This window comes from Enterobacter roggenkampii (assembly GCF_001729805.1).
Taxonomy (GTDB): domain Bacteria; phylum Pseudomonadota; class Gammaproteobacteria; order Enterobacterales; family Enterobacteriaceae; genus Enterobacter; species Enterobacter roggenkampii.
Genome location: NZ_CP017184.1, coordinates 3,897,229 through 3,954,899, shown reverse-complemented (window position 1 = coordinate 3,954,899; position 57,671 = coordinate 3,897,229). Strand labels below are relative to the sequence as shown.

Here is a 57,671-nt window from a genome sequence, read left to right as displayed (position 1 = left end):
CCGTACGATCCGGATCGGATGGCGCTCGGCGCACGCACGCTGCCGCCGGATGCCGCACACTGGTTCGGCACCGACGAGTACGGGCGCGACTACTTCACCCGCGCGCTGTATGGCGGCCAGATCTCCCTGATGGTCGGTTTTCTCGCCATGCTCTTTTCCACGCTTATCGGCACGGTGGTGGGAACGGTGAGCGGCTACTTTGGCGGCTGGCTGGACAACCTGATGATGCGCGCCGTGGATATCCTGATGGCCATCCCGGCCTTCTTCCTGCTGCTGGTGGTGAATGCGTACCTCAAGCCGGGCGTGGATAACATCATTCTGATCATCAGCCTGCTGACGTGGATGAACATGTCGCGGCTGGTGCGCGCAGAAACCCTGTCGGTGAAAGAGCGCGAGTATGTGCTTTATGCCCGCGCGTCGGGGGAGCACCCGCTGCGCATTATCGTTCGCCACATTATTCCCGGCGTGCTGCCGACCATTATCGTGGCCGCCACGCTCAATATCGCCTCGGCCATTCTGATGGAGTCGACGCTCAGCTTCTTAGGGCTGGGCGTGCAGGCACCGGCGGCGTCGTGGGGAAGCATGCTTAACAACGCCCAGTCGTATATTGGCGAAGCGTCGTGGCTGGCGATGTTCCCCGGCATTCTGATCCTGCTGACGGTGTTCAGCTTTAACGTGCTGGGCGATGTGTTCCGTACCGCCTTTGAGCCAGGAGCGAATCGCGATGAGTAACTTATTAGCGCTTGAGAACCTGCAAACCACCTTCCGCACCCGCGAGGGCGAGGTTCACGCGGTGCGCGGCGTGAGCTTTCAGGTGCAGCCGGGCGAACTCGTCGGCATCGTCGGCGAGTCGGGCTGCGGGAAAAGCGTCACCTGTAAGTCGATCATTCAGCTTCTGGGGAACAACGGACGGATAACCGGCGGCAGCATTCGTTTCCAGAATGACGATCTGGCGCAGAAAACCCCTGCGCAGATGCGCGCCATTCGCGGCAATGAGATCGCGATGATTTTCCAGGATCCGATGACCGCCCTGAACCCGGTGCTGACCATCGGCAAACAGATGACCGAGATCCTGATGCGCAATAAAGGGCTCACCAAAAGAACGGCCAAAGCGGCGGCGATCGCCATGCTGGAACAGGTGGGCATTGCCGAGGCGGAACGACGATACGACCAGTATCCCCACGAGTTCAGCGGCGGGATGCGCCAGCGGGTGATGATCGCCATTGCGCTCTCCTGCAACCCGAAGCTGCTTATTGCCGATGAGCCGACCACCGCGCTGGACGTCACCATTCAGGCGCAGATCCTGCGACTGCTGAAAAGCCTGCAACAGCAGACCCAAACCGCGATTCTGCTGATCACCCACGATCTCGGCGTGGTGGCGCAGGTCTGCAGCCGCGTGGTGGTGATGTACGGCGGGCTGGTGATGGAGGAGGGGAACGTGGAGGACATTTTTTATCGTCCTGCGCATCCTTATACCCAGGGGCTGCTGGCCTCGCTGCCGCGTCCGGATGAGGTCAACCAACGTTTATCGCCCATTGAAGGCGCGCCGCCTGGCCTGCTTAACCCGCCGCCGGGCTGTCCGTTCGCCGAACGCTGCCCGAAACGCATGCCCCAGTGTGAACGGCAGCCCGCTTTTTACGCCATGGGTGAAGGCCATCGCGCCGCCTGCTGGCTATGGGCCGATAAGGAGATTCAGGCATGAGTGAACAACAGGCCCCTTTAGTAAGCGTGCGCGATCTGCGCAAACACTATGCGCTTAACGGCGGTTTGCTGCGTAAAGGCGCGGCGGTGAAGGCGGTTGATGGCGTGAGCTTTGATATCCAGCCCGGCGAGACGTTTGGCCTGGTGGGCGAGTCCGGCTGCGGGAAATCCACCCTCGGTCGCGCCATCCTGCGCCTTTTCGATATCACCGCGGGTGAGATCCACTTTGCCGGACAGGCGATTGCCCATGCCCGCGAAAAAGAGCTCAAGCCGCTGCGTAAGCGGATGCAGGCGATTTTTCAGGATCCTTACTCCTCGCTCAACCCCGGCATGACGGTGCGGCAGCTGGTGGCCGAGCCGATGCAGATCCACGGCTACAGCCGTGAAGAACAGCGCGAACGAACGGAAACGCTGCTCTACAAAGTGGGGCTTAAGCAGGAACACCTTGAGCGGTTTCCGCATGAGTTCAGCGGCGGGCAGCGCCAGCGCATCAGTATTGCCCGCGCGTTGTCCGTGCGTCCCGAATTTGTGCTGTGCGATGAGCCGCTCTCGGCGCTGGACGTCTCGGTGCAGGCGCAGGTGGTGAATATTCTGCAGGATCTGCAGCAGGAGCTGGGGCTGACCTATCTGTTCATCGCCCACGATCTCTCGATGGTGCGCCATATCTCCAGCCGCATTGGGGTGATGTACCTCGGTAAGCTGGTGGAAGTGGCCCCGGCGAATGAGCTGTATCAGCGTCCGGCGCACCCTTATACCCGCGCGCTGCTGGCGGCGGTTCCCCAGCCCGACCCGCGGATTCGCAACCTCGAAGACGCAACCCTGCGCGGCGAAATGCCCGGCCCTACGTCCGCGCTGCCGGGCTGTAAGTTCTGCAGCCGCTGCCCGCACGCCGTGCCGGTTTGCCAGACGCAGGAGCCTGCCATGCAGGAGATCGCGCCAGGGCATTTCGCGGCGTGCTGGCTGTTTAAGATGTGAGCCTTAAACGTGTCGGGTGGCGCTTCGCTTACCCGACCTACAGGGTTTTGCGTTTTGTCGGCCGGGTAAGGCGAATTATTTACCACGCAGGTGTATGATAAACGCTCCTCTGTCAGGTTAATTACAACGTGCAGACGACGACAACCCATAAAAATTGCCGCCTGCCTGTTTTAGGTTGGATACATGCGTAAAGGAACGTTAAGCAGTGATGCGCCATTCGGGACATTGTTAGGCTATGCGCCCGGTGGCGTGGCGATTTACTCTTCAAATTACGGCAGTCTGGACCCGCGAAACTATCCGGAAGATGCGGATTTCCGCAGCTACATCGGCAACGAATACATGGGCCACAAGTGGCAGTGCGTTGAGTTTGCCCGCCGTTTCCTGTTCCTCAACTATGGCTTTGTGTTTACCGACGTCGGCATGGCGTGGGAGATCTTCTCCCTGCGCTTTTTGCGTCAGGTGGTGAACGATAACATTCTGCCCCTTCAGGCGTTTGCCAACGGCTCAAAACGCGCGCCGCGCGCCGGGGCGCTGCTGATCTGGCAAAAAGGCGGCGAGTTTCACGAGACCGGCCACGTGGCGGTGATCACCCAGCTTCTGGACGATAAGGTGCGTATCGCCGAGCAGAACGTGATTCACTCTCCGCTGCCGCTCGGGCAGCAGTGGACGCGCGAGCTGCGCCTGAGCGTGGAGAACGGGTGTTACACCCTCCACGACACCTTCAGCGACACGGAAATTCTCGGCTGGATGATCCAGACCGACGACACAGAACACAGCATTCCGCAGCCGGAAATCGACGGCGAACTGCTGAAAATCAGCGGCGCGCGGCTGAAAAACACACGTCAGTTCGACGGCAAGTGGCTCAACGAAAATGACGCGCTGCAGCAGGCGTATATTCGCGCCAACGGTCACGTGATCAACAAAGATCCCTGCCAGTACTTCACCATTACCGAAAGCGCCGAACAGGAGCTGATCAAAGCCACCAACGAGCTGCACCTGATGTACCTGCACGCCACGGATAAGGTGCTGAAAGACGACAGCCTGCTGGCGCTTTTCGACATCCCGAAAATCCTCTGGCCGCGCCTGCGCCTCTCCTGGCAGTGGCGTCGTCACCATATGATCACCGGTCGTATGGATTTCTGCATGGATGAGCGCGGCATCAAGGTCTACGAGTACAATGCCGACTCCGCCTCCTGCCATACCGAGGGCGGGCTGATCCTTGAGGAGTGGGTGAAAAACGGCTATCGCGGCAACGGGCATAACCCGGCAGAAGGCCTGCTGGAAGAGCTGACCGGCGCCTGGAAGCACAGCCACGCGCGGCCGTTCGTGCACATCATGCAGGACAACGATGTCGAAGAGGACTATCACGCGCTCTTTATCCAGCGTTCTCTGCTGCAGGCCGGGTTCGAGACCAAAATCCTCCACGGTCTGGGGGCGCTCAGCTGGGATGCCGCCGGACAGCTGATTGACGACGAGGGGCGCCACGTCAACTGCGTGTGGAAAACCTGGGCGTGGGAGACGGCGATTGAGCAGATCCGCGAGGTCAGCGAAACCGAATACGCGGCGGTGCCGATCCGCACCGGACATCCTGAAGGCGAAGTGCGCCTGATTGACGTCCTGCTGCGCCCGGAGGTGCTGGTCTTTGAACCGCTGTGGACCGTTATTCCCGGCAACAAGGCGATTCTCCCGGTGCTGTGGCAACTGTTCCCGAACCACCGCTACCTGCTCGACACCGATTTTGAGGTCAACGATCTGCTGAAGCAGACCGGATACGCCGTTAAGCCGATTGCCGGACGCTGCGGCAGTAATATCGATCTGATCAGCGCCCAGGACGAACTGCTGGATAAATCCAGCGGCAAGTTTGTTGACCGCAAAAACATCTACCAGCAGCTCTGGTGCCTGCCGAAGGTCGACGGCAAGTACATACAGGTCTGTACTTTTACCGTGGGCGGGAACTACGGTGGGACCTGCCTGCGCGGCGATGACTCGCTGGTGGTGAAGAAAGAGAGCGATATTGAGCCGCTGATCGTGGTTAAAGATAAGTAGCTCTTACCCGCAATAAAAAAGCCCCCGCACGGCATCCTGCGGGGGCTTTTTGTTACTGTTCTTCCTCTTCCTGCCCGTTGATCTTCAGATCGATGATGCGGCCAATCTGGTCATGATAGACCGTCAGCAGGTTGTACTGGCTCATCTCAGAGATGATCTGCGGTGAGACATTAAAGCTGCGGGCCAGCTCCTCCTGGTGAAAATAGCCCGGCTGACGCCGCCTCGCGTGGGCCCGACGGCGATTGTACTGATACCACAAAATCAGCAGCCAGCCGTTGAGCGCGGCGAACAGCAGGTAGAGCAACACCGTATTAAAGGACGCAATAATCACGCTCCAGCGGTGGTCGCTCTCCTCGGTGAGCTGCATCCAGAGCCGGGCATACAGGAAAAACAGAAAGCCTCCCCACGCCACCAGCGTTAACGCGGCATCGAAAAGACGTGGCAAGAGCCGATGTTCGGTCAGAATTAAGGTATTTTCGTTCATTGAAGGCTTCCTTTTCCCCGGTCCGGACTGATCCAGCGCGCGCGGGCGCGCTGGCGTTTAAGCATGACTTTTGGAAATGCGACGAGGGTGGTGAACAGGCCGATCATCCAGTACACCATCGGGAACCAGATCACCCAGAAAAGCGAGCTGGCCACCTTCCGTTCATAGCGACGCTCGATGAACAGGCTGACCAGGAACTGCAGCAGGCACATCACGCCCAGCAGCAGCCCGGTAAACTCCGGTGGAAAGAGGCTCTCCACGGTCAGCCTGGCGGGAATCGGCGTGATATGGCTGAGGATAAATAACAGCACCGTCATGGCGTAGGCGAAGGCCCACAGCGTTGACAGGGCATACTCAAGAAACAGGGGCCACATGCGGTGATGCTCCCAGCGCACAATCCTGCGAAGGTTGACCAGAAACACCTCCGCACCGCCCTGGGCCCAGCGCAGACGCTGTTTCCACAGGCCCTTCAGCGTCTCCGGCATCAGGATCCAGCACAGCGCCCGCGGCTCGAAAAAGATATCCCAGTGGCGCAGCTGCAGCTTCCAGCTGATGTCGATGTCTTCGGTGATCATGTCCGGGCTCCAGTACCCGACGTCCGCCAGCGCCTGTCGGCGAAAGGCGGCGATGACGCCCGAGACGGTAAAGACCCGGCCATAGATCCGCTGTGTCCGCTTGATGAGCCCAATAATGGATGAGAACTCGCCCACCTGAATGCGACCGATCAGCGTGGAGCGCGTGCGGATACGCGGATTCCCGGTGACCGCCCCGACGTGGGGATACTGAATCAGCGGGGCCACCAGATACGCTGCCGTATCGCGGTCGAGCAGGGCGTCGCCGTCAATGCAGACCAGCAGATCGCCCCGGGCCGCCGCTGCACCGGCTTTGAGCGCCAGCGCTTTCCCCTGGTTTTCCGCGAGATTAATTACCCGCAAGCGCGGATGTTCCTGCGCCAGCGCCTGCAGCACCTGCGCGGTGTTGTCAGACGAGCCGTCGTTGATGGCGATGACCTCGATATTTTCATACCGCTGATCCAGCGCGGCGCTGATGGTCTCCCGGGCATTTCGTCCCTCGTTGAAGCAGGGGATAAGAATGGAGATGAGCGGCTCACCGGCGAGCGTCGGGGCGGGCGTCTCTTTATCCCACGACCAGTGGCGTTCAAGCTGAAACCAGAAATAGAGCCCGCCGGTTATCCAGAGCACCGACATGAACAGCGGCCAGAAGAACACAAAATCCAGAATCAGCTCGCCGGTAAAGAGGGCGGCCACGCCTAACGGCAACCCGAATACCAGACATAAAATGGAAAAGGCGATAATGCGATCAGTCATTGTCAGGGTACCAGTACGAAGAAAATACAGGCCTGATGCGTGAGATATCAGGTTGGTTGTTGATGAAATCGTCGGGGTAGTAGCCGTAGTTTTTGACGCCGTTCAGCTGGAGCACGCGCATCCACTGTGCCAGCTGGCTGTCGGAAACGGCGCGCTGCGGTTTCCCATCCCAGTCCCTGGCCTGCAGCTCGAAAATGGTTTTATCGAGTGCGCCGGGACGCGCGGCGACCGCTTTCACCAGACGCGTCAGCCAGGCATCACTATCGTCTGCCGGGACGGACTCCATCAGCGGCATAGCCATCGGCACCGTCCAGTCATACTCCGCCAGAAAATCGTCAAGATTCTGGGCGAACCACGCTTCGCTTTCGGGCTGCAGTATGGGCAAGGCGAACATGTTGCGCGCGGTTTTTATCTGCGGGCCACGGATATGCTTCACCGCGAGGCTCAGGGCGTGGGTAAACCCGATAAGCGTCTGGCTTTTCTGACGTGTTGTGCTCTGAGGGCCATCGTCCACGTCGGTCAGCACCGCATCGTCATGGAACAAGATCCCGTTGAAGCTGGCATAGCGGGCCAGATCTTCATAGATGTCCGTCACCTGCTGGCGCACCTGCGGGTCCCACGGGGAGAGCCGGATATAGGGATCGGTGGCTTCGCGCCGCTGGCCTGACGAGCGGTCCCGACGCTGCACGCGCGGCAGGGCAGGATCGAGATCGAACGAGAGCACCGGCATCCACGCGAAGACTTTCACGCCCGCCCGGGTTTGCAGCTGCCAGGAGACAAAATTAAACAGGTCGGCCCGGACCGGCAGCTGGCGGTTGGGGAAATAGAGCGCCCTGATCCTGCCATCGCCCTGCGGGTCGGCAAATGCCTGCAGGAAAACATGGCTGATTTTCATGTCGTAGACCCGCTGGATCAGCCTGTTGATGTTTTGCGTCTGCTGGGCTGGATTGGGATCGTAAACGTAGTCGAGATCGACGTGCATGACGCGCACGGGCTCGCGCTCCTGAACCTGGCTGACCGTACTGGCAAACGCCTTGAGCGAGGGATTGCCGGCAATCAGCAGACGGGGGATGTTTCCCAGCTCCTGCACGTTCCCCAGCCCGTCCTCAAGGGTAAAGGCCAGCTGATAACCCTGCTGTCTGGCGATGGCGAGCGACGTGCCGTTGGCGGCGCCATAGGGCCAGACCCAGGCGCGCGGCGCCTTGCCCGTCACCTGCGTGATTTTTTCAGTCACTTTGTGAACGTCATCGCCGATCCGCTGGCTGAACTGCCGATCGGTTTCATAGCGGCCCGTCGCTTTATCGTAAAAGCGGTTGGCGATGGCCGGTTCGCGGCTGCCCTGCGGGTTGGCAACAATGCCGTAATGCGAGGCCCAGGTGTGCGAACCGATCTCAATCAGCGGAGACCGGCTGAGCTCGCGCACCATATCCCACGTCGCGAAACGATCGCGGGCCGTCATCAGACCGCCGAAGTTAACTTTTTGATTTTCCGGCGTATCCACCCAGCTGCCCACCGGCGCCCAGAGCGCAGAGACGTTCCACGCCTGAAGCAGTGGCCAGACGCGGGTGTAAAAGCTGCTGTAGCCGTCGTCAAAGCTGAGCAGAACGGCTTTAGGCGGCAGCGTTTTTTTTCCGTCATGGGCATCCAGAATGTCCTGCACGCTGATGACGTGATAACCGTTGTGCAGCAGCCAACCGATCTGCTCGTTTAGCGCGCTGGTGCGCACGGAGAGGTAGCGCTGATCGGCGGCATCGTCTTCGACGTCGTGGTAGGCCAGCACCAGAAACTGGTTCTTCGGCCAGGGTTTGCTCGCCTCCAGCTGCGGCCGATCTTTGGGCGCAATAAACGAAAATGCCTGCGCGCAGACATTTGCGCTGAGGCAGAGCCAGCCGATGAGTATCAGGCTCGCGGAAAAACGTGTGTTCATTATCATCATCCTTAAAATCGTAAAGTCGCATCAAACGTGACGGAGAGGTTGCTCTCGCGTTTGCCGTCGTAAGGACGCTTGTCCCAGTTCAGCATCACGCCGGTGTCCATGACGTTGTTCCACTGAACGCGTTGTCCGTAACCCAGCAGAGCGATGGCGCCAGCGGACTGATTTTTCTGCCAGTAGCGGCCGCCTCCCGCCGCGAACTGCTGGCTCCAGAGGGTGTCGTAATGGCGATACATCTCATGGTCGACGGCCAGGGCGGCCGTCACGGAGAGATCCCGCGCCGGGTTGTAATAGAGGGTGTCCCGCAGGCTGTTTTTGCTGGCGGCGATCCCCGGTTCGAGATCCAGCGTCAGGGACGGGGTCTGCCAGAGACGCTCCTTGCCCGTGAGGGTGTATTCCTGTCGGCGGTTATGATCCGAGAAGCGGCTGACGGCGGCGCTGAACTGGTACTCACGGCGCTCGTTTTGATACCAACGCACCCCGCCTTCCCCCCGGTTGGCGCTGATCCCGTTGCGTAACGCCCGCAGGGGCGTGTTGCGCGACAGGCGCTCAAGGCTGCCGCTGACCTGCCAGCTATCGGTGAGGCTGTACGTCGTTGAGAGGCGAGCCCCCGGTTTGTTTGCCCCGTGATAGCGGTTGCTTGAGAGCTCGGCTTCGAGCTGGAGATCGCGTGGCCGCCATTCGATGCCGCCCAACAGGTGACGGCTGGAGCCCTTGCCTTCATCAAAATTGCCCTCTGCATAGCGGGTGCCGGCAAACAGCCGCCAGTTATCCGCTATGGGCGGGCCATAGAGCGTGGCGTCCCAGTTGAGGTCGTGCGTCCCGCTGACGGGGTTATCGGAGTGCAAACCCTTGCTCGCGTTGAGGCGCAGCTCGGACATATGGTGGACGGTGCGGAGCCTGTCCAGACGCCTGGCGCTGCGATCGCGCGGCGCGCGGGCAACGACGTCGTCGGCCAGTAAATCCATCTGCCGCCACTCTTGCAGATCCATGGCGACGTAAGCCTGCTGCTGCTCAAGCTCCAGATTCGAGGGCTCCAGCGCCTCCGCCATTTTCAGCGTTTGCTCGGCCGCGCGCGGCAGGCCTCGCGCCTGCAGCAGGGTGGCGTAGTCAATCTGCAATCCCTGATTGCCCGGCGCGGTTGCTGCCAGACGTCGCGCCAGCTTTTCGGCTTCCGGCAGGGCATTCGTCGCCAGCAAATAGTTAAAACGGAGCGACTGACCGGTAAGCCACCGATCGTTCGGCTGAGGGGTAGGGGAACCGAAATCGTAACGGGTCCAGGGAACGTTGCGGGTGTGGCGCTCTGCATACCGGCGGGCGGACGGATACTCTCCCGTATCCAGCCAGGCGTAGAAAAGCGCGTGCTCTTCGTCCTGCGGATCGGATGCGTATTGCGGATAGCGTTGCAGAAGCGCGAAGGCGGCGGCAGCGTTTTTCTCCTGCAGATATGCGGAGATCACCCAGCCGATTGCCCAGCCCGGCACCGGATGCCGGGCTGCCGTCAGATCCTGATATTCGCTGATGACCCGCGGGTAATCGGCATGGGCATACAGCGCGCCGAGCCGGTCGATACGCGCAAGCACGACGTCTTCCGCGGCCTGCGGCTCGCTCTGCCAGCGAGACAGCAGCGCGTCGTAACGATTCAGCGCGGATTGCGCAAGCTGCAGGCGCTCCTTTTCTGTTCTGCCCGGCACGTCTGCAAGGCGAACGCTTTCGGCGGCGGCATTCAGCTCAAGACGACGACGCTCCGCGGGGGCTAGCGCCACCTTTTGTGAAAGCAGGAGCGCGGGGGTATTGACCCGGTTATCCGTTAGCGCGTCGACCCGCTCGCGGAGAAGCGCGTGATTTTCTGGCGCGACATACAGCGCGCGCGTGTCGGCTAAAAGCCGATCCCAGCTTTTTCCCTGGCGTAGCCAGACGTATGCCAGCGTCTGAAGATGCGCCTGCGAGGGGGCCTCCGCCACCAGCCGTCGGGCCTCCTGAAGGGCAAGCGTATCTTTACGGGCATCGGCCAGGGTTTTGATGTAGCCGATACGATAATCGTCGTTATCCGGCGCAAGGCTGCGCGCTTCTTTCCAGAGCGCCAGAGCGGGCTCCCACGCTTTCTGATTTCGTCTGGCCTGCGCGACAGCCGCAACGCCGCGGGCGGGCAGCGGCATATAAATGCTGTAGCGCTGCCAGACCTGAATAACCTCGTCATCATGGCCTGCCCAGGCCGCCACCTGTAACCAGTCCGCAACGTGCTCAGGCGTCAGGGCATGCTGCTGCTGATAGCGCTGAAGATAATCGAGAAACGACGTGTAATTACCGTTACGCGCCTGTTGAATCTGTTGCTCATAAACGGATTCCGTCGCCTGAACCAGAACAGGAAAGAGTAATAACAGAAACAATAATGTTGGGGTGCGATAAAAGAATAATGTACTGAAGCGAAGCGATCTTTCCATATCTATTTGCCATTTGTTTATCATGAATCCATTGCATAACACGGCTGCCTTTTAACTCTGCGTTAAAGGCCATAAATGAGAACATTAAATCTGAATGCAGTAACGTTAAGGGGTACTTACTTAAAGGTAATTATGGCGCCTCATCTTAGTGGACTGGATGGGAGGTAATGTACACCCGATATGTTGCCCGATAAATATGCTGAAAAGCGGCTGTGTCGTTTTGAGATAATTCTGTAATGAGCGGATTTTTGTGTTTATTTTGAATTGAGTGGTTAATTGTAATCCATTGAAATATAATGATTTTATTTTTATTGTGACAGTTTTGTATATATTTTTAATGACGCTTGCTAGCCTCAATTAAAGTACTTTCTGGTGCATGTTTGGGAAGTTTTATGACAAAAATTCTTAATGTTTAGAGAAGTGACTTTTCTGCGATTGTTTTTTATTTATAATTAAAGACAGACATTGAATGATAGTCTACAGGAAGTCTTACTCATCAATGTGTGTATTGAGGGATGTCTAAAGCCAGAATACATCTATCGTTAATATAACAGCGCTATAAAACGAAGGCGGTCTTCTTTTCGCAGGATCGTTCTTGCTTTAATCTAAAAGGGATGGTTAGTGGCAACTTCAATAGTGTTAGTGACTCAGGATCGCTACCTTGTCAGGGGGATGCGGATATTTTTTCCGGATATTATCCTGCTCGATTCGATTGACAGAAACATATTTGATAACGGTGCAGATGAATATTCTGTATTGATTGATAGTCGTGCGCCGCTCCGTTTATATGATTACCTGATACGCCATCCGGCCAGAACGAAAAAAACGATTTGCTGCGTTATGCTTGATATGCGCCATCGCGAGGAGAATCTGCTCAGTATGAAGCTGTTTATGAACACGTCGCTGACGGCGCCGGACATGGCCTCGCTGTTTAACCTGGTGCTCAATATGAAGGGCCGTCGCCTGACCACGAAGTGGCTGCTGAATTTACGGCTGAGCACGCATGAAACGATCATGTTGCGGTTGCTGAGAGCAGGGATGTCAATGGAGGAGATTGCAGGCGAGCTGAATACGTCGGTGAAAAGTCTCTATCGCAAACGAATGGCGCTCTCGGAACGACTGGGGGCGGAGAACTTCAACGAGGCGTGTTTGTTTATCTTCAAAAACAAACTGCTGGGCGCAGGTGGGAACGATCCCTAAAGTTGTCAGGAATTCAAAAGCAAAAACCCGCCACGAGGGCGGGTTCTTTAAATAGTGGTGCCCGGACTCGGAATCGAACCAAGGACACGGGGATTTTCAATCCCCTGCTCTACCGACTGAGCTATCCGGGCAACGGGGCGCATTAAACCCGATCTGCCCGGTGTCGTCAACGAAAAATGTTGTTTTCGTTACGGACTGCGCAATCTCTCACCATTTCGCCGCATCCTTAAGCGAAAAAGTGCGTCCAGAGCGCGGAGAGCGGCATGGCGAGCAGCAGCGCGGGCAGCATGTTCACCACGGCAAACATCTTAATCCCACAGATGCGCAGCCCGGTAGCAAGCAGCAGCAGGCCGCCGACGGCGGTAAAGTCTGCCATCATCGCCGGCGTAGTGAGTGGGAGAATTAACGTGGCGCAGGTAGCCAGTGCCAGCTGGATAAGCAGCATCGGCACGCAAATCGCCGCGACGGCAATGCCGAGCGTGGTGGCAAAAATAGTGGCGGTGAAGAAATCCAGAAACGCTTTTGCAATCAAAATGCTCGGGTCGCCCGTCATCCCTTCCTGCATCGAACCGAAAATCCCGGTGCCGCTGGCGCAAAACAGAATAATGATGGCGACGTAGTTCTGAATAAACGTCTCGTGCGTGCCGTGCTTCGCCTTGCCCGGTCGGGCTATCAGGTTTTTGGCTTTGCCTACCGCATTATTGATGCCTTTTTCCAGATAGCAAAACTCGCCAATCAGCGCGCCGAGCAGGGTGGCCAACACCATCACCGGCAGGTTGGCGCATTTGACCACTAACAGAATACCGATCCCTAACGAGGCCAGGCCGAATATCGAGGGCATGGATGAGCGGATACGCTCCGGCAGCCGCTGGCTCAGCACTGCGCCGAGTACGCCGCCCAGCAATACGGCTCCTGCGTTGATAAATGGCCCGATAACCACGCTTAACTCCTGTTATTTAATCATTGATATTGCATTATTATGGCACGTCAGCGCTGCGCGGGCCTTAGCTTTGGGTGATATAAGTGCATACTGATTCCTTCTTGCACCTCAAAATAAAAGGTGACATTATTGCGCGAATTTTCTCCTCCCTGTCTCACCGTTCGGTGAGGGTAATTGCGCTTATGAAAACCATGAAAATCGCCGTCAGCCGCGAGCTGCTCTCAACGGTGTCTACGCATCGCGAAAAGGTGACGCTGGACAGCACGGATTTCACCGATGTGGCAGCCGTCGTCATGACGACGACAGAGAGTCGCAGCGGCATCCTTGCCTTGCTGAAACGCACGGGCTTTCATTTACCGGTGTTTATTTTCTCTCAGGAGCCAACGGAGGTGCCTGACGGCGCCACCGCGGTCATCTCGGGTAAAGCTCAGGAGTTTCTGGAACTGGAGACTGCTGCCAGCCGTTACGAAGAGAACCTGCTGCCGCCGTTTTTCGACACCCTGAGTCAGTATGTGGAGATGGGCAACAGCACTTTCGCCTGTCCGGGCCACCAGCACGGCGAGTTTTTCAAAAAGCATCCGGCAGGGCGGCAGTTCTATGATTTCTTCGGTGAGAACGTGTTCCGCGCGGACATGTGCAATGCCGACGTGAAGCTGGGCGATCTGCTGATCCACGAAGGGTCCGCCAAGCATGCGCAAAAGTTTGCGGCGAAAGTCTTCAACGCGGATAAAACCTACTTCGTGCTGAACGGCACGTCGGCGGCCAACAAGGTGGTGACCAACGCGCTGCTCACCCGTGGCGATCTGGTGCTGTTCGACCGCAACAACCATAAATCTAACCACCACGGGGCGCTGATCCAGGCGGGCGCCACGCCGGTTTACCTTGAGGCTGCGCGTAACCCGTTTGGCTTTATTGGCGGGATTGACGAGCATTGCTTTGACGACGCGTATCTGCGGGACCTGATCCGCGAGGCGGCGCCGCAAAAAGCCGACGAGCCGCGTCCATTCCGCCTGGCGATCATTCAGCTTGGCACCTATGACGGGACGATCTACAACGCCCGTCAGGTGATCGACAAGATCGGCCATCTGTGCGACTACATTCTCTTTGACTCCGCCTGGGTAGGCTACGAGCAGTTTATTCCGATGATGGCGGAAACGTCCCCGCTGTTGCTGGAACTGAACGAGAACGATCCGGGCATTTTCGTGACCCAGTCGGTGCACAAACAGCAGGCCGGGTTCTCGCAAACCTCGCAGATCCATAAAAAGGATAACCACATCCGCGGTCAGGCGCGTTTCTGCCCGCACAAGCGGCTGAACAACGCCTTTATGCTGCATGCCTCCACCAGCCCGTTTTACCCGCTGTTCGCGGCGCTGGATGTCAATGCGAAAATCCACGAAGGGGAAAGCGGGCGCAGGCTGTGGGCCGAGTGTGTGGAGCTGGGCATTGAGGCGCGCAAGGCCATCATCGCCAACTGCCATATGATCAAGCCGTTTATCCCACCGGTGGTGGCGGGGCGGCCGTGGCAGGATCATCCGACGCACGCCATTGCCAGCGAGCTGCGCTTCTTCAGCTTCGAGCCGGGGGCCAAATGGCACGGATTTGAGGGCTATGCAAGCGAGCAGTACTTTGTTGACCCGTGCAAGCTGCTGCTGACCACGCCGGGCATTGATGCCGAAACCGGGGAGTACACCGATTTCGGGATCCCGGCGACGATTCTGGCGCACTACCTGCGTGAAAACGGCATCGTGCCGGAAAAATGCGACCTTAACTCGATCCTGTTCCTGCTGACGCCTGCCGAAAGCAGCGAGAAGCTGGCGCAGCTGGTGGCAATGCTGGGACAGTTTGAACAACATATTGAAGACGACACCCCGCTGGCCGACGTGCTGCCGACGATCTTCCAGAAATACCCGGTGCGCTACCGGGATTATACCCTTCGCCAGCTGTGTCAGGAGATGCACGATCTCTACGTCAGCTTCGACGTGAAGGATTTGCAGAAGGCGATGTTCCGCAAGGAGAGCCTGCCTGAGGTGCTGATGAACCCGCAGGATGCCAATCAGGCGTATATTCGCGGGAACGTGGAGCTGGTTCGCATACGGGATGCCGAAGGGCGGATTGCTGCCGAAGGGGCGCTGCCCTATCCGCCGGGCGTGCTGTGCGTGGTGCCGGGTGAAGTCTGGGGCGGGGCGGTACAGCGTTACTTCCTGGCGCTGGAGGAGGGCATCAACCTGCTGCCGGGCTTTTCGCCGGAGCTGCAGGGCGTGTACAGCGAGAAGGATGCCGACGGGATTAAGCGGCTGTATGGGTATGTGTTGAAGTAGACTCTCCCCCGAACGTAGGCCGGGTAAGCGTTAGCGCCACCCGGCGATTTGCCCGGTGGCGCAAGCTTACCGGGCCTACAATATAGCTTCAGGCTTCTGCGCGCCGGTACATCCTCCTCGGATGCCCAATCTTGCCGTACAGCATCTCCACGCTGAGAAACCCGGTCTCTACGCAGTGCTCCAGATAGCGACGGGTGGTGGTTTTACTCAGTCCCGTCTCGCTCACCACTTCATCCACGGTAAAGCAGTGCGTTGCCTTGTCGTTAAACAGCGACTGCACCCGCGCCAGGGTATTTTCCTCAATGCCCTTGCTGCCGTTGTCCTGGCGGTAGTTTTTCGCCTGAAGCTGATAGAGCGAATCGACGTTCTGCTGGTCGACAATCTTCCAGACGCGCTGCTGTTCGGCAAACTGCACAAACCGCTCCAGCGACTGGCTGAGCCGCTTCCAGGAGACGGGTTTGAGGATGTAGTCGAACGCGCCGTTGCGGATGGCCTGGCTGCAGGTGTCCATATCGCTGGCGGCAGTGATAAAAATGACCGAGCAGTTGGCGCGGGCCAGCATGGGGTTATTGATCAGCGAGATCCCTTTGCCGTCCGGCAGATAGTTATCCAGCAGCACCAGCTGCGGCTGTTTGCTTACAAGCTCTGCCTGGGCCGCAGCCAGCGACGAGGCAATGCCCACCAGCCTCAGACGCGGATGCTTGCTTATCAGCTCCGCGTGCAGTTGCGCCAGCTCGTTCTCGTCTTCAACAATCAGTACGTCGATAAGTTCATGTTGCATAGTCGGTGTCTTCCAGTTGCCGGGCGGTTCCCGTGGACGGGATAAACAGGGAGAAAATGGCGCCGCGCGGGATATTATCGGCAACTTCTATCGCGCCGCCAGCCTGTGTGACATAGCTTTCGATCAGATACAGACCAATCCCATGATCGCCGCGCGTTTTGGTGGTGATGCCGCGCTCAAAGATCCGCTCACGGATCTCCGGCTTGATGCCAACGCCCTGGTCGGCCACTTCAATAATCAGCTCCTGTTCGCTGAGCTTTATCAGCACCTCCACCGGCGCGTGGGGAAGCGGCGACCGCTGCGTCGCTTCGATAGCGTTATCCAGCAGGTTGCCAATAATCGAAATCAGCTCTTGTTCCCCCAACGGCAGGAACGGCCTGTCCAGCCGACAGGCCGGGTCGAAACTCAGCTCGACCCCTTTCTCCCGCGCGCGGGCGGCTTTCCCCAGCAGCAGGCCGCACAGGGTCGGGGAGCTGAAGCGCGAAGAGATAAAGTCCAGCAGCTCCTGAGCGTGTTCAGACTGCGCCTGAATGTAGCCAATCGCCTCCTCATAGCGGCCCATATGCAGCAGACCGGAGAGGGTGGTCATCCGGTTTAACTGCTCATGACGCATGATGCGCAGGTTATCGACGTAGCGTTTGACCTGGCTGAGCTGGGCGCTCAGCGAGTCGATCTCGTTGCGATCGCGGAAGGTGATCACCCAGCCCTGCAGCGATCCCTCAAGCATGATGTGGACCCGGCTGGCAATCACCGTGAGATCGTTAAAACGGCAAATCTCATCATGGGTATCTTTCGCCAGCATCGTCTGCGTGTCGAAGAACGGGACCGGATCGATCACCTGGCTTATCAGCTGCCCGCGAAGCTCACGGGCCGGCTGGCTCAGCCCCAGCAGCTTGCGCGCCGCCTGGTTGATGACTTCAATCCGCCTTTGATCGTCAATGGCAATTACGCCTTCATAAATAGACTCCATCAACGCCTTCTGCTGGCGCACCAGCAGGCCGATCTCGCGCGGCTCGAGGGAGAAGATCTGCTTCTTAATACTGCGGGTAAAGAACCAGGAGAAGATAAAGAGAGCAATCAGCAGCAGCACCGCGGCAATCAGGATATTGACCACTTTACTGACGGTAATGGTGTCCAGGTAGCTGGTGAGATAGCCGACCGAAACAATGCCGACCACCTGTCCGGCAGCGTTGAAGATGGGGGCCTTACTGCGCAGCGAAATACCCAACCCGCCTTTGCGGATGGTGGTGGTGCTTTTACCCTGCAATACGGCGTCGTTGTCACCGCCTACCAGCGTGGTGCCCACTCTGTCGGCGAAGACGGAGTGAAAAAGATGCTGGCCCTTATTATCACCAATCACAATAAAGCTGGCGTCACTGTGCGCAGAAATCTTCTGCATAAAATCATGGATGGCGGCGATATTCTTTTGTTCAACTTCATGTCGCAATGTTGGAATAAGCGCAATCTCTTCAGCCTGTATTTTGGCGCGCGTACTCATTTCCTGATAAAGCTGTTTCCCGACATCGGCATAATAATATCCGCCCAGTAACGCAAAAAGCACTGAGAAAAAGGCAACCAGCGAAATAAACAGCTTTATCTGGAAAGAGACTTTCATAACTCTCACGCAAGGTAGCGACAAAGAACGCCAATATATCATCTTTTTTCGCGCGGACGCCCGCTTTGCCGAAAACTTGTGATCCCTTGCACAGCGGGCGTTGTAAAAGCATCATCCCAAAGACGGGTGGCCTCTGGCTGCACGAATAAATGTTATTTGTTTGTTCAATTCAGAAAAGAAACCATAAAAACCACGGCCATAAATAAGGCGTAAATCACATTAAATAAAAGAAACCATTAAAACCATAGCTGCCATTAAAACTTCGCTTTTAATATGCCATTCCTCACATAAAGTAAGCCTTTGTGACTCTAAGCTGAACGCACAAAATAACCAAGGGGCTTATTATGAGCACAACTGACGATTCTTTCTCTGTTACCCACGACCCGATTGAAATTCAGCGACCTTCGCTCAAAGAGCGCTGGTGGCATATTATGGATACCTGGAAAATCGGGATTATTCCTCTGCCGCTGTTCGTTCTGGCGGGGGCACTGATCGCGATTGATTGCCTGGGCGGAAAACTGCCGAGCGATATCGTGGTGATGGTGGCGACGCTGGCCTTCTTCGGCTTTGCCTGCGGTGAGTTTGGCAAACGCCTGCCGATTGTCGGCAAGCTCGGCGCGGCGGCGATTTGCGCCACCTTTATCCCTTCCGCGCTGGTCTATTATGGCCTGCTGCCGGACGTGGTGGTCGAGTCCACCACCAAGTTCTACAAATCCACCAACATTCTCTACCTCTATATCTGCTGCATTATTGTCGGCAGCATCATGAGCATGAACCGCACGGTGCTGATTCAGGGCTTCCTGCGCATCTTCTTCCCGATGCTGTGCGGCGAAATCGTCGGCATGCTGGTGGGGATGGGCGTCGGCCTGGCGCTGGGTCTTGAGCCATTCCAGATCTTCTTCTTTATCATCCTGCCGATCATGGCGGGCGGCGTCGGGGAAGGGGCAATCCCGCTTTCCATCGGCTATGCCACCCTGCTGCATATGGACCAGGGCGTGGCGCTCGGTCGCGTGCTGCCGATGGTCATGCTCGGCGGTCTGACTGCCATCATCATCTCCGGCTGCCTGAACCAGCTGGGCAAGCGTTATCCACACCTGACCGGTGAAGGCCAGCTGATGCCGAACCGCGCCAATGCCGATGCCACCGTCTCTCAGCCTGCGTTCTCCGGCAAAGCGGACGTGACCACGATCGCCTCCGGCGCGCTGCTGGCGGTGCTGCTCTACATGCTGGGCATGCTCGGCCACAAGCTGATTGGCCTGCCTGCGCCGGTCGGCATGCTGTTTATGGCGGTGCTGGTGAAGCTCTGCAACGGCGCCTCTCCGCGCCTGCTGGAAGGCTCTCAGGTGGTGTACAAATTCTTCCAGACCTCCGTGACCTACCCGATTCTCTTTGCCGTTGGCGTGGCCATCACCCCATGGCATGAACTGGTGGCCGCCTTCACGCTGACCAACCTGCTGGTGATTATCAGCACCGTCTCCGCGCTCGTGGCGACCGGGTTCTTCGTCGGCAAAAAGATTGGCATGCACCCGATTGATGTCGCCATCGTCTCCTGCTGCCAGAGCGGCCAGGGCGGTACTGGCGACGTGGCGATCCTGACCGCAGGCAACCGCATGAGCCTGATGCCGTTCGCCCAGATTGCTACCCGTATCGGCGGGGCGATTAACGTCTCCATCTCACTGCTGATTCTGGGCAACTTCCTCGTTTAAGTTTTCAGGAAAGAACAATGAAACTCGCAAGCTTTTTATACCAGGGAAAACGCAGCTACGGCATTGTCCAGGCCGACGGCGTGATTGATTTAGGTCGCCGTCTGGGCGACCGCTACAGCGACCTTAAAGCGCTGCTGCAGGGCAACGGGCTGGCGCAGGCCACCCGCTACCTGAACGATGCCGTGGACGTGCCGATGAGCGCCATCACCTTCTTACCGGTGATTGAGCAGCCGGAAAAAATCCTCTGCGTGGGCATGAACTACGCCGACAAGCGCAAGGAGTTTGACCAGCACAACCCGGCCCCAACGCTGTTTGTCCGCTTCCCGGACTCACAGACCGGCCACAACGAGCCGGTGCTGAAGCCGCGCCACTCCAGCGAATTCGACTACGAAGGCGAGCTGGCGGTGATCATCGGTAAAGGCGGGGAGAACATCAGCCGCGACGACGCCCTGCGCCACGTGGCGGGCTACAGCTGCTACATGGACGGCTCCGCCCGCGACTGGCAGCACACCTGGTTTACCGCCGGTAAAAACTGGCGCAAAACCGGCGCGTTTGGCCCGTGGATGGCGACGGCGGACGAGATCCCGGACCCGCATCAGCTGGCAATCCGCACCTGGCTGAACGGCCGCATGGTGCAGGAAGACAACACCAGCAGCATGATCCACAAGGTGGCGGAGCTGATCGAATACATCAGCACCTTCACCCGCTTAAGTCCTGGCGATGTGATCATCACCGGATCCCCAGGTGGGGTGGGTAAAAAGCGCAATCCGCCGCTGTTTATGAAAGAGGGGGATCGCATTGAGGTGGAGATCGAGCATATCGGTCATCTGAGCAACGTGATCGTGGAAGCGCCAGCCGTCGGGCTCGCGGCAGCACATTAAGTAAGGCGGCAGCATGCATTCGCAACCCATCGATTTTCGCCACACGCTGGTGGCGAAACACCCGGAACGCTTGAGTCAGATCCGTTACCTGCTGGCAGACAGCGGCCTTGGCCTGGACAACGACATCACGCTGTTCGTCGAAGCCTGGTCCGGCTCGCAGCTGGTGGGGTGCGCAGGGCTTGCCGCCAACGTCATCAAGTGCGTGGCGGTCAACGAGCAGCTTCGCGGCGAGAACCTCAGCGCGCGGCTGCTGGCGGAGGTGCAAAATGCGGCGCTGGAGCGCGGCCATTTTCACCTCTTCCTCTGCACCCGGCCGTGCAACCGGGAGCGCTTTGCCCGCAGCGGCTTCTGGCCGATTGCCCAGAGCGGGAACAACGCGGTGCTGATGGAGAACACCCCGCAGGGGATCGCGCGCTACTGCCGTTCCCTGAGCGCGAAGCGCAAGTGCGGGGAGAAGATTGGCGCCATCGTGATGAACGCCAATCCGTTCACCCTCGGCCACCGCCATCTGGTGGAGCAGGCGGCGCAGCGGTGCGATGCCCTGCATCTGTTCGTGGTGCGTGAAGACGCATCGTTCTTCCCGTTCAGCGCGCGTCTGGAGATGGTGCGCGCGGGCGTGGCGCATCTGCCGAACGTGGTGGTGCATGAAGGCTCGCAGTACATCATCTCTCGCGCCACCTTTCCGGCCTACTTCCTGAAGGAGACCGGCAAGGTGCAGCAGGCGTGGAGCGAGATCGACGTGCTGATCTTCCGGGACTTCATCGCCCCGGCGCTCGGCATCACGCACCGCTTCATCGGCTCGGAGCCGTTCTGCGACATCACCCGCCAGTACAACCAGACGCTGCACGACCTGCTGGCCTCGCATATCGAGGTGGTGGAAATGCCGCGCATCAAGGCCACCGGTAACGCTATTTCAGCGTCCGAAGTGCGCCGCTTACTGAAGACACAGCAGTTTTCCCGGATCCGGGAGATTGTCCCGGACTCCACCTTCACGCATCTCGAAACGCATTACCGTGCGAGTGCGGAAGTCGCATAACTATCAGGAATTTATCATGAATATTGTAAGGGAGGCGCTGGCCGGAACGCAGGAGTCCAGCGACCTGATGGTGAAAATCGCCCCCGCTCACGGTGAGCTGGAGATCGTCATCCACAGCGAAGTGATTAAGCAGTTTGGCGAGCAGATTCGCCAGGTGGTCAACGACACATTGCGCGCCATGAACGTGCACCAGGGATTAATCATTATTGAAGACAAAGGGGCGCTGGACTGTGTGATCCGCGCCCGCCTGCAAAGCGCGCTGATGCGTGCCGCCGATGAACAGGCCATCAACTGGGGGGCGCTGAAATGAGCAAACTCCGCCGCAGCATGCTGTTCCTGCCGGGCGCTAACGCCGCCATGCTCTCCACCGCCTTTATCTACCGTCCTGACTCTATCATGTTTGACCTTGAGGACGCCGTTGCCCTGCGCGAGAAGGATACGGCGCGCATGCTGGTGTTCCACGCGCTGCAGCACCCGATGTATCAGGATATCGAAACCGTGGTGCGCATTAACCCGCTGAGCACGCCGTTTGGTCTGCTGGATCTGGAAGCCGCCGTGCGGGCCGGCGTGGACGTGATTCGTCTGCCGAAAACCGATACCCCGGACGACATCTATGAGCTGGAGGGTCACCTCGAGCGCATCGAGCAGGCGTGCGGCCGCGAGATCGGCTCCACCCGCGTGATGGCGGCGATTGAGTCGGCTATTGGCGTCATCAACGCCGTGGCGATTGCCCGCAGCTCTCCGCGCCTCATCGGCATTGCGCTGGCCGCCTTTGACTACGTGATGGATATGCAGACCGAGCGCGGCGACGGCACCGAGCTGTTCTACGCCCGCTGCGCCGTGCTGCACGCCGCCCGCGCGGCGGGCATCGACGCCTTCGACGTGGTGTGGTCAGACGTTAACGACGAGGCCGGGTTCCTGCGCGAGGTCGATCTGATCCGCAAGATGGGCTTCAACGGCAAATCGCTGATTAACCCGCGCCAGATTGACCTGTTGCACAACGCCTACGCCCCGACGCAGGAAGAGGTGGATCACGCCAGAAGGGTGATTGAGGCGGCAGAAGAGGGCGAGCGTAACGGCCTGGGCGTGGTGTCGCTCAACGGCAAAATGGTGGATGCACCGATTATTAACCACGCGCAGGTGGTGCTGGAGCGCGCGGCGGCCTCCGGCGTGCGTCGGTAAGGATAAGATAATGAATCAGACTGAACTTCTTCACGTGAATTTTCCCCATCTGCGGGACTTAAAACCGTTTGATACCGCCCACAGCGCCACGCCGTGGCTGGCGGACAGCGATGCGAAGCACAGCCGCAAGCTCTGCGCCTCCATTGAAGAGGCGGTTAAACGCTGCGGCCTGCAGGACGGGATGACCATCTCCTTCCACCATGCGTTTCGCGAAGGCGACCGGGTGATTAACACCGTCGTGGCGCTGCTGGCGCGGATGGGCTTCAAAAACCTGACGCTGGCCTCCAGCTCGCTGATGACCTGTAACGACGCCCTGATCGAGCATATCGAAAGCGGCGTCATCACCCGGATTTACACCTCCGGCATGCGCGGCAGGCTGGCGGATGCCATCTCCCACGGGCTGATGGACGAGCCGGTGCAAATTCACTCCCACGGCGGGCGCGTGAAGCTGCTCCAGGACGGCGAGCTGAATATCGACGTGGCGTTTCTCGGCGTCCCGTGCAGCGATGAGTTTGGCAACGCCAACGGGACGCACGGCAAATCGTGCTGCGGCTCGCTGGGCTACGCGATGGTGGACGCGCACTTTGCCCACAGGGTGGTGCTGCTGACCGAAGCCCTGGTGCCGTTCCCCAATATGCCCGCCAGCCTGGTGCAGGACCAGGTGGACTACATCGTGCAGGTGGAGAGCGTAGGCGACCCGGCGAAAATCAGCGTCGGCGCGGCGCGCGTCACCAGCAACCCGCGCGAGCTGATGATTGCCCGCTATGCGGCGGATGTGATCGAGCATTCCGGCTACTTCAAACCGGGCTTCTCGATGCAGACCGGCTCCGGCGCGGCGGCCACGGCCTGCACCCGCTTTATGGAAGAGAAGATGGAGCGCAGCGGCGTGAAGGCGCGCTTTGCGCTCGGCGGCATCACCGGCAGCCTGGTGGATCTGCACGAGAAGGGGCTCATCGAAAAGCTGCTCGATACCCAGTGCTTTGACGGCCAGGCGGCGGCCTCGCTGGCGCGTAACCCGAACCACGTGGAGATCTCCACCAACGTCTACGCCAACCCCGGCAGCAAGGCGGCAAGCTGCGACCAGCTCGACGTGGTGATCCTCAGCGCCCTGGAGATCGACGTCGAGTTCAACGTCAACGTCATCACCGGCTCCGACGGCGTGATGCGCGGCGCGTCCGGCGGGCACTGCGACGTGGCCGCCGCGGCGAACCTGACCATTGTGGTCGCGCCGCTGCTGCGCAGCCGCATTCCGACGGTGGTGAAGCGCGTTACCACGCGCCTTACGCCGGGGGAGAGCATCGATGTCCTGGTTACCGATCACGGCATCGCGGTCAACCCGGCGCGCCCGGAGATCCGCGAACGACTCATGGAAGCCGGGCTGAAGGTTGTGGATATCAACGCGCTGTACGAGCGGGCGATCTCCCTGACCGGCGTCCCGAAACCGATTGAGTTCACCGACAAAATCGTCGGGGTGATCCGCTACCGTGACGGCAGCGTGATCGACACCGTGCGACAGGTGAAGGAGGAAGTATGACTTTAGCGACACCCGTGCGGGCGGGTGTCAGCCTTGACGAACTGCTGGCGGCGAAAGAGCGCCGCGCAGCGCGCCAGGCTGACATGCTTGAGCACTATCAACAACCGGTGATCTCCCTCACGCTGGTCACGCCTGGGGAAATCAAGGACAGCCTGCGCTACCGCAATACCATGGGCGTGGCGCTGCAGATGTGCGACCAGCTGCTGTGGGAAAACCGCTGGCAGGTGCTGGACCGTCAGGTGCTGTGGCTCCCGACCGGACCTGAAGCCCTCTGGTGCGTGGCCCATCCGGCGGTGGAAATCAAAGCGCACTGTGCGGATCTGGAGCAGACGCACCCGCTCGGCAGGCTGTGGGATCTGGACGTGATCTGCCCTCAGCACGGCCACGTCGGGCGTCAGTCGCTGGGGGCGAATCTCAGGCGCTGCCTGATCTGCGACGCGCCCGCCCACGCCTGTTCCCGTTCGCGCAACCACCCCGTTGAGCAGGTGGTTTCCCGCGTGGAGAAGACGATCGATGACTGGTTTGCTCGCGACTAAACCGCACCCGGTTGACGTGCCCGCGCTTGCTGAAGCGGCGCTGTGGCAGGAGCTGGATCTCACGCCCAAGCCGGGGCTGGTGGACACGCTCAACAACGGTTCCCATCGCGATATGGACCACGCGCTGTTTGTCCGCAGCATCGTGGCAATTACGCCGTGGTTTTCGCGCTTTGCCGAGCTGGGCAGCGCGAATGCGGATAAACCCGCTGGCGAACAGCTACGCCTTCTCCGCCCGATGGGGCTGGCCTGCGAGCAGGCGATGTATGCCGCGACGAACGGAGTGAACACCCACAAGGGCGGCATTTTTGCCCTGGGGTTACTGTGCTTCGCCGCCGGGCGGGTGAAAAATGTCTCCGCAGAGAGCCTCTGCTGTGAGGTGAGTAACATCTGCCGCGGGCTGGTGTCGCGGGAGCTGGCCGCACGCAGCGGACAGGCGACGGCGGGCGAGCGGCAGTTTAAGCAGTACGGCTTAACCGGCGCGCGCGGTGAGGCGGAGAGCGGCTTTGCGACGGTGCGTAAGGCTTTAGATTCGTGGAACGGACAGTCGCTTCACGGCCTGCTGTTACGCCTGATGGCGGTCAATCAGGACAGTAATCTCGTGTCGCGCGGCGGCATGGAAGGGCTGCGCTACGTTCAGGGCTACGCGCGTGAATTACTGGCAAGTGGCTGGGATCGCGAGGCGCTGTTTAAGATGGATAAGGCATTGATTGAACGAAATCTGAGCCCGGGCGGCAGCGCGGATTTGCTGTCGGTGGGGTGGGTGCTTTCTGCAATAAAATAGCCGGGTGGCGGCTTCGCCTTACCCGGCCTACGGTCTGGTTTTGTAGGCCCGGTAAGCGCAGCGCCACCGGGCACAACAATCAATGCGCGATCGGCTGCGCACCGTGCGGTTCGCGCACGTGCTTGTACTTGAACAGCGCGATGAACGCGAAGAACAGCACCAGCGAGTACGCCGCGAAGATCAGCCACACCGGCTGCCAGTTGGTGATGCCGTTGGTGGTGTACATCTCAACCACTTTACCGCTCACCACGCCGCCCAGAATACAGCCGAAGCCGTTGGTCATCATCAGGAACATACCCTGCGCGCTGGCGCGGATTTCAGGTTTAACCTCTTTTTCCACAAACACCGAGCCGGAGATGTTGAAGAAGTCGAAGGCGCAGCCGTAAACAATCATCGACAGCACCAGCAGCACCGTGCCGAACGGGCTTGGGTCGCCGTAGGCGAACAGACCGAAGCGCAGCATCCACGCCGCGATACTGATCAGCATGACGTTCTTGATGCCGTAGCGGCTCAGGAAGAACGGGATGGTCAGGATGAACAGCGTCTCAGAGATCTGAGAGATGGACATCATCACCGACGCATGCTCAACGATAAAGCTGCCGGAGAACAGCGGATTGTTATCGAAGCTGTGCAGGAAGGTGTTGCCGAACATGTTGGTGATCTGCAGCTCCGCGCCCAGCAGCATGGAGAAGATGAAGAAGATCGCCATGCGTTTGTTTTTGAACAGCGCGAAGGCATCCAGGCCGAGCATGGTGCTCCAGCTCTGGTTTTTCTGCTGGTTAGACACCGGAATGGTTGGCAGCGTCAGGGTGAAGATCGCCAGCAATACGGAGAGCGCCGCACCGATATACAGCTGCATATGGCTCAGTTCGAAGCCCGCGAAGCTTACGCCCCACATTGCCATGATAAAGCCGATGGTGCCCCAGATACGGATTGGCGGGAAATCGGTCACGATATCCATATCCGCGGACTTCAGGCGGTAGTAGGAGATGGTGTTGATCAGCCCAAGCGTTGGCATATAGGCCAGCGAGTTGAGCAGAATCACCATGAACATCGCCCCCGGCGTGGTCACCTGGGCTGCCATAAACAGCGTCCCCGCGCCCACCAGGTGGCAAAGCATGTACAGCCATTTGGCGCTTAACCATTTATCCGCCACGATCCCCAGCAGCGTTGGCATGAAGACAGCCGCAATACCGAGCGAGCTGTAGACGGCACCGATTGACGCACCATCGAACTTGAGCGTCACAAACATATAGGAGCCGAGTGTAGTCAGCCAGCTACCCCACAGGCAGAACTGCAGAAACGACAATATTTTAAGCTGCAGCTTAAGGTTCATGTTACTTTCCTCACAAGTGAGCGGGAGATATGTTGTTATAGAAACATTCAGGGTTGTTATTTGATGCAATTCTATCAGTTGGCAACGATATGTTTTGTTACCTCCCGCAAAAAAATGCAATCCACATTAATTTGCAGTTTGGATTGTGATGCAAATAACATTTTCGTATGGGTGGGGGAAGCAGAACACCTTCTCCTTGCAGGAGAAGGTGTGCGGATCACCGGCGACGGTAGTTCTTCTGCGCCGTATTCACCTTATACAGATAACGACGGGATTCCGCGGACGGGTGGCGGGTGGTCAGGGTGGCGTAGACATCCCCCGGCGCCATGCTGTTGATGATGTTTGCGGCCTGCACTTTGTCATTTGAGAAGACGCGCAGCACGCTGCCCGCGCCGCCGTTATAGGCAGTGATCACCGCATAGCGACGCGACGTCGGGTTGTCGATGCCGCCGAGGTAGACATTGTTCAGCATCGCCAGATAGGCCGTGCCGGTATCAATGTTGCTCTGCGGGTCGAACAGATAGCTGCGGCTCGGCGTGCCGGATTTCCCCTGCGCGCGGAACACGTCTTTACCGGCGCTGTGCTGCACCACCTGCATCAGCCCCAGGGCGTCGGAACGGCTTACCGCATACGGGTTAAACGAGGATTCGGTCTGCATAATCGCCAGGATCAGCGACTCATCCACGCCGTATTTACGCGAGGCCTGACGCACCATGCCCAGATACTTATGCGCACGCTTGTCGAGGTGGTTCGGGACGAGGTTGATGGTGACGCTATAGATGATCTTCAGACCGTTAGAGCGGCTCTTCAGGCGCGTCTGCAGCAGGTAGTCGGCAAATTTCGTGGCGCGACCTTCCCAGCGGATCGGCTGGCCGGTCTGATCGACGACCTGACCGTACAGGAACGGCTCTTTCGAGATGGTGATATCGTCGGCATCGGAGTAGAGATCGATTGAGCCCGGATCGTCACCCATCAGCAGGGTTTTGATAATGGCCTGACGGAGTCGTGCCGCAGGGTCCGTGCCTGCGATGGTCTCAATCGTGATCGTCCCCTCATCAAAGTTGATGTGGCTACGGGTCAGATAGGCGTCGGTGTACTTAACGTAGTCCTTAGGTCCGGCAATAAGAACTTCGTTAAATCCCCATATGTTCTCGATGTTGTGGGCAAACTGCCCCATCAAAATGTCAAAACCGTTGGTGTCCTTGATCCAGGCTTCGTTGTAATCATCGCCTTTTTTTGACGAACACGAGACGAGCAACGGCGCAACAAGGGCTAGCGCTAAAAGTTTTTTCATCATTCCGGGAGTGCGTGTTGTGTTTGCTTAGTCGTTGCTTTCGCCGGGTGGCGCTGCGCTTACCCGGCCTACAAAACCGTAGGCCCGTGCAAGCGAAGCGCCGCCCGGCAACAGCCGCTCGATGTTATTTTTCCGGTGGCGTATAGCCTTCGATGTGCACGTCTTTACCTTCGAACAGGAAGCTCACCATCTCCTGCTCCAGCAGCTTGCGGTGTTCCGGGTTCATCATGCTGAGTTTCTTCTCGTTAATCAGCATGGTCTGCTTTTTCTGCCACTGTCCCCAGGCTTCTTTGGAGATTTCATTGTAGATGCGTTTACCCAGCTCGCCCGGATAAAGCTGGAAATCCTGGCCCTCAGCATCACGCTGCAGGAAAGTACAAAAAATCGTTCTGGCCATACTCATTCCTCTTTTTCTTGTCGATGCTAAACCATTGCACCGGCACGTAATTGCTGTAACAGGCGCTCCACGGGAGCCGCCAGCCCGACTGATGGCGGTTGCGCTAAGTTATACCAGAGAGCGGTGCCTTCATCCATGCACGAGGCGAAGGAGGACACGGGAAGCCACATCGGCACAATATCCAGATGGAAATGGCTGAAGGTGTGGCGAAACGCGGTCAGCTGTGTCAGGTTATCGGCAGCAATCCCACGCTGTTTAAGCCATTCACGCAGCAAGTCTTCATCTTCAAACTGTGGGAAGCAGTATAGACCACCCCAAAGACCGCTCGGCGGACGCTGGGCCAGGAAGACCTCATCGCCGTGTTGCATCAGCAGCATATAGCCGGTGCGCTCCGGCAGCGTCTGTTTGGGTTTCTTACCCGGATACTGCGCCCAGGAATGGTTGGCATACGCCACGCAGAGATTATTCACCGGGCAGAGCTCGCATTTGGGTTTTGAGCGCGTGCAGACCATCGCGCCAAGATCCATCATCGCCTGGTTAAAACGCTCCACCCCTTTCGCCGGAGTGACCGCTTCACTGATTTCCCACAGGCGTTTTTCAACGTCCTTCTTCCCCGGCCAGCCGTCAACGGCATAGCAGCGTGCCAGCACGCGCTTTACGTTGCCGTCGAGGATCGGGAAATGCTTGCCTAAAGACAGGGAGAGAATAGCGCCTGCGGTTGAGCGTCCGACGCCGGGGAGATCGGCCACCTCGTCGAAGGTTTCCGGGAATTTCCCGTTGTGGCGCGTGGCGACCTGCTGTGCGGCCTTGTGAAGGTTACGCGCGCGCGCGTAATAGCCAAGACCGGTCCACAGGTGCAGGACCTCGTCCAGCGGGGCATTGGCCAGATCGGTCACCGTCGGGAAGCGCGCCATAAAACGCTCGAAGTAAGGGATCACCGTGGCGACCTGCGTTTGTTGCAACATCACCTCGGAGAGCCATACTTTGTACGGCGTTTTTTCAATTTGCCAGGGCAGGGTTTTACGCCCGTATTTGTCGTACCAGTCCAGCACCTGGGCTGAAAATTGAGAGGCTTGCATGGTCATCGATTCGCATAATCAGGGACGCAGATTGCAGCACAGCGTCAATCTGCTGTAAACCGGATCTTTCCCATGCTTGCATAGAAGCCTTAACTTTGGATAATGCCCGTTTCCCGAACATTCTCACAAGCAGACAACTCTTTTATGAAAAACGACGTCATTTCACCGGAATTTGATGAAAACGGTCGCCCGCTGCGCCGTATTCGCAGCTTTGTCCGTCGTCAGGGCCGCCTGACAAAAGGTCAGCAACACGCGCTGGACAACTACTGGCCGGTGATGGGCGTTGAGTTCAGCGAGCAGCCTCTGGATTTTGCCGAGCTGTTTGGCCGCGACGCGCCGGTCACGCTGGAAATTGGCTTCGGTATGGGCGCCTCGCTGGTGACCATGGCGAAAGCGCGCCCGGAGCAGAACTTCCTTGGTATCGAAGTGCATTCGCCGGGCGTGGGCGCATGTCTGGCAACGGCCCATGAAGAGGGCGTTGAGAACCTGCGCGTGATGTGTCACGACGCGGTGGAAGTGCTGCACAAAATGATTCCTGACAATTCTTTAACCATGGTTCAGCTCTTTTTCCCTGACCCGTGGCATAAAGCGCGTCATAATAAACGCCGTATCGTTCAGGCGCCGTTTGCCGAGCTGGTTAAAAGCAAGCTGAAGCTGGGCGGTGTCTTCCATATGGCGACCGACTGGGAACCGTATGCGGAACATATGCTGGAAGTGATGTCGTCGCTCGACGGTTACAAAAACCAGTCTGCGAGCAACGACTATGTACCGCGTCCGGAATCGCGTCCGGTAACGAAATTTGAACAGCGTGGCCATCGTCTTGGTCACGGTGTATGGGACTTAATGTTCGAGAGGGTGAAATAATGGCAAAGAATCGTAGCCGTCGTCTGCGTAAAAAGATGCACATCGAAGAATTCCAGGAAGTGGGCTTCTCCGTTGCGTGGCGTTTCCCGGAAGGCACCAGCGTTGAGCAGATCGATCAGGACGTGGATGCGTTCATCAACGAGGTGATCGAGCCTAACAAACTGGCCTTCGACGGTAGCGGCTATCTGGCCTGGGAAGGTCTGATCTGCACCCAGGAAGTGGGTAAATGCACCGAAGAACATCAGGCCCTGGTCCGTAAATGGCTTGAAGACCACAAGCTCGAAGATGTCCGCGTCAGCGAACTTTTCGACGTTTGGTGGGACTAATTAAGCAGTAAGGGGCCAGCATTAGCTGGCCCGTTTTGTCTGAGGGAGTGTTTAAGATGCGCAAAACGTTGCTGGCAGTTGCTTTGATGGCAACCGGATTCACCGCCCATGCGGATTATCAATGTAGCGTCACCCCGCGTGATGACGTGGTGTTAAGCCCGCAAACCGTGCAGGTCAAAGGCGAGAACGGCAATCTGGTGATTACGCCAGAAGGGAACGTCACCTATAACGGCAAGCAGTACAACCTGACTGCCGCACAGCGCGAGCAGGCGAAAGACTACCAGTCCGAATTGCGTACCGCGCTGCCGTGGATTAATGAAGGTGCCCTGACGCGCGTCGAAAAGAGCCGCGTGGCGCTGGATAAGATCATCACCAAAGAGGTGGGTGAGAGCAGTAACATGCGCACCCGCCTGACGAAGCTGGACAAGCAGCTTAAAGAACAGATGAACCGCATTATCGAGACGCGCTCCGACGGCCTGACGTTCCACTATAAGGCGATCGATCAGGTTCGTGCTGACGGGCAGCAGCTGGTGAACCAGGCGATGGGCGGCATCCTGCAGGACAGCATCAACGAGATGGGCGCCAAAGCGGTGCTGAAAGGCGGCGGTAACCCGCTGCAGGGCGTGCTGGGCAGTCTGGGCGGCCTGCAAACCTCCATTCAGAACGAGTGGAAAAACCAGGAAGATGATTTCCAGCAGTTCGGCAAAGACGTGTGTAAACGCGTGGTGTCGCTGGAAGACAGCCGGAAGGCGCTGGTGGGGACGCTGAAGTAAGGTCTCTGCGCGCTGGGCCCCTCACCCTAACCCTCTCCCCAAAGGGGCGAGGGGATGGTTTGCTCCCTCTCCCTTTCAGGGAGAGGGCCGGGGTGAGGGTTGCAGCATTTGCAGTGTCTCAAGGATCTTTTCCAACACAGCCTCTTCATTATTCCAAAGTTCGTTGTTCCAGAATCGAATAACGTGCCAGCCCTTTTGGTTTAACCACAACGTCCTTTGATGATCGTATTCCTGATTTTCATCATGCTGTCCGCCATCCAGCTCAACTGCCAGACGTGCTTCGCAGCAGGCGAAATCCAGTATGTAGTTTCCTACCGGATGCTGTCGGCGAAATTTATAATTTTCGAAACGGCGGCTGCGCAGTAGATACCAAAGCCGCCTTTCTTCCGTTGTCAGCTCGCGTCTGAGCTGTTTTGCATATGAACGCGTAATTTCCATCCCCACACTCTGCCAGCCTTTCCCTCAGCCGACAGAACGGGATGCAAAATCCTGAACCAACCTTCAGGAATCTTCGGCGAGGAACAGCTCAAGAAGGGAATTGAGGAACAGTTTGCCGTGCTCGGTGATCTGCCAGTATTCCTCACATTCCGTGAGATACCCCTGCGCCAGCGCTTCGTCGATCTGCGGGCGAATCACCGACTCCGGCAGCCCGGTGTACAGCGCAAACTCAGCGCGCGGCGCGGCTTCCAGCAGACGGAAGCGGTTCATAAAGAACTCAAACGGCTTATCCGCCGCCTCGACGTCGTGCTGACGCTCCAGGTAGCGGCCTTCCATATACCCGCGAGGGTGGCGGGTTTTGGCAGTACGCAGAATACGCCCGTCCGGGAAGGTCACCTTGCCGTGTGCGCCGCAGCCGATGCCGAGATAGTCGCCAAAGCGCCAGTAGTTCAGGTTGTGCTGACACTGGTAGCCCGGCTTTGCATATGCCGACGTTTCGTACTGCTGATAGCCCGCCGCGGTTAACAGCTGGTGACCCTGCTCGAAGATATCCCACAGCGCGTCGTCATCCGGCAGCACCGGCGGACGCGAGCCAAACAGGGTGTTGGGCTCGATGGTGAGCTGGTACCACGACAGATGAGGGGGATTCAGCGCAATGGCCTGGCGCAAATCGTCCAGCGCCTCTTCCAGAGACTGATCCGGCAGGCCGTGCATCAGATCGAGGTTAAAGCTGCGCAGGCCCAGACCGGTCGCCAGGTTTGCCGCGCGCTTCGCCTCTTCCGGGCCGTGAATACGCCCCAGGCGCTTCAGCTTCGGCTCGCTAAAGCTCTGCACGCCGATGGAGATGCGGTTCACGCCCGCGCGCTGATAGTCGACAAAACGGTCGGCCTCAACGGTGCCGGGGTTGGCTTCCATCGTAATTTCAGCATCCGCTGCCAGGTTCAGGCGCGCGCGCACGCCGTCCAGCAGCGTTTGCATCGCCGGGCCTGACAGCAGGCTCGGCGTACCGCCACCAATGAAAATGGTCTTAACTTCACGTCCCTGTGCGTAAGGTACATCGGCATCCAGGTCGGCCAGCAGATGCGCAACGTAGTCATCGTGCGGCACTTCGCCCTTCAGCGCGTGCGAGTTGAAATCGCAGTACGGGCATTTTTGCACGCACCACGGGATGTGAATATAAAGACTCAGAGGCGGCAAATTAGCCATTACGCAGTGCTTCCAGTAACAGTTTCAGCGCGCGTCCGCGGTGGGATATCGCGCTTTTTTCTTCGCGGGTCAGTTCCGCAGCGGTTTTGCCCTCGGAAGGGACAAAGAAAATCGGGTCGTAACCAAAGCCGCCGTTGCCAGCCGCTTCACGGGTAATCACGCCCGGCCAGCTGCCGTGGCAGACGATCGGCGTCGGGTCTTCCGCGTGACGCAGATAGACCAGCACGCAGTGGAACTGCGCGGTGCGCTGTTCGTCCGGGACGTCTTTCAGGGCGACAAGCAGCTTTTCCAGATTCTGCTGGTCGGTAGCGTCAACGCCGGAATAGCGGGCAGAGTAGATCCCCGGCACGCCGCCGAGGGCGTCTACGGCCAGGCCGGAGTCGTCGGCAATCGCGGGGAGGCCAGTTACCTGCGCAGCGTGGCGCGCTTTAATGATCGCGTTTTCGATAAACGTCAGCCCCGTCTCTTCGGCGGAATCCACGCCAAGATCGGTCTGGGCGACCACGTCCAGACCAAAATCATTTAATAGCGAGGCCAGCTCGCGCACTTTACCGGCGTTGCCGGTCGCGAGAACAACTTTCTGCATGGTTTAGTCCTGTTCTGTCAGAGCCGCGACTTCCGTCGGGATAGATTGCGGATTAAGGATTTTTACCTGTTTATGTCGCCCCAGTTCGCCTTTTTCAATGATGACCTGGCTTTTGGCGACGCGAAACTGTTTTGCCAGATATTTGGTCAGATGCGCGTTCGCCTGGCCGTCAACCGGCGGGGCAGTGATGGCGACTTTTAACTCGTCGCCATGCAGTCCAACAATACCGTCACGGCTGGCTTTCGGCTGAATATACAGCCGTAAAACCAGCCCGTCAGCGCAGGTGCTTACGGCACTCATAGCGCCATCCACAGCCCCGGCAGCAGCATATCGCCCGTGGACTGCAGCAGTTCAGCGACCCCCATGTTGATCACATAGAGCAGCAGAACCAGGATCATCGGCGAAAAATCGATGCCGCCCATAGACGGAAGCAGGTTACGGATCGGGCGCAGCAGCGGCTCGGTCAGCTGAATCAAGGCGTACTCCACCGGGCTACGGCCCTGGCTCACCCAGCTCATGATCGCCATGACCAGCAGCACCCAGAAGATCAGCAGACCGATGGTTTTGATCAAAATCAGGACGGCGACAATCCAGATAATCGGCTGGAAGGTGAAGACCATAAACAGCACAATCGCTTTGATAACGCTCAGAATAAACGCCACCAGCAGAGACGAGCTGTCGATGGGCCCCATGGCCGGGATAATACGGCGCAGCGGTCCAACAACAGGCTGCGTGATTTTCACGACAAACTGCGAGAACGGATTGTAAAAATCACAGCGGGCCCACTGCATCCAGACGCGCAGCAAAAGCGCCATCGTGTACAGCTCAATGACCGTTGAGAGCAGGAAAGTCAACGTCTTCATGGCGTTCCTCAGGTTTCCTTATTATTTTGAGTAGTCGCGCGCACCGAAAATTGCCGTGCCGATGCGCACCATCGTGCTGCCTGCCGCAATGGCGGCTTCCATATCATCCGACATGCCCAGAGAAAGCGTGTCTACCGTGTTATAGCGCGCTTTAAGCGCCTCAAATGCTACAGCCATTTGCTGTGCCACGGCAAACTGCCTTTCATAACTTGACTCAGGCGCCGGGATTGCCATCAAACCACGCAGGCTTAAGCGCGGGAGTTCGGCCACCTCGGCTGCCAGCGCATCCAGCTCGCTCAGCGCAATACCGGACTTGCTGTTTTCATCGCTGATGTTGATTTGAATCAGCACGTTAAGCGCTGGCATCTCTGCCGGACGCTGGTCGTTCAGGCGTGTCGCAATGCGCAGACGGTCAACGGTATGGCACCAGTCGAAGTGCTCCGCCACCAGACGGCTTTTGTTTGACTGCAGTGGGCCGATAAAGTGCCACTGCAGATCCGTCTTCCCCTGTTCCTGGAAGTAGCGAATTTTATCCACGCCTTCCTGGACGTAGTTTTCACCAAACGCCCGCTGGCCTGCGTCAATGGCTTCTGCGATGGCGCTCGCAGGCTTGGTTTTGCTGACTGCAAGCAGCGTAATTTCTTCTGAAGCCCGGCCGCAACGCGTTGCGGCGGCTGAGATTTTGTCCCGGACCTGTGCCAGGTTATGCGCAATGTCGTTCATTTTCCGAGGAGTAGTCTATGGATGTGGAAGAAATTGTGGCCCTTAGTGTAAAGCATAACGTCTCCGATCTACACCTGTGCAGTGATTCGCCACCTCGCTGGCGCAGAACGGGCCGCCTTGAACCGGCACCGTTTCCCTCTCCGGACCTCGGGGCGTTGTTAAAAGCGTGGCTCAACGATGAGCAGCAGGGGATATGGTGGGCCAACGGCCAGGTGGATTTTGCCGCGACGGTGGCGGGAGGCCAGCGCCTGCGCGGCAGTGCCTTTAAGCAGATGCGCGGAGTCTCTGTAACGCTACGGCTGTTGCCGCGTACCTGTCCGCAGCTCGCTTCGCTGGGCGCGCCGAGGGTTATCCCGGAACTGTTAACCAATGCGTCCGGGTTGATTCTGGTGACGGGGGCGACCGGCAGCGGCAAATCCACGACGCTGGCGGCGATGGTCGATTTTCTCAACCACCATACTGACGGCCATATTCTCACGCTCGAAGATCCGGTGGAGTTTATCTATCAGAGCGAGCGTTGCCTGATCCAGCAGCGGGAGATCGGCCAGCACAGCCCGTCATTTGCCGATGCGCTGCGCAGTGCCTTACGCCAGGATCCGGACGTGATTTTGCTGGGAGAGCTGCGCGACAGCGAAACGATCCGCCTGGCGCTAACGGCAGCGGAGACCGGGCACCTGGTGCTGGCGACGCTGCATACGCGCGGGGCATCGCAGGCGATTGAGCGGCTGGTCGATACGTTCCCGGCGCAGGAGAAAGATCCGGTGCGTAACCAGCTGGCCGGCAGCCTGCGGGCGGTGCTGGCGCAGAAGCTGGTTCCTGACTTACAGGACGGGCGCGTCGCGCTGTATGAGCTGCTGGTGAATACCGCGGCGGCGGCGAATCTGATACGAGAAGGAAAAACGTGGCAGCTGCCCGGCATTATTCAAACCGGACAGCAGGCAGGCATGCAGAACTTTGACCAAAGCCTGGCAGAGAGACGGGCGCAGGGGCGGCTCTAGGCCCCTGTGCTTAAAAGCCCTGCTCGAAATAGCTTTCGAGGATGATGACGGCAGAAGCGGAGTCCACGCTGCCCTTACTGAGCGCCCGGAAGCCACCGTGCTCAAACAGGCCAGCACGCGCTTCGACGGTGCTGAGACGCTCGTCGTGCAGCTTCACGGAGACGCCAAAGCGGCCATGGATTTTATTGGCGAACTTACGCGCCCGGGCAGTCAGCGGCTGTTCGGTACCGTCCATGTTGAGCGGTAATCCGACAATCACGTCATCCGGCTGCCACTCTTTGAGCAGACGCTCAATGAGGTTCCAGTCCGGCGTACCGTCGTTGGCCTTCAGGGCGGTAAGCGGACGCGCGGTACCGGTGATGCGCTGCCCCACGGCGACGCCAATGCTTTTGGTGCCAAAATCGAAGGCCAGAAGCGTTCCGCTCATCAGGCGTGCCCCGCTACGCCAGGCATGGTCAGGATATCAATGCCAATCAACTTCGCCGCGTCGCGCCAGCGATCGGCAATCGGCGTTTTAAACAGGATATTCATGTCCGCAGGGGCGGTGAGCCAGGCGTTATCGAGGATCTCCTGCTCAAGCTGGCCTTTTTCCCACGACGAATAGCCCAGCGCCACCAGCACTTCAGAAGGCTGCTCTGCGGTGCCCAGCGTTTCGAGCACGTCACGCGAGGTGGTGATGACGGTGTTATCCGAAATGCGAATACTGGAAGAGAACACCGGCGGCGTATGCAGGATAAAGCCGCGATCTTCTGCAAGAGGTCCACCCAGCATCACGGGCTTATCAAGCCGGATCTCCGGCAGTCGCGCTTCAGCCGGGATTTTCAGCTTGTCCAGAATCCCTTCAACCTGAAGATTTTCCAGCGGTTTATTAATGATAATACCCATCGCACCGTCTTCATTGTATTCACAAATATAAACCACGGCGCGGCGAAAAATCGGGTCCTGGAGAGCAGGCATGGCAATAAGAAAGTGATGCTGTAAATTCATTGTCAGAGGTACTGTTTCCTGGTTTAAAAAGCGACAGCGACCAGTATGCGGAGAAACCCGGGCGCTGTCACTCATTGGTGGGTTATTTCTGCAGGCGTTTTTCGATGGCGTCCATCAGCATTCCGGTGATCGAGACCGGGAATTCCGCTTCAATTTCACGAATGCAGGTCGGGCTGGTGACGTTCACTTCGGTCAGACGATCGCCGATGATATCCAGGCCAACAAAGATCAGGCCTTTGGCTTTCAGCGTTGGGCCGACGCGGCGGGCAATTTCCCAGTCGCTTTCGGTCAACGGGCGCGGCTCACCGCGACCGCCGGCCGCCAGGTTACCACGGGTTTCGCCACCCTGCGGGATACGCGCCAGGCAGTAAGGGACCGGTTCGCCATCCACCACTAGCACGCGTTTGTCGCCGTCCTTGATCGCCGGAATATAGTTCTGTGCCATGCAGTAACGGGTGCCCAGTTCGGTCAGGGTTTCGGCAATCACGCCGATATTCGGGTCGCTTTCCTTCACGCGGAAAATCGACGCGCCGCCCATGCCGTCCAGCGGCTTCATGATGATGTCGCCGTGCTTCTGCCAGAATGCCTTCAACTGCGCTTTGCTGCGGGTCACCAGCGTTTCCGGCGTCAGGTCAGAGAACCAGGCGGTATAGAGCTTCTCGTTACAGTCGCGCAGGCTCTGCGGCTTGTTGACGATCAGCGTGCCTTTCTCTTCTGCACGTTCAAGGATATAGGTGCAGTAGATATACTCGGTGTCGAACGGCGGATCTTTACGCATCAGAATGACGTTGAGATCGGCCAGGGCAATGTCCTGCTCTGTACCGAATTCGTACCATTTGTCGTAGTTCTGCTCGACGTTAACGATGCGGGTGCGCGCGCGGGCTTCACCGTTGATCAGGTAAAGATCGTTCATCTCCATATAGTGGAGTTCATACCCGCGACGCTGCGCTTCCAGCAGCATGGCGAAGCTGGAATCTTTCTTGATGTTGATGTTTGCGATGGGGTCCATCACGATGCCGAGCTTGATCATCTTTCTCTCCAATAATGCGTCAACCCAGATCGCCAAACCGTACCTGTAGCGCGGTAATGGCCGTGAGTGCCGTTGTCTCAGTGCGCAGAACGCGAGGTCCCAACAGAATATCAGTAAACTGGTAACGTGCCGTCATCGCAATTTCGTCCGCCGACAGGCCGCCTTCAGGGCCAATCAGCAGGCGAACGCGCTCAACGGGCAGCGGCAGCGTATTGATGCTGGCGCTGGCGCGCGGATGAAGATTGAGCTTCAGCCCACTGTCCTCTTCTGCACACCACTCCTCCAGATCCATCGCCGGGCGGATCTCCGGAATACGGTTGCGGCCACTCTGTTCGCAAGCCGCGATGGCAATTTTCTGCCACTGCTGGATCTTTTTGTTCAGACGTTCCGCATCCAGTTTAACGCCACAGCGCTCAGAAAAAAGTGGCGTAATGAGGCTTACACCCAGTTCAATGGATTTCTGAATCGTGAACTCCATTTTCTCGCCGCGCGACATCACCTGGCCCAGATGGATATGCAGCGGTGATTCCCGGTCATCCACTTCACCGCGCAGGACGTTCACGTGTACGCTTTTTTTATCCGCCCGCGTGATTTCCGCGTCGAAAACCTGGTTAGAGCCGTCGAACAATTGTATTGCCTGGCCGGCGCCCATGCGCAGCACGCGGCCAACGTGGTTGGCGGCGTCATCAGACAGGGCGATTTCACGGCCTGCGGTAATCAGTTCAGGATGGTAAATGCGGGGAATGCGCATAGTCAGAAATTCCATGTGTCATGCGATATAAGCGAATTGCCGTAGTGTAGGTTAGCTCTTTTGCGCCTGGCAAGCCCGCTGGACGTAAGGGTTGTGATTCCCCTGGACTCTGGCGATACGCTCGTCGCGCTGGCATTCCCACTCCGTCACCGGGTATTGCTTGTCCCAGGCGTTGAACAACTGGGTCTGCTGGCGGGAGAGGTTGAGATCGTAACGGTCACGCATATAGAAATAGGTGCGGGCAATGCTGCCGCGCGCGCGGGCAGGGGGCTCGGCGACTTTCTCTTTAAAATCAATCTTCATACCGCACTGGCCGTACTGACCTTCGCCACCGTTCCACTGGCTGTACATGAAGTTGCCGCGATCGCCGTTCACTTCGCCCACCGCGGGCTGTAGGTTATGCATGTCGCTTTCCATCTGGCGGTAAACCGGATCTTTGGCGCAGTTTTTACGTCCACCATCCTGCCAGCACTGGCGCTGGTGGCCAAACTGCCATGCCGGAACGACATGTTCCCATTCAATACGGCTGGCGCGGTTTTCGTTTTTACGCACCTTGTAGCCGCAGGACTCAAGGTCAACGACCCCTTTTTTACCCTGCCAGTTAATTTTACAGCCGCAGTAGAAATCGCCCGGTACGTCAGCGTTGACCTTTACACCGGCCGCTTTGGCCTGAGAGAAACTGTTGATACCGTCGGCCAGGGCGTGGCCTGAGAGCGCCGTCGTCAGAAAGGCGACCGCGAGAGAAAAATTACGGGACATCTTACACTCCGTGTCAAAACGAGCCCGCAACGTAACGAATGTTGTTCCTGTATGCAATCAGTCAGATCAGGAAAGTTCCTGAACGTTCAGATAATTATTCCGCCACCAGCGGCTCGCCGCATTTCACGCAGCGGTAGGTTGCCTCGCCGCGCACCACGCGATTATGGCGGCGGACGGTAAGCTGATGTTGCTGACACTGGCAGCGGTAGGGGAAGGTATTGCGGCGCACCGATTCCAGCTCGAACTGATGGGTTCTGCGCGCCGGAACGCCGAGCACCGCTTCCATCATCCACTTCCACTCCTTGCCGTGGGGGGCGACGCGTCCGAAGTGTTTCCACACCAGCAGGTGCGCCAGCTCGTGCGGCACCACCTCATCAATAAACGCCTGCTGGTTTTCCATCATCAGAACCGGGTTCAGGCGGATCTCATAGGATTCCAGCCAGGCGGTACCGGCCGAGGTGCCACGCTGCTGGTAGACGAGTTTGGGTTCAGGGTAATTGCGACCAAGCTTCAGGTTCGCCTGGGCGAGTTTTTCCCGCAGGCTGCGCATAACGGCTTGCTGAATGGCGATGGGGAGACGGGGAGCTTTCATAGGGGCAGAGCATAAAGCGGGAAGCGGGGAGGCGCAAGAGGCGCCTCCCGCAAGAGGATCAGTCGTGAGCGCCGATTTCGCGCAGCGGGCGACCTTTCATCAGGTTACGTTCAATATGTTCCAGAGACACGTGTTTGGTTTCTGGAACCAGCCAGATGGTCAGCACAATAAAGAAGATGTTCAGACCGGCGTAGACCCAGAAGGTGTTGGCATTACCCAGAGTGTTGAGCATGGTCAGGAACGTTGCGCCGACGATCATGTTGGCAATCCAGTTCGTTGCGGTAGAGCAGGTGATACCAAAATCACGCCCCTTCAGCGGCTGGATCTCAGAGCACAGCACCCAGATCAGCGGACCGGCACTCATCGCAAACCCGACGATAAACATCAGCAGCATGCCTACCGCAAAGTACTGGGCGGTTGGGGAGTGAATGCCCACATGCATCATGGTACCGAGGACGCCCATACCGGCCGCCATCACCAGGAAGCCCAGCGTCAGGGTTGGCTTACGTCCCCAGCGGTCCACCAGACCGATGGCGATAAAGGTCGCCAGCACGTTGGTCAGACCCACGATGACGGTCCCCCACATCTGCTCGGTGGTGTTGGTATAACCCGCCAGCTCAAAGATTTTGGGCGCGTAGTACATGATGACGTTCATCCCGGTGAACTGCTGCATCACCTGGAGCAGCACGCCGAGGAACACCGCCCGGCGGAAGTTGCTGTTCTCTTTAAACAGCGCCCAGCCGGACTGTTTGACCTTCAGGCTTTCGCGGATCTCTTCCAGCTCGTTTTTCGCTTCCGCGCTGGTATCGCGCAGGCGCATCAGCACGCGTTCGGCATCGTGGAAGCGACGTTTTGCAGCAAACCAGCGCGGGCTGTCCGGCAGGAAGAAGACGCCAATCAGCAGCAGAACCGCAGGGATGATGATCACGCCGAGCATCCAGCGCCATGCGCCGCTGTAGCTAAACGCGGTATCGGAAAGGTATGCACCGAGAATACCGATGGTGATCATCAGCTGGTACATTGAAATCATACTGCCGCGGATTTTCTCCGGCGCGATTTCAGACAGGTAGAGCGGGGCGGTATAGGACGCCACGCCCACGGCCAGACCGAGCAGCACGCGGGAAACCAGCAGGACCTCAACGTTAGGCGCTGCGGCAGAGAAGAGTGAGCCGGCCACGAACAGGATCGCGCCAATCATCAGGCTCTTTTTACGTCCGAGTTTGAAGGAGAGCCAGCCGCTGCCGACGGCCCCAACGGCCGCACCGAACATCATGGAGCTGACCACCCATTCCTGGGTGTGAGCGCTAATCTGAAACTCGTCAGTGATGAAAGGTAATGCACCGGCAATCACGCCGATATCCAGGCCAAAAAGTAATCCTGCCAGGGCGGCGAGGAAACAGACGAAGAATGTCATCGCCTTGTTGGACGTACGCCCCTGTTTTTTATTGTCAGGCATTATGCCCTCCAGTTGGGTTATCAGTTTTATTGATGGTAAGGGTAGGTGAGCGACCCGTAAAAATATGTGAGATTAATCACATAGGTGTAATCGGTTACACTCGTGTGCAACCGTAAATAAAATTAAAGCTTTGAAAATATAGAGGTAAATGAAGTGAGGCGCATCGCGAAAGGAGATATTTCAGACTTAACTGAAAGGGAATGTAACAGCAGAAGAATGGCGATCATGCAAAGAGAATATTCTGAAAGCGGAGGGGTACCGGTGCGGTGTAATCGGTTCCAAAGGGTACACCTTTCAGCCGGGTGGCGGCTGCGCCTTACCCGGCCTACAAATGCCCAAAACTCGTAGGCCCGTGCAAGCGAAGCGCCGCCGGGCAAGGATGATCGCACAAATGCAAAAGGCCAGCCCGAGGGCTGGCCTTTTAAAAGCGATGTCAGTCGATTACTTCAGACCGGCAGCTTCACGCAGCAGGGCGGCTTTGTCGGTTTTTTCCCATGGGAAATGTTCACGACCAAAGTGACCGTATGCAGCGGTTTCTTTGTAGATTGGGTGCAGCAGATCCAGCATCTGAATCAGGCCGTATGGGCGCAGGTCGAAGAACTCGCGCACCAGCAGGGTCAGCTGTTCTGAAGGCACTTTCTCGGTACCAAAGGTTTCCACCATGATGGAGGTGGGTTCAGCCACGCCGATAGCGTAGGAAACCTGAATCTCACAGCGGTCAGCCAGGCCGGCAGCCACGATGTTTTTCGCCACATAACGTGCCGCGTACGCTGCAGAACGGTCCACTTTTGATGGATCTTTACCGGAGAAGGCACCGCCACCGTGACGCGCCATGCCGCCGTAGGTATCAACGATGATTTTACGACCGGTCAGGCCGCAGTCACCCATTGGGCCGCCGATAACAAAGCGTCCGGTCGGGTTGATGAAGAATTTGGTGGCGCTGCTCAGCCATTCGGTTGGCAGAACCGGCTTGATGATCTCTTCCATCACTGCTTCCTGCAGGGATTTCTGATCGATATCTTCGGCATGCTGGGTAGACAGAACCACCGCGTCAATACCGACAATTTTACCGTCGTCGTACTGGAAGGTGACCTGGCTCTTCGCATCCGGGCGCAGCCACGGCAGGGTGCCGTTTTTACGCACTTCAGCCTGACGCTGCACCAGACGGTGTGCGTAGGTGACCGGCGCTGGCATCAGCACGTCGGTTTCGTTGGTTGCATAGCCGAACATCAGGCCCTGGTCGCCCGCGCCCTGTTCCAGCGGATCGGCACGGTCAACGCCCTGGTTGATGTCTGGAGACTGTTTGCCAATTGCGCTCAGTACCGCGCAGGAGTTGGCATCAAAGCCCATATCAGAATGCACATAACCGATCTCACGCACCGTATTACGGGTGATCTCTTCGATATCAACCCATGCGCTGGTGGTGATCTCACCGCCAACCAGAACCATGCCGGTTTTGACATAGGTTTCACACGCGACGCGTGCTTTTGGATCCTGCGCGAGGATCGCATCCAGCACCGCATCGGAGATTTGGTCAGCAATTTTATCAGGATGTCCTTCTGATACGGACTCGGACGTAAACAGGTGTTTTGCCATGTTTTATTTCACCTAAGAGGAATTTGGTTAGCTCAAGCTGCTGTGTGGAATAGCCAAAGGAGATAATTCTACCAAGGCCTGCAGGTTTTTGACACTGGCAGTATGAGTGTTAATCAGTATAGATGGATTAACATCTGGATGGCTATTTTAGGTCACTTCTTCACCCGATTTCCAGTTTTTTTTGACTCATCTCTCACTCAGTTGAAATTGGTGCTGGCAAAAATTCCTGACGGTGCTGGCAACACGCGCATTTTTGTTTTGCTTTTTAGCCCCCTTCTCGGTATAAAACGCGGCGCGCGGCTCATATAAAATAAGCGCTCGATGAACTTCATCGTGTCGCCACTTCCAGCCGGGTAAAGCAGTGAACTTTTAGCTTTGGCTTGGGGTCCGTTTCAGCAGAGGCGGCCGTGGAGGTGATACGAGATAATGAACCATCGTTTTCCGCTAATTCAGCGCAGCCGTTCTGGCGCGCATTTGATTCCCGCAACCCGCATTTCTAGTCTGCAAACCTGCCGATGTTATACCCATCTCGGCGCTTCTCAGGATTCCAGGGCCGGTCACGCTTTGTGAAAACTGAACAAGGGCGCTCTTGTTAATACAAGAGTTTTCTCGTGGTTTCGCCGAACCTTGTCATACAGAGTTCGGATACGTGTTTTACAATGATATGAATAAGAAACCGGTCGCACGGTCTGGATTTCAGCATACTCTGCTGGGAAACGGAGCCGTTTATGGGTTGTTATCGCCGTATAACGCTGCGATAGTAGTCAACTGTTTTACACTTAATACAAAGAGTTGAGGTTCGCTATGTCTGACGACATGTCTTCTTTTTCGCCTTCGTCAGCGGGCGAACAGGGTGTACTACGTTCTATGCAGGAGGTTGCGATGAGCTCCGAGGAAGCCAGCAAGATGCTGCGCACTTACAATATTGCCTGGTGGGGCAATAACTACTACGACGTCAATGAACTGGGCCACATCAGCGTCTGCCCGGATCCGGACGTCCCTGAAGCGCGCGTGGATCTCGCCAAACTGGTGAAAGCCCGTGAGGCTCAGGGCCAGCGTTTGCCTGCACTGTTCTGCTTCCCGCAGATCCTGCAACATCGCCTGCGTTCGATTAACGCCGCGTTCAAACGCGCGCGTGAATCCTACGGCTATAAAGGCGACTACTTCCTGGTTTACCCGATCAAGGTAAACCAGCACCGCCGCGTGATTGAATCGCTGATCCACTCCGGCGAGCCGCTGGGGCTGGAGGCGGGTTCCAAAGCCGAACTGATGGCCGTGCTGGCGCATGCGGGGATGACCCGTTCAGTGATCGTCTGTAACGGCTATAAAGACCGTGAATACATTCGTCTGGCGCTGATTGGCGAGAAGATGGGCCACAAGGTCTATCTGGTTATCGAGAAGATGACTGAAATCGCCATCGTGCTGGAAGAAGCCGAGCGTCTGAACGTGGTGCCGCGCCTTGGCGTGCGTGCGCGTCTGGCGTCACAGGGTTCCGGAAAATGGCAGTCCTCCGGCGGTGAAAAATCCAAGTTCGGCCTGGCGGCCAACCAGGTGCTGCAGCTGGTAGAAATTCTGCGCGAGCGTGGTCGTCTGGACAGCATTCAGCTGCTGCACTTCCACCTCGGCTCGCAGATGGCCAACATTCGTGATATCGCCACCGGCGTGCGTGAATCGGCGCGTTTCTACGTTGAGCTGCACAAGCTTGGCGTGAATATTCAGTGCTTCGACGTGGGCGGCGGCCTGGGCGTGGACTATGAAGGGACCCGCTCACAATCTGATTGTTCCGTGAACTACGGCCTGAACGAATACGCGAACAACATCATCTGGGCGATCGGCGACGCCTGTGAAGAGAACGGCCTGCCGCACCCGACGGTGATTACCGAATCCGGTCGCGCGGTGACCGCGCACCATACGGTGCTGGTCTCTAACATTATCGGCGTTGAGCGCAGCGAAACCACCGAAGCGACGCCGCCGGCAGACGATGCCCCGCGTTCCCTGCAAAGCATGTGGGAAACCTGGCAGGAGATGCACGAGCCCGGCACGCGTCGTTCCCTGCGCGAATGGCTTCACGACAGCCAGATGGATCTGCACGATATTCACGTCGGCTACTCTTCAGGCACCTTCAGCCTGCAGGAGCGCGCGTGGGCAGAGCAGCTCTATTTGAATATGTGCCATGAAGTGCAGAAGCAGCTCGACCCGAGCAACCGCGCCCACCGTCCGATAATCGACGAGCTGCAGGAGCGTATGGCGGATAAGATTTACGTCAACTTCTCGCTGTTCCAGTCGATGCCGGATGCCTGGGGTATCGATCAGCTGTTCCCGGTTCTGCCGCTGGAAGGATTGAATCACGCCCCGGAACGTCGCGCGGTGCTGCTGGACATCACCTGCGACTCTGACGGCGCCATCGACCACTACGTGGACGGCGACGGTATCGCCACGACGATGCCAATGCCGGAATACGACCCGGAGAACCCGCCAATGCTGGGCTTCTTTATGGTCGGCGCGTATCAGGAGATCCTCGGCAACATGCACAACCTGTTCGGCGATACCGAGGCGGTTGACGTGTTTGTCTTCCCTGACGGCAGCGTGGAAGTTGAGCTGTCTGACGAAGGGGATACCGTGGCGGACATGCTGGAATACGTTCAGCTGGATCCGAAAACCCTGCTCACGCAGTTCCGCGACCAGGTGAAAAACACCGGGCTGGACGATGCGCTGCAGCAGCAGTTCCTGGAAGAGTTTGAAGCGGGTCTGTACGGATATACGTATCTGGAAGACGAATAACGTTCGAAAGGGGCGTTAAAAAAAGGGTCTGACGAAAGTCAGACCCTTTTGTTTTAGCTGTACTGCTCGTCGGTGAAGGTAATGGTTACCGGAGCATAGATATCAATCGGTCGATCGATTTGCAACGCCTTCCACTGCGGACGCGCGTTCATCGCACCTTTGCTCATGTCGCCATTCCACTTCTTGTGTTCCGGCGTTTTCGGCATGTCCATCCCGGTCTGACCGGTGGACGACCCCGGAGAAAGCTTAACGTCATTCCCTTTGGTGTTGCTGGATGGCGCAACGCCGTTGGTCATGTCGCCATTCCACTGCTTGTGTTCCGGCGTTTTCGGCATATCCATCCCGGTCTGACCGGTGGACGAACCCGGCGAGAGCTTGACGTCATCGCCTTTGGTGTTGCTGGATGGCGCAACGCCGTTGGTCATGTCGCCGTTCCACTTCCTGTGGTCCGGTGTTTTCGGCATGTCTTTACCGGTTTTACCCGTTGCAGAGCCCGGAGAGAGCACAGGATAGTTAGTTTCCGGTACGGCCCATTTCTTCACTGGCGTAACCGTTGTGGCTTCTGGTTTCGCTTTTGGTGTAACCGTTGCGGCCTCTGGTTTCGCTTTTGGCGTCAGCGGCTGGGACGTTGACGGCGCAACGTTTGGCACGGCTTCACTGCGTGCGGTTTCAGACGCGACGGCCTCCTTATGGACCACCGAAGAGGCGGACGTGGAGGTCGTTGTCGCCGTCGTTTTCTCAATCGTCATATGCTGAGAATCAGACGTTGTACGCGTCGTGGTTGTCGTCTGCTGCTGCGTTGAGCCTGGCTTAGTCGGCGTACACTTCTGAGGGCAGCCGCCATCGTCCGTATGGCCGTCATCCGGCTTCGCTGGAGTATCGCTGTCTGCGTCAGCGCCGCTTTTCTTCTTCTTACGAATCCCCGGATCGGCAAGCGTGTAGGAAATGTTATTTCCTGCTTCTTTCTCATCACGCGTGACAACCGACATTTCATCTTTATTGGTATTGAGATCGCCATTCACTGCCGCACTGGTGGTGTCACCCACGGCGATAGTGGATTTCTGCGTTTCGTTGTAGTGAATTTCATCCACGGTGTCGACGTAGATGTTACCGGAAGGCACTACGCCATTGCTCAGGCCAATGCCGCCACCGCCGTACAGACCATCCTGCTCAACGTGGTCTTCCAGCGTTTTCGCATTGATATCACCCGCAACGTTCACCGATCCGGTGCCATCCTGAGATACCAGATTAGCCCCGGTCATATTCAGGTCACCTCCGGTTTTCACATTCAGCTCGCCGCTGGTATTGATACCGGATTGCTTCGCTGTTTTAGACGAATCGTAACTTTCAGAGCCGCCGCCCCCGTTGACGGACGCGTTCGGGATGATGCCCGCTGCCGAGACGGAGATGCCCACAGAAGCGCCCCAGTTACCGCGGCTGCTTTCGGTGTGCTCGGTATTCTGCACGGAGGTGATATTCATATCGCCTGCAACGTTAACATCCGCTTTTTCTGCATCGATGTTAGCGCCCTTCATGTTCATATCACCGCCAGCGTTCACTGTCACCGTGTTGCCGTTGATAGTACTGTTCTTATACGACGTAGAGTTACCCGAGCCGTGTTCCGTACTGCCGTTGTAATCGACTGAAATACCGCCGCTTGCGCCAGTTATATCCACTCCCACGCCTGCGGTAAGACCGCCTTTGTGTTTTTCGGTTTCATTGGTGTAAGAGGTTGTTGATTTCGCTGCGTTAATGTCCACATTACCACCCGCATTGATCTCCGTATTCTGCGAGTTCACGTTCACGCCGTTGAGCGTGGTATCGTTGGTCGAATTAATGCTGACGTTTTTAGCATTAATATTGGTGGTATTCTCCGCCGTTGCGGTGCGCGTTTCTTTCGTTTTTGTCGTGTTCCCGCCGAAAGTGACGGAGCCGCCAGCAAGATCGTTTAGCATGATGTTGGACACATCGCCCAGCACTTCCGCCGTCGTGGTTCCGCTGTTAATCGACTGGCCTTGCTGCGATTTATCAATGAGATTCCCGGTTTTGTCGATCGCATCAACTACCGCACTGTGGGCCTCACCTGAAACACCGACAAAGCGGTCTTTATGTGTGACGGTGGTTTTGGTTTCATCCTCGTATTTGGTGCTTGCGACATCCTTCGCGTTAATGCTGAGCTTATCTCCGGCGGAGAGGTCAGCGCCGCCAATATCCGCCGTTTTTCCTGCATTTACGGAACCGGAATCGGTAAAATTAATGGACGCGTTGGTGTTCTGCTTGCTCTGGGTCGACACGGTATCGGTTGTGTCTTCCATACCCACCTTGAAACCGGCAGTATCGGTGATCGGTGCGCGGCCCGGTTTGGCACCAATCGCGGAGGTTTCAGAATTACCGCCTGCGCTGGTGTAGTCGCCAGAGGTGGTATTTTTTGTGGTGCCGTCGTTTTTGCCGTAGGAAGCCGAGGCGGATTTACCGGCGCCGCTGATGCCGGCCTCAGCAACAAACTGGCGAGACTGTGTGGTGTGTTCCTCAGCGGACACGTTTTCAGACGTCTTTATCTCAACGTTTTCTGCCGCGTTGATGGAGCCGCTTTTCGCGTCAATGCTGCCGCCTTCGATGACCACATTCTTGCTGGCATCAATCTGCACATTGCCGCCAGCCTTGACGGTTGCGCCGATAGCTTCGCCGGTCACCGTTTTGGTGTCGGTGGTGGTATAGCTGGACAGACCGTTGATCTCGGTATTGATGGTACGGTTAGAATCAATCTGATGCAGGTCGTTGAAGGTGACGTCACCTTCGCTCGCCTTCATATTCACGTCCTGGCCTGCCGTAATATCAGCCGCGTTGGAAGTGATGGTTTTCGCCTGCATGTTGATACTGCCGCCTGCGGTGACGCCATCATCGTGCGCATGAATCTTCTGCTTGCCGTCTTCGCCGTGTCCGACAGATGCGGTCAGGGTGATGTCGCCCTTTTCAGCCTTCATGTCAATGTCGCCACCGGCGTTCACTGCCGCGCCGTTTGAGGCAATGCTGCCATTTTCCGACGTCATTGAGACGTTACCGCCCGCCGAGATGCCAGCATCTGTCGCATTGCTGATGTTGTTAATATCCCCTTTGGATTTCAGCGTGACGTCACCCTTAGAGGAGAGGGTACCGTTCACGTTGTTAATGGCGGTGGCATCAACTGAAAGGCTATTTCCGGCTGCAATGGACGCTGTGCCTTTACTGATATCACCGTTAGCCAGCTGGCTAAGGGTTTCAGGGCAAAGGTAGACCACCGGCACCAGCACTTCCGTCCCTTTGATGTTCTGGCTCACGAACCAGACGATATCCTGGGTCAGCCCATTGCGCTGCTCTTCGCTCAGAGGCTGCCCCACCACCAGATTTAGATCGCTGTTTTTCGCCGCAATACCGGCGTTATCCATCAGGTTTTGTACCAGCGCATCGCCTTCAAGACCGTCTCGTATCGCAAACATGCTGCCTACAGAGCGGCTGATCTCTCGACGAATCAGTTCGGAGATAAAGTAGTTATCGCCAATGACGTTAACGGTTTCGGTGGTAGTGTAATCCACCTTGTCGAAATAGTAGTCAGAGCCGCTGTACTTGCTCTGATCGATCATTTCCGGGCGCGTTTCGAAAATCGGAATGATGTGGTTGGCCGGGCCGCTGTATTCGGTACCGTTTTTCGCCGCCTCAGAGGCTTTTTTGAATTCGTCAGTGACTTCAAACATGCCCGGCAGAGAGACCAAATCCTTGATGGTCGGCAGTGGGCTGATCCCCATGGCCAGTTCATTCAGCTTTTTGGTATTGATGGCAACATCATAGCCCGCGACGGCGGTGTCGATGGTGTAGTCACCCACGTCGATATTCTCAATTTTGGCGTTTTCTTTGATTGTGCCAGCGTTAGCCAGGCCGTTATCCAGCGTGCCGCCATTGTGCGTAAAGTTACGACCCGCCGTGATTTCACCTTTTTCTGAAGGCACGAAGTAGATCATATTCGTCTTCAGAGGGGTAATGCTGGTGTCATTGCTTACCAGGTTATGCCATGCCGTGTTCAGGGTCGCGTAATCTTGCGAATTCCACGTTTCACCAAACACTTTGCTCATGACGTAGTTGAGCTGGGTTGAGTCATTCGCGGCGTCGAGAAGCGATTTATAGCTACGCTCTCTGTTTGGATCCTGGGTACCGCTTTTGGTTGCAGGTGCGCCGTCACCAAAGATGAAATCAAGGTATTGATAGAGCGAGTTGAAGGTCAGCGTCGTGTAGTGCTCTGCTGCCACCTTCCAGTAGTCGGTCAGTACTATCGGTTGCTCAAGGATGAGATTCAGATAGTCATACATGGATTCGGAGGTATAGGTTGGCGAGTTCAGCAGATTACCCGTGATGGTGATATCACGTCCCGCCTGGATCAGGCCGCCGTTATTTTTAACCTCTTTTTCGTCGAAAATGCCGCGCTGGTTAATATTAATATCTTTCCCAGCGCTGATTTCGCCGAGCTTACTCATAGCGATATCTGACGCCAGAACCGGGATGTGCAGAACCGTGGTAATCCTGACCTGCGTCATCACATTATCAATACCGGCCCATTGACCCACGGCATCCTGCGTTTGGGTTTGCGAAATGGTGCCACCCGTATAGGTGCTCTGGTTTTCCAGAGAGGCCGCATCAATATTGATGTTCTGTTCGGAGCGAATGATCCCGGCGGAGTTGATAATCGTTTTCGCGATGAGCGACATGTCACCCATGCTCAGCACGTTACCGTTATAGTCATTAACAAAGGCACCGTCGTGGGCATTAATATCCATCTTCCCTAACGACCAGAGCAGGCTGTTGCTGTTGTTCATTACCTCATTAGCGTTGATGTGTAAATCACCCCCCGTGACCACAGACTTGCTGTTGATCACCTTACCGTCTGCCTGGAGCGTCAGGTTGCCGATGGCTTCCATCATGGTGTTGTTGTACAGCGTACCTTCCGTGCTGAGCGTCATATCATGACCTGCACGAATACTGCGGTTATTGTCATTCAGCGCGATGGAGTCTTTTACCTTGAGCAATAAATCATGACCCGCTTCGAGGATGCCATTGATGTTATTGAATGAACCGGTATGGATGTTGAGGTCGTTTCTGGCAGAGGTCGTGCCGGAATCATGATTATTCAGCTGCGAGGCATTAATCGTGATGTTATTCCCGGCGATCAGGGCATTTTTTTCGTTGCTAATCGTCCCGCCCGCTACGTTGAGGTTCGTATTGTTGGCACCCGATAGTACCGCTGCATTGGCGTTGATCAGATTATTAGCGACATTAACTGACAGATCGCTCTGCGTCGACACAATCACCGCCTGTTCGGTGTTAAGCATGTTTTGCGCATTGATCGTAATGTCGCCGCCCGCCACGAGAGTGGACACCGACTGCTGCCCGTCCTCTGCGGTGAGGCTGCCAATGTTGCTCAACGTGTTGGCGACAATCTCCAGCGGGCCGTTTACAGCCTGAATGACACCGGCCGTGCGGTTGGTCAGAACGCCGATGGCGTTCAGCACCGTCTGCATATTGGCGGAGATGACCGCGCCGTCGCTGTTGATGAGCGACTCAACGTCTTCAATCGTCAGGTTACGCAGTGCAGCTAAAACATGCCCTTCACCTGTGTTGGCCAGGTTTTTGACGTTGCGAATAATCAGATCCAGACCTGCCTGAACCACACCGTCGTTTTTCAGCTCCTCAACGGCATCGATCGCGATATTGCCATTGCCGATGATCACCGAGCGGTTGTTTAACGTCTTCACGCCGCTGATATTCAGATTGCCCTCAGAGGCAATCACTGCATCGCTGCTGTTATTAAGCGTCGTGGTCGTCGCGATCGAGAGCGCATTATCCGATTTAATCATCGATGCGCCGCTGTTATTAAGGGTACCTACGTTTCTCAGCGTGGTATTTCCAGCACCGAATAGCGTTGCACCTTCAGTGTTATTGAGGGTGTTCACATCGGACAGTGACAGCGTGCCGTCAGAAATCACAAAACTGCCGGTGTTATTCAGCGTGTTGAGATGGGTAAGTTGCAGCGTCTTGCTGGCATACAGCGTGGCGGCGTTAAGGTTATCGACGGTGCTGACGCGATCGAGCGTCAGGCTACCGGCCTGAATGGTTGAGGCGTCGTTAAGCAACGATGTCGCTGTAACGGAGAGGTTTTCTCTTGCCGCGATCAGCGCGTCATGGGTGTTAGAGAGGCTGGAAATTCCGCTGGCATTGATATTATCGCCCTGGATCAGCCCATCGTCATTGTGTACTGCCAGCGCGCCGTCACCCTTTATGGTGAGGTTCTTCCCGGCAATAATGCTGCCTTTTTGACTATTCTGTAGCTCTTTTTTGACATCAAGCTGCATGTCAGTGGTCGCACTCAGCGTGCCGGCCTGGTTTTTCAGATTCGCGGTTGCGATGGCCAGTTTCTCGCTGGCACTGATGGTGCCGCTGTTACTGACGGTTGCACTGGCTTTACGGGTCTGGGTGGAGACATTACGTCCTGCAATACGTCCGGTATTGCTGAGCGTGTCGCCGCCGGATGCCAGCGTCACGTCATGCTTGTTGCTGGCAATGGTGCCGTCGTTGACGATGTTGCCGTCGGCATCAATGAAGATCAGCGCATCGTTACCGCTCAGGGTGCCGCTGTTTGAAACCTCACCGTTGACCTTAATGCGCATCTCCCCGCTATTAGCGCCAATATGACCACTGTTGTTCAGGGCGCTGGCGGTCATAACCAGGTTTTTATCCGCGTAGAGGCGGCCTGCGTTGTCGAGATGGCCGACAGACAGCGTCTGGGCGTTGCTGGCATACAGGATGCCATTGTTCTTCATTGAACCTGATGCAATCCAGATATCCCCTGTGGCGCTGACGGAACCTTTGTTTTCAAACGCACCGGTCAGGTTGAACTGCAGCGTCCCTTTCTTCGCGAGAATAACGCCTTCATTGTTAGTCATGCTGCCCGCGGTGATGTTGACATTACCACTGTTGCTGACGATCTCCGCATCGGAGACGAGGGTGCTGAAGGGCACCTGCTGGCCATTCTGGATGACGACAAAATCGCCATTTTTTAACGTCACGACGCCACCGGAAATGACAGCGCCGTTAGCATCCAGCGCTTTTAGTTTTCCGGAAAGGGTGTACTGCCCGGCAACATTAATCTGAATGGCGGGTACCGCTGTTGTGGCACTGTTTTGCGCAATGATAGCAGCCGTATTTTGCAGCAGGGTTGAGGCATCAATTCGGATTGTGCCGTTACGGGAGATAACGTCGTTATTCACCGTCATGCCAGAGAGCGCATGCAGGATAATATTATTTTGCGCTTCTGTACTTCCGGTGCCGCTGCTGTTTTTGTTCAGGGCAATATTGTTGCCGCTGACAGTGACATTTTTATCGCTGCGTAAACCTGTCAGCGTCACGTCGCCGTTCGCACTGATCTCAATGTCACTCGTGGCAATAATACTGCCCTCATGACGGACGCCTGCGCCGGATTCGGTGCTGATAAGCTGAATTTTACCACCGTACATTGACCCCATCGCCCGACCGTCAATCGCGACATCCGGCGTATGGCCGTCACCCGTGGCGCGAGTCGTGTGCTGGCGGCTGGAGAGATCGTAATCGTTCTGCCCGGCAACTACCTTAACGTCCGCCTGGCCGGCAATTTCACCTTCCAGTTTTGCACTTCGGCTGACAATGTCGAAGTAGCTTAGCCCTTCGGTAGAAATGCCTTGCCCTGTGAGAGACACGGTGCCTTTTTCAACAGCTAGTTTATAGTTGCCGTCCTCTTTCATCTGCACCTTACCGGTACTCAGCGTCAGGCTGTTGGCATTAATGGTGGTGGCGCCGTTAACGCTAATACCGTTTTGGTTAGCAACGATCACGTCCGCTTTTCTGCCGAAGACTTCCATCGTCCCGTTAATATAGGACGCCTGGGCTCCCGTCACTTCACTGATAATTGCTTTTGCTTCATGCTCAAGCTGGGCGTTTTTAACCGTGTAACCCCCGATCTTAGACACACCATCCTGCATGCTGTTGTTAAAAATAAGGCCATTTTTATCAACGTTAAACTGGTCGAATTTATTATGCGAGACGCCTTTCGCATTCGGATCGGTGATATTCACGACTGGCGTGCCGTTAGCTGCCTGACCCATTGTTGGCCCTTTACTCTGGCTGGCATCCGGCACCGTTGCGGCTTCGGCATTAGCTGCGAGAATACCCGCTATTGAAATAAAAAGTGGGCAAAGGTGTTTATGCAAATTCCCTGCGGTTAGCTTCGTTTTTGAGGTTTTATTATTGCTCATAAAAATTCCTTAAATTAGAACGTTACTTCCATCTTGTAATAAACGACCGTGTTATCGACGGTATTCTCTTCCAGTGAATCTGGTTTTTTTATAGGCCAGCCCGCGAGGACATACGTTGAAAAATGGCTACCGGTAGCTTTAATCCCGACAGAGCCACCCATCATGAATTGGCTATCACATACGTTGACGCCTTTAGGGCAATTATCTTTGGCAAAGCCCAGGTCATAACCTACATAGGGAATAAGCTGATAGATACCGCCGACGCCAACATCGAATGGAAACTGCAGGGTATTGGCGATCCAGCCGCCGCTATCAACCAGTAGGCTATCGTCCTTGAAGCCGCGTACGGTGAATTCATCGCCCAGCGTTAATTTTGCATCGCTAACCAGTACGTTCGGGGTGTACTGGAATCCTGCGTTGAGTTCATACACGCCACCGAAACGGCCAGACTGAAAAAGCGGACGCGTCCAGCTGGCAATGCCGTTGTACTTGACGTAATCAAGGTCAAACCCTTTAAGGTCGGCATCGTTTTTCCAGGCGGAACCAAACCAGGGAACCGCTGCCGTCACGCCCACATCGCCATAGAACCAGCCGTTCATCAGAGCGCCGACCCAGGTAGCGCCCGACGAAATCGAGGTATAGGTTTTAGAGCTGACGTCTATACGCTGGTTTTCAATGCTGTTGTTGCTATTACGTCTTTCAACTTTTGCCCACCAGCTGGTTTTACCCGTGGCGTTACGGCCGAGCATGCGGCTGACACGCAGAGAAGCACGGTCAGAATCTCCGTCAGAAGCGTAGCTGGCGTTATTGCCGGCAAGCGTTTTGTCGTAGCTGGATTTGTAATAAAGCGCGTCAAACGACCAATAACCCAGTGGGATGCTGTAACTCGTTGACCACGAATCCTGATTATCCTGGTTATTCTTCAGGTTATTCCATGAATAATAAACGTTGAAAATATCATTGATGCCGGCAATGTTTTTAGCGGTTACGCTGCCATAATACTGCTGCCAGCCGTCAGCCTTAAAGCCAGAGTTGTTAAGACCCGCGGTGACCGAAAGAGGGAATGCAGGCACGTGCAGCAGATTAAGATCGGAATAGCTGTTTATAACAGACGGTTGAATTTCAATATTGTCGTTAGGGTAAACGCGCAGCAGGTTTTCGACCATTTGATCGACATCCTGCATGTTCAGAATCTTGTCTTTCGCAAAAGGATAGGCAGTGAACATGCGCGTGCGTTCACGGAAGGACGGCGCTTGCCCGTTAACCTTAAGATCGTGTATTTTTCCCCACATCACCCGCAGAGAGAGTGTGCCCGTTTTGATATTACCGGGCTCAACACCAATCAGCGTCGTGGCATAACCACGAGAAATATAAAAATCGGTCAGTTCTTTGGCCAGTTCAAATATTTCTGTTCGACCGAGCATTTTGCCCTCATAGCGATCGATAATCGCCTGACGCTGCGGTGAGTTGTCAAACTGCGTATCATCAAGGATGACAATATGATTGACCTGAAATTTCCAGTTCGAGTCGCTGCTGGCCAGGGTTTCATCTCCGGCTTCGCGCATTTTTTTTTGTTGCTGGATTAACTGCTCGGTCCGCTTGGCTTCTTCTATTAATGCCTGGCTGGTTTGTCTTTCGAGACGATCCAGTTCCTGTTTATTTTGCTGACCAGGGAGTGCCGCCGTAGCATGAGCCACAGGAATGAACGGCACTAATAAAAGTGCATATTTTGAAAAACGCTGAAGCACGAATCTCTCCTTGATAATTATCTTAAAGCCATGGTGTATTGAATTGCGCCGACCACCCTGCCAGCACTTAATGAGTTTTCGCGATTAACCTCGGCAGGAACGAATATCTGGGCCTGATAGTTTTTAGTTAAGCGGGATGAAACCTGGAAAGGGTATTCTTTTCCAAGAACAAGGGCCGATGAGACATACGGGCTGGATTTTTCGTAAACCATAATCGCGAAATTTTTCGCGTAGCCTTCGCCGGTCTCGACGCCCAAAAGACCGTTCATTGATGCGAATTTGGTATTGATCAGGGAAGAGAAAGTTAAGCCAACTTGTGCCTGTTCCGGGCATGTGATGGTAATAGAAAAGTCCTTTTTATCACCTTGATAATTTAGCGTATTCTGGAATGAAGCAATACTGTAGGTTCCCAAATCGACGTTGGTCGACGAGGGATAAATGGAACATGAACGCGTATTTACTTTAATTGGCGCTGAGAAATTGATAGTAAGAATACGAAGCGCATCCTCTGGCGTGAGCAAAGGTTTGACTTTTACGTTAACCATTTCGCCGGCAGGGATCTCGGATTCTCCCTGATTAATATTACCTGTCTGCACGAATTCTACCAATACGGTGCTGTTGTCGATAGAACAGCTCGGGCTGCAGGTCACCGGAGAGCCGGAGTTACCCGGCACCCAGGTGTTTCCTGCGTTGGCTGGCCATTTCATCCGAATACCGATACCCGGAATTTCGGTTGTATAGACTTTATCTACCGAGGAAGAGAGATAATTTCGGCTGTAAGCGGTGTGCCACTGCGTTTGCGTTGATTCATCACAGATATATTTGATGTTAGGTGCAGTATACGTTTTCGACCATAAGACCGTTCCAGTGGAGCCTTTATCCGCAGGGTTTAACGTAATGTCGTCTGTAATATTTAAAACCTTTTCCACGCCTTCGAGTCTGCACGCTGAGGCTTTTGCTTCAAGGGTAAACATCCATAAAACGGATAATAAAACGAGATAAAGCAGAGTAGTAATGTATTTATTCATTTTCTGTTAAAGGCCTTTGCAGAGAATATCTATTGCATTAAAGGAGGCGGCTTTATTCATGTTGCGGGTTTTTCTGTTATCAGAAAGGTGATTGACTTCTGCTGAGCACGCGTTCATCACCTTATTACTATTCCATTTAATAACGATCGGCTTGCCAGGTTCAGGTAAGGTCAGCATTGCCAGGCCACCCTGTCCGACCATACCGAGCGTGGTATTGCTACCATCGGTAATGGATGCGCCGAAGGGGATCTTTTTCCCGGAGGCATGTGTGAAGCGCACAAAGGTCTGTTGCTTCTGCTGTGTTTCCATTTTGATATGCACGGCGGC

General features: G+C 56.6%; 51 protein-coding genes and 1 tRNA gene (2 of these 52 only partly in view). 22 read left to right on the top strand and 30 right to left on the bottom strand.

The features are described 5' to 3' along the window. From BFV67_RS18425 to gss, 4 genes are all read left to right on the top strand, one after another. On the top strand, window positions 1–732 hold the 3' portion of the coding sequence (locus BFV67_RS18425) for an ABC transporter permease (protein ID WP_069598775.1). The gene continues 114 nt to the left of window position 1, outside the view; only the last 732 of its 846 coding nucleotides appear in the window; its start codon lies beyond the left edge, outside the window; its stop codon occupies window positions 730–732. Continuing rightward, window positions 725–1,702, top strand: coding sequence for an ABC transporter ATP-binding protein (locus tag BFV67_RS18420; RefSeq protein ID WP_069598774.1), 978 nt, complete (start codon window positions 725–727; stop codon window positions 1,700–1,702). The genes BFV67_RS18425 and BFV67_RS18420 overlap by 8 nt, the downstream gene beginning before the upstream one ends. After that, the gene (locus BFV67_RS18415) at window positions 1,699–2,676 is read left to right on the top strand and encodes an ABC transporter ATP-binding protein (RefSeq protein WP_031275154.1); all 978 of its coding nucleotides are present in this window, start codon (window positions 1,699–1,701) and stop codon (window positions 2,674–2,676) included. Before BFV67_RS18420 ends, BFV67_RS18415 begins: the two co-directional genes overlap by 4 nt. A gap of 183 nt (window positions 2,677–2,859) precedes the next feature. Further along, complete coding sequence (gene gss / locus BFV67_RS18410; RefSeq protein WP_025912482.1) at window positions 2,860–4,722, top strand: bifunctional glutathionylspermidine amidase/synthase; 1,863 nt, start codon at window positions 2,860–2,862, stop codon at window positions 4,720–4,722. 52 nt (window positions 4,723–4,774) lie between these two features. On the opposite strand, the gene pgaD is transcribed toward gss, so the two are convergent. From pgaD to pgaA, 4 genes are read right to left on the bottom strand one after another with little or no spacing between them, the layout of a single operon-like run. Then, complete coding sequence (gene pgaD / locus BFV67_RS18405) at window positions 4,775–5,206, bottom strand: poly-beta-1,6-N-acetyl-D-glucosamine biosynthesis protein PgaD (protein ID WP_008499789.1); 432 nt, start codon at window positions 5,204–5,206, stop codon at window positions 4,775–4,777. Continuing rightward, window positions 5,203–6,534 (bottom strand): poly-beta-1,6-N-acetyl-D-glucosamine synthase, encoded by a 1,332-nt coding sequence (gene pgaC / locus BFV67_RS18400; protein WP_065101625.1) that lies wholly within the window; start codon window positions 6,532–6,534, stop codon window positions 5,203–5,205. The genes pgaD and pgaC overlap by 4 nt, the downstream gene beginning before the upstream one ends. Continuing rightward, the gene (gene pgaB, locus BFV67_RS18395) at window positions 6,527–8,470 is read right to left on the bottom strand and encodes a poly-beta-1,6-N-acetyl-D-glucosamine N-deacetylase PgaB (protein ID WP_162274159.1); all 1,944 of its coding nucleotides are present in this window, start codon (window positions 8,468–8,470) and stop codon (window positions 6,527–6,529) included. Before pgaB ends, pgaC begins: the two co-directional genes overlap by 8 nt. A 2-nt stretch (window positions 8,471–8,472) precedes the next feature. Further along, entirely contained in the window at window positions 8,473–10,911 is a 2,439-nt protein-coding gene (gene pgaA / locus BFV67_RS18390; protein WP_069598773.1) for a poly-beta-1,6 N-acetyl-D-glucosamine export porin PgaA, read from the bottom strand. 672 nt (window positions 10,912–11,583) lie between these two features. Here pgaA and BFV67_RS18385 point away from each other — a divergent pair. Then, a complete protein-coding gene (locus tag BFV67_RS18385) occupies window positions 11,584–12,111 on the top strand; it encodes a helix-turn-helix domain-containing protein (RefSeq protein ID WP_021242095.1) in 528 nt (175 codons plus the stop codon). Window positions 12,112–12,166: 55 nt separating this feature from the next. Here the strand turns inward: BFV67_RS18385 and BFV67_RS18380 are convergent. After that, a tRNA-Phe gene (locus BFV67_RS18380) sits at window positions 12,167–12,242 on the bottom strand. Window positions 12,243–12,337: 95 nt separating this feature from the next. Next, window positions 12,338–13,051, bottom strand: a complete 714-nt coding sequence (locus tag BFV67_RS18375; RefSeq protein ID WP_008499781.1) for a DUF554 domain-containing protein — start codon at window positions 13,049–13,051, stop codon at window positions 12,338–12,340. Between the two features lie 182 nt (window positions 13,052–13,233). Between BFV67_RS18375 and BFV67_RS18370 the strand changes: the two genes are divergently transcribed. Continuing rightward, window positions 13,234–15,369: an ornithine decarboxylase gene (locus BFV67_RS18370; protein ID WP_069598772.1), complete on the top strand. Its 2,136-nt coding sequence runs from the start codon at window positions 13,234–13,236 to the stop codon at window positions 15,367–15,369. An 88-nt stretch (window positions 15,370–15,457) separates the two neighbouring features. On the opposite strand, the gene BFV67_RS18365 is transcribed toward BFV67_RS18370, so the two are convergent. Together BFV67_RS18365 and BFV67_RS18360 are read right to left on the bottom strand one after the other, a co-directional pair. Next, entirely contained in the window at window positions 15,458–16,150 is a 693-nt protein-coding gene (locus tag BFV67_RS18365) for a response regulator (protein WP_069598771.1), read from the bottom strand. Beyond that, window positions 16,140–17,765 carry an ATP-binding protein gene (locus BFV67_RS18360; protein ID WP_069598770.1) on the bottom strand — a complete coding sequence of 542 codons (1,626 nt, stop codon included), beginning with the start codon at window positions 17,763–17,765 and terminating at the stop codon, window positions 16,140–16,142. Before BFV67_RS18360 ends, BFV67_RS18365 begins: the two co-directional genes overlap by 11 nt. A gap of 344 nt (window positions 17,766–18,109) precedes the next feature. On the opposite strand from BFV67_RS18360, the gene BFV67_RS18355 reads away from it, so the two are divergent. Genes BFV67_RS18355 through citG form a run of 8 tightly spaced genes read left to right on the top strand, consistent with a single transcriptional unit; the run spans window position 18,110 to window position 25,421 of the window. Then, window positions 18,110–19,471, top strand: coding sequence for a 2-hydroxycarboxylate transporter family protein (locus BFV67_RS18355; RefSeq protein WP_021242090.1), 1,362 nt, complete (start codon window positions 18,110–18,112; stop codon window positions 19,469–19,471). Between the two features lie 17 nt (window positions 19,472–19,488). After that, complete coding sequence (locus BFV67_RS18350; RefSeq protein WP_021242089.1) at window positions 19,489–20,352, top strand: fumarylacetoacetate hydrolase family protein; 864 nt, start codon at window positions 19,489–19,491, stop codon at window positions 20,350–20,352. Window positions 20,353–20,365: 13 nt separating this feature from the next. Beyond that, window positions 20,366–21,388, top strand: coding sequence for a [citrate (pro-3S)-lyase] ligase (gene citC / locus BFV67_RS18345; protein ID WP_069598769.1), 1,023 nt, complete (start codon window positions 20,366–20,368; stop codon window positions 21,386–21,388). 16 nt (window positions 21,389–21,404) lie between these two features. Then, window positions 21,405–21,698, top strand: a complete 294-nt coding sequence (citD, locus tag BFV67_RS18340) for a citrate lyase acyl carrier protein (RefSeq protein ID WP_010435508.1) — start codon at window positions 21,405–21,407, stop codon at window positions 21,696–21,698. Further along, complete coding sequence (gene citE / locus BFV67_RS18335; RefSeq protein ID WP_023344877.1) at window positions 21,695–22,570, top strand: citrate (pro-3S)-lyase subunit beta; 876 nt, start codon at window positions 21,695–21,697, stop codon at window positions 22,568–22,570. Before citD ends, citE begins: the two co-directional genes overlap by 4 nt. 10 nt (window positions 22,571–22,580) lie before the next feature. Next, window positions 22,581–24,104 carry a citrate lyase subunit alpha gene (gene citF, locus BFV67_RS18330; protein ID WP_069598768.1) on the top strand — a complete coding sequence of 508 codons (1,524 nt, stop codon included), beginning with the start codon at window positions 22,581–22,583 and terminating at the stop codon, window positions 24,102–24,104. Next, window positions 24,101–24,640 (top strand): citrate lyase holo-[acyl-carrier protein] synthase, encoded by a 540-nt coding sequence (gene citX / locus BFV67_RS18325; protein WP_023618643.1) that lies wholly within the window; start codon window positions 24,101–24,103, stop codon window positions 24,638–24,640. The genes citF and citX overlap by 4 nt, the downstream gene beginning before the upstream one ends. Beyond that, entirely contained in the window at window positions 24,618–25,421 is an 804-nt protein-coding gene (citG, locus tag BFV67_RS18320; protein ID WP_069598767.1) for a triphosphoribosyl-dephospho-CoA synthase CitG, read from the top strand. The genes citX and citG overlap by 23 nt, the downstream gene beginning before the upstream one ends. 79 nt (window positions 25,422–25,500) lie before the next feature. On the opposite strand, the gene BFV67_RS18315 is transcribed toward citG, so the two are convergent. The 4 genes from BFV67_RS18315 to mutY form a co-directional block, all read right to left on the bottom strand. Further along, complete coding sequence (locus tag BFV67_RS18315) at window positions 25,501–26,757, bottom strand: nucleoside permease (protein WP_008499767.1); 1,257 nt, start codon at window positions 26,755–26,757, stop codon at window positions 25,501–25,503. A 217-nt stretch (window positions 26,758–26,974) separates the two neighbouring features. Next, the gene (gene mltC, locus BFV67_RS18310; RefSeq protein WP_021242082.1) at window positions 26,975–28,051 is read right to left on the bottom strand and encodes a membrane-bound lytic murein transglycosylase MltC; all 1,077 of its coding nucleotides are present in this window, start codon (window positions 28,049–28,051) and stop codon (window positions 26,975–26,977) included. 124 nt (window positions 28,052–28,175) lie between these two features. Next, complete coding sequence (locus BFV67_RS18305; protein WP_008499765.1) at window positions 28,176–28,448, bottom strand: oxidative damage protection protein; 273 nt, start codon at window positions 28,446–28,448, stop codon at window positions 28,176–28,178. 26 nt (window positions 28,449–28,474) lie between these two features. After that, entirely contained in the window at window positions 28,475–29,527 is a 1,053-nt protein-coding gene (gene mutY / locus BFV67_RS18300) for an A/G-specific adenine glycosylase (RefSeq protein WP_172644125.1), read from the bottom strand. Window positions 29,528–29,671: 144 nt separating this feature from the next. Between mutY and trmB the strand changes: the two genes are divergently transcribed. Genes trmB through BFV67_RS18285 form a run of 3 tightly spaced genes read left to right on the top strand, consistent with a single transcriptional unit; the run spans window position 29,672 to window position 31,490 of the window. Continuing rightward, window positions 29,672–30,391 (top strand): tRNA (guanosine(46)-N7)-methyltransferase TrmB, encoded by a 720-nt coding sequence (gene trmB, locus BFV67_RS18295; protein WP_025912470.1) that lies wholly within the window; start codon window positions 29,672–29,674, stop codon window positions 30,389–30,391. Further along, a complete protein-coding gene (locus BFV67_RS18290; protein ID WP_003862421.1) occupies window positions 30,391–30,717 on the top strand; it encodes a YggL family protein in 327 nt (108 codons plus the stop codon). Before trmB ends, BFV67_RS18290 begins: the two co-directional genes overlap by 1 nt. 56 nt (window positions 30,718–30,773) lie before the next feature. Next, on the top strand, window positions 30,774–31,490 hold the full coding sequence (locus BFV67_RS18285) for a YggN family protein (RefSeq protein WP_008499762.1): 717 nt from the start codon (window positions 30,774–30,776) through the stop codon (window positions 31,488–31,490). A gap of 75 nt (window positions 31,491–31,565) precedes the next feature. Here BFV67_RS18285 and BFV67_RS23545 read toward each other — a convergent pair whose 3' ends face one another. From BFV67_RS23545 to BFV67_RS18260, 6 genes are all read right to left on the bottom strand, one after another. Continuing rightward, window positions 31,566–31,928, bottom strand: a complete 363-nt coding sequence (locus tag BFV67_RS23545; RefSeq protein WP_071949300.1) for an endonuclease domain-containing protein — start codon at window positions 31,926–31,928, stop codon at window positions 31,566–31,568. 63 nt (window positions 31,929–31,991) lie between these two features. Further along, complete coding sequence (gene hemW, locus BFV67_RS18280; RefSeq protein ID WP_059364444.1) at window positions 31,992–33,134, bottom strand: radical SAM family heme chaperone HemW; 1,143 nt, start codon at window positions 33,132–33,134, stop codon at window positions 31,992–31,994. Beyond that, entirely contained in the window at window positions 33,127–33,720 is a 594-nt protein-coding gene (locus BFV67_RS18275) for an XTP/dITP diphosphatase (RefSeq protein ID WP_045351706.1), read from the bottom strand. The genes hemW and BFV67_RS18275 overlap by 8 nt, the downstream gene beginning before the upstream one ends. A gap of 3 nt (window positions 33,721–33,723) precedes the next feature. Continuing rightward, window positions 33,724–34,020, bottom strand: a complete 297-nt coding sequence (gene yggU, locus BFV67_RS18270) for a DUF167 family protein YggU (RefSeq protein ID WP_008499758.1) — start codon at window positions 34,018–34,020, stop codon at window positions 33,724–33,726. Then, on the bottom strand, window positions 34,017–34,583 hold the full coding sequence (locus BFV67_RS18265) for a YggT family protein (protein ID WP_008499757.1): 567 nt from the start codon (window positions 34,581–34,583) through the stop codon (window positions 34,017–34,019). Before BFV67_RS18265 ends, yggU begins: the two co-directional genes overlap by 4 nt. Before the next feature lie 21 nt (window positions 34,584–34,604). Further along, window positions 34,605–35,306 (bottom strand): YggS family pyridoxal phosphate-dependent enzyme, encoded by a 702-nt coding sequence (locus BFV67_RS18260; RefSeq protein WP_008499756.1) that lies wholly within the window; start codon window positions 35,304–35,306, stop codon window positions 34,605–34,607. Window positions 35,307–35,323: 17 nt separating this feature from the next. Here BFV67_RS18260 and BFV67_RS18255 point away from each other — a divergent pair, with 17 nt between their 5' ends. Beyond that, a complete protein-coding gene (locus BFV67_RS18255) occupies window positions 35,324–36,304 on the top strand; it encodes a type IV pilus twitching motility protein PilT (protein WP_044597666.1) in 981 nt (326 codons plus the stop codon). Window positions 36,305–36,314: 10 nt separating this feature from the next. On the opposite strand, the gene ruvX is transcribed toward BFV67_RS18255, so the two are convergent. The 8 genes from ruvX to metK form a co-directional block, all read right to left on the bottom strand. Next, window positions 36,315–36,731: a Holliday junction resolvase RuvX gene (gene ruvX, locus BFV67_RS18250; RefSeq protein WP_023326041.1), complete on the bottom strand. Its 417-nt coding sequence runs from the start codon at window positions 36,729–36,731 to the stop codon at window positions 36,315–36,317. Next, window positions 36,731–37,291 (bottom strand): YqgE/AlgH family protein, encoded by a 561-nt coding sequence (locus BFV67_RS18245; RefSeq protein WP_008499752.1) that lies wholly within the window; start codon window positions 37,289–37,291, stop codon window positions 36,731–36,733. The genes ruvX and BFV67_RS18245 overlap by 1 nt, the downstream gene beginning before the upstream one ends. 82 nt (window positions 37,292–37,373) lie before the next feature. After that, window positions 37,374–38,321, bottom strand: a complete 948-nt coding sequence (gene gshB / locus BFV67_RS18240; RefSeq protein ID WP_023326040.1) for a glutathione synthase — start codon at window positions 38,319–38,321, stop codon at window positions 37,374–37,376. A 19-nt stretch (window positions 38,322–38,340) separates the two neighbouring features. Beyond that, window positions 38,341–39,072, bottom strand: a complete 732-nt coding sequence (rsmE, locus tag BFV67_RS18235; protein ID WP_021242075.1) for a 16S rRNA (uracil(1498)-N(3))-methyltransferase — start codon at window positions 39,070–39,072, stop codon at window positions 38,341–38,343. Window positions 39,073–39,123: 51 nt separating this feature from the next. Next, window positions 39,124–39,831, bottom strand: coding sequence for a deoxyribonuclease I (gene endA / locus BFV67_RS18230; protein ID WP_021242074.1), 708 nt, complete (start codon window positions 39,829–39,831; stop codon window positions 39,124–39,126). Between the two features lie 94 nt (window positions 39,832–39,925). Beyond that, a complete protein-coding gene (locus BFV67_RS18225) occupies window positions 39,926–40,423 on the bottom strand; it encodes a SprT family zinc-dependent metalloprotease (RefSeq protein ID WP_021242073.1) in 498 nt (165 codons plus the stop codon). A 58-nt stretch (window positions 40,424–40,481) separates the two neighbouring features. Beyond that, entirely contained in the window at window positions 40,482–41,879 is a 1,398-nt protein-coding gene (galP, locus tag BFV67_RS18220; RefSeq protein WP_008499747.1) for a galactose/proton symporter, read from the bottom strand. A 441-nt stretch (window positions 41,880–42,320) separates the two neighbouring features. Then, window positions 42,321–43,475 carry a methionine adenosyltransferase gene (gene metK / locus BFV67_RS18215; protein WP_008499745.1) on the bottom strand — a complete coding sequence of 385 codons (1,155 nt, stop codon included), beginning with the start codon at window positions 43,473–43,475 and terminating at the stop codon, window positions 42,321–42,323. A 138-nt stretch (window positions 43,476–43,613) separates the two neighbouring features. Here metK and BFV67_RS18210 point away from each other — a divergent pair, with 138 nt between their 5' ends. The 4 genes from BFV67_RS18210 (at window position 43,614) to speA (ending at window position 46,256) form a co-directional block, all read left to right on the top strand. After that, complete coding sequence (locus tag BFV67_RS18210; RefSeq protein ID WP_044597671.1) at window positions 43,614–43,784, top strand: hypothetical protein; 171 nt, start codon at window positions 43,614–43,616, stop codon at window positions 43,782–43,784. A 117-nt stretch (window positions 43,785–43,901) separates the two neighbouring features. Beyond that, the gene (locus tag BFV67_RS24920; RefSeq protein ID WP_418250466.1) at window positions 43,902–44,045 is read left to right on the top strand and encodes a hypothetical protein; all 144 of its coding nucleotides are present in this window, start codon (window positions 43,902–43,904) and stop codon (window positions 44,043–44,045) included. Window positions 44,046–44,139: 94 nt separating this feature from the next. Then, entirely contained in the window at window positions 44,140–44,271 is a 132-nt protein-coding gene (gene yqgB, locus BFV67_RS23540) for an acid stress response protein YqgB (protein ID WP_127312443.1), read from the top strand. Between the two features lie 8 nt (window positions 44,272–44,279). Beyond that, a complete protein-coding gene (speA, locus tag BFV67_RS18205; protein WP_008499744.1) occupies window positions 44,280–46,256 on the top strand; it encodes a biosynthetic arginine decarboxylase in 1,977 nt (658 codons plus the stop codon). A gap of 53 nt (window positions 46,257–46,309) precedes the next feature. On the opposite strand, the gene BFV67_RS18200 is transcribed toward speA, so the two are convergent. The 4 genes in view from BFV67_RS18200 to BFV67_RS18185 are tightly spaced (at most 17 nt apart) and all read right to left on the bottom strand, a layout consistent with a single transcriptional unit that may run on beyond the window. Continuing rightward, on the bottom strand, window positions 46,310–54,568 hold the full coding sequence (locus BFV67_RS18200; protein ID WP_069598766.1) for a two-partner secretion domain-containing protein: 8,259 nt from the start codon (window positions 54,566–54,568) through the stop codon (window positions 46,310–46,312). A 14-nt stretch (window positions 54,569–54,582) separates the two neighbouring features. After that, window positions 54,583–56,316, bottom strand: a complete 1,734-nt coding sequence (locus BFV67_RS18195; RefSeq protein ID WP_069598765.1) for a ShlB/FhaC/HecB family hemolysin secretion/activation protein — start codon at window positions 56,314–56,316, stop codon at window positions 54,583–54,585. A gap of 17 nt (window positions 56,317–56,333) precedes the next feature. Then, a complete protein-coding gene (locus BFV67_RS18190; protein ID WP_023294518.1) occupies window positions 56,334–57,344 on the bottom strand; it encodes a fimbrial protein in 1,011 nt (336 codons plus the stop codon). Window positions 57,345–57,350: 6 nt separating this feature from the next. Next, window positions 57,351–57,671, bottom strand: the 3' portion of a protein-coding gene (locus BFV67_RS18185) for a fimbria/pilus outer membrane usher protein (RefSeq protein ID WP_069598764.1). The gene runs 2,262 nt beyond the window's last position; the window shows 321 of its 2,583 coding nt (coding positions 2,263–2,583); its start codon lies beyond the right edge, outside the window; its stop codon occupies window positions 57,351–57,353.

Bases quoted from the DNA above. Each gene is read 5' to 3' on its own strand.
- trmB (WP_025912470.1), top strand. From the start codon at position 29,672: ATGAAAAACGACGTCATTTCACCGGAATTTGATGAAAACGGTCGCCCG.
- BFV67_RS18190 (WP_023294518.1), bottom strand. From the start codon at position 57,344: ATGAATAAATACATTACTACTCTGCTTTATCTCGTTTTATTATCCGTT.
- BFV67_RS18285 (WP_008499762.1), top strand. From the start codon at position 30,774: ATGCGCAAAACGTTGCTGGCAGTTGCTTTGATGGCAACCGGATTCACC.
- gss (WP_025912482.1), top strand. From the start codon at position 2,860: ATGCGTAAAGGAACGTTAAGCAGTGATGCGCCATTCGGGACATTGTTA.
- BFV67_RS18415 (WP_031275154.1), top strand. From the start codon at position 1,699: ATGAGTGAACAACAGGCCCCTTTAGTAAGCGTGCGCGATCTGCGCAAA.
- pgaA (WP_069598773.1), bottom strand. From the start codon at position 10,911: ATGGAAAGATCGCTTCGCTTCAGTACATTATTCTTTTATCGCACCCCA.
- pgaD (WP_008499789.1), bottom strand. From the start codon at position 5,206: ATGAACGAAAATACCTTAATTCTGACCGAACATCGGCTCTTGCCACGT.
- BFV67_RS23545 (WP_071949300.1), bottom strand. From the start codon at position 31,928: ATGGAAATTACGCGTTCATATGCAAAACAGCTCAGACGCGAGCTGACA.
- yqgB (WP_127312443.1), top strand. From the start codon at position 44,140: ATGAATAAGAAACCGGTCGCACGGTCTGGATTTCAGCATACTCTGCTG.
- mltC (WP_021242082.1), bottom strand. From the start codon at position 28,051: ATGAAAAAACTTTTAGCGCTAGCCCTTGTTGCGCCGTTGCTCGTCTCG.
- BFV67_RS18365 (WP_069598771.1), bottom strand. From the start codon at position 16,150: ATGCAACATGAACTTATCGACGTACTGATTGTTGAAGACGAGAACGAG.
- BFV67_RS18355 (WP_021242090.1), top strand. From the start codon at position 18,110: ATGAGCACAACTGACGATTCTTTCTCTGTTACCCACGACCCGATTGAA.
- pgaC (WP_065101625.1), bottom strand. From the start codon at position 6,534: ATGACTGATCGCATTATCGCCTTTTCCATTTTATGTCTGGTATTCGGG.
- hemW (WP_059364444.1), bottom strand. From the start codon at position 33,134: ATGGCTAATTTGCCGCCTCTGAGTCTTTATATTCACATCCCGTGGTGC.
- citX (WP_023618643.1), top strand. From the start codon at position 24,101: ATGACTTTAGCGACACCCGTGCGGGCGGGTGTCAGCCTTGACGAACTG.
- BFV67_RS24920 (WP_418250466.1), top strand. From the start codon at position 43,902: ATGAACCATCGTTTTCCGCTAATTCAGCGCAGCCGTTCTGGCGCGCAT.
- BFV67_RS18370 (WP_069598772.1), top strand. From the start codon at position 13,234: ATGAAAACCATGAAAATCGCCGTCAGCCGCGAGCTGCTCTCAACGGTG.
- BFV67_RS18225 (WP_021242073.1), bottom strand. From the start codon at position 40,423: ATGAAAGCTCCCCGTCTCCCCATCGCCATTCAGCAAGCCGTTATGCGC.
- BFV67_RS18305 (WP_008499765.1), bottom strand. From the start codon at position 28,448: ATGGCCAGAACGATTTTTTGTACTTTCCTGCAGCGTGATGCTGAGGGC.
- yggU (WP_008499758.1), bottom strand. From the start codon at position 34,020: ATGAGTGCCGTAAGCACCTGCGCTGACGGGCTGGTTTTACGGCTGTAT.
- BFV67_RS18245 (WP_008499752.1), bottom strand. From the start codon at position 37,291: ATGAATTTACAGCATCACTTTCTTATTGCCATGCCTGCTCTCCAGGAC.
- BFV67_RS18420 (WP_069598774.1), top strand. From the start codon at position 725: ATGAGTAACTTATTAGCGCTTGAGAACCTGCAAACCACCTTCCGCACC.
- citC (WP_069598769.1), top strand. From the start codon at position 20,366: ATGCATTCGCAACCCATCGATTTTCGCCACACGCTGGTGGCGAAACAC.
- BFV67_RS18260 (WP_008499756.1), bottom strand. From the start codon at position 35,306: ATGAACGACATTGCGCATAACCTGGCACAGGTCCGGGACAAAATCTCA.
- endA (WP_021242074.1), bottom strand. From the start codon at position 39,831: ATGTCCCGTAATTTTTCTCTCGCGGTCGCCTTTCTGACGACGGCGCTC.
- BFV67_RS18385 (WP_021242095.1), top strand. From the start codon at position 11,584: ATGCGGATATTTTTTCCGGATATTATCCTGCTCGATTCGATTGACAGA.
- galP (WP_008499747.1), bottom strand. From the start codon at position 41,879: ATGCCTGACAATAAAAAACAGGGGCGTACGTCCAACAAGGCGATGACA.
- rsmE (WP_021242075.1), bottom strand. From the start codon at position 39,072: ATGCGCATTCCCCGCATTTACCATCCTGAACTGATTACCGCAGGCCGT.
- BFV67_RS18275 (WP_045351706.1), bottom strand. From the start codon at position 33,720: ATGCAGAAAGTTGTTCTCGCGACCGGCAACGCCGGTAAAGTGCGCGAG.
- BFV67_RS18255 (WP_044597666.1), top strand. From the start codon at position 35,324: ATGGATGTGGAAGAAATTGTGGCCCTTAGTGTAAAGCATAACGTCTCC.
- BFV67_RS18210 (WP_044597671.1), top strand. From the start codon at position 43,614: ATGGCTATTTTAGGTCACTTCTTCACCCGATTTCCAGTTTTTTTTGAC.
- citF (WP_069598768.1), top strand. From the start codon at position 22,581: ATGAATCAGACTGAACTTCTTCACGTGAATTTTCCCCATCTGCGGGAC.
- BFV67_RS18315 (WP_008499767.1), bottom strand. From the start codon at position 26,757: ATGAACCTTAAGCTGCAGCTTAAAATATTGTCGTTTCTGCAGTTCTGC.
- metK (WP_008499745.1), bottom strand. From the start codon at position 43,475: ATGGCAAAACACCTGTTTACGTCCGAGTCCGTATCAGAAGGACATCCT.
- speA (WP_008499744.1), top strand. From the start codon at position 44,280: ATGTCTGACGACATGTCTTCTTTTTCGCCTTCGTCAGCGGGCGAACAG.
- mutY (WP_172644125.1), bottom strand. From the start codon at position 29,527: ATGCAAGCCTCTCAATTTTCAGCCCAGGTGCTGGACTGGTACGACAAA.
- BFV67_RS18290 (WP_003862421.1), top strand. From the start codon at position 30,391: ATGGCAAAGAATCGTAGCCGTCGTCTGCGTAAAAAGATGCACATCGAA.
- citD (WP_010435508.1), top strand. From the start codon at position 21,405: ATGAATATTGTAAGGGAGGCGCTGGCCGGAACGCAGGAGTCCAGCGAC.
- BFV67_RS18360 (WP_069598770.1), bottom strand. From the start codon at position 17,765: ATGAAAGTCTCTTTCCAGATAAAGCTGTTTATTTCGCTGGTTGCCTTT.
- BFV67_RS18200 (WP_069598766.1), bottom strand. From the start codon at position 54,568: ATGAGCAATAATAAAACCTCAAAAACGAAGCTAACCGCAGGGAATTTG.
- citE (WP_023344877.1), top strand. From the start codon at position 21,695: ATGAGCAAACTCCGCCGCAGCATGCTGTTCCTGCCGGGCGCTAACGCC.
- pgaB (WP_162274159.1), bottom strand. From the start codon at position 8,470: ATGATGATAATGAACACACGTTTTTCCGCGAGCCTGATACTCATCGGC.
- ruvX (WP_023326041.1), bottom strand. From the start codon at position 36,731: ATGAGCGGAACGCTTCTGGCCTTCGATTTTGGCACCAAAAGCATTGGC.
- BFV67_RS18350 (WP_021242089.1), top strand. From the start codon at position 19,489: ATGAAACTCGCAAGCTTTTTATACCAGGGAAAACGCAGCTACGGCATT.
- citG (WP_069598767.1), top strand. From the start codon at position 24,618: ATGACTGGTTTGCTCGCGACTAAACCGCACCCGGTTGACGTGCCCGCG.
- gshB (WP_023326040.1), bottom strand. From the start codon at position 38,321: ATGATCAAGCTCGGCATCGTGATGGACCCCATCGCAAACATCAACATC.
- BFV67_RS18265 (WP_008499757.1), bottom strand. From the start codon at position 34,583: ATGAAGACGTTGACTTTCCTGCTCTCAACGGTCATTGAGCTGTACACG.